The sequence below is a fragment of the Flavobacterium muglaense genome (genome assembly GCF_014305155.1).
Taxonomy (GTDB): Bacteria; Bacteroidota; Bacteroidia; order Flavobacteriales; family Flavobacteriaceae; genus Flavobacterium; species Flavobacterium muglaense.
In genome coordinates this window covers 1-57,671 of sequence record NZ_JACRUK010000011.1, presented here as the reverse complement: position 1 = coordinate 57,671, position 57,671 = coordinate 1, and the positions used below count along the sequence as shown (strand labels likewise).

The 57,671-nt window shown below is 29.4% G+C and carries 50 protein-coding genes and 1 tRNA gene (1 of these 51 running past the window's edge); 28 read left to right on the top strand and 23 right to left on the bottom strand.

Annotation, left to right across the window (positions count from 1 at the left end):
• Together H8R24_RS06780 and H8R24_RS06775 are read right to left on the bottom strand one after the other, a co-directional pair.
• Nucleotides 1–495 carry the start of a cbb3-type cytochrome c oxidase subunit I gene (locus tag H8R24_RS06780; protein ID WP_187017805.1) on the bottom strand. Its footprint begins 840 nt before the window's first position, so only the first 495 of its 1,335 coding nucleotides appear in the window; its start codon is at nucleotides 493–495; the stop codon falls past the left edge of the window.
• A gap of 53 nt (nucleotides 496–548) precedes the next feature.
• Nucleotides 549–977, bottom strand: a complete 429-nt coding sequence (locus H8R24_RS06775) for a c-type cytochrome (protein WP_187017804.1) — start codon at nucleotides 975–977, stop codon at nucleotides 549–551.
• Nucleotides 978–1,302: 325 nt separating this feature from the next.
• On the opposite strand from H8R24_RS06775, the gene ric reads away from it, so the two are divergent.
• The 9 genes from ric to H8R24_RS06730 all read left to right on the top strand — a co-directional run bounded on the left by ric (nucleotide 1,303) and on the right by H8R24_RS06730 (nucleotide 9,225).
• Complete coding sequence (ric, locus tag H8R24_RS06770) at nucleotides 1,303–2,031, top strand: iron-sulfur cluster repair di-iron protein (RefSeq protein ID WP_187017803.1); 729 nt, start codon at nucleotides 1,303–1,305, stop codon at nucleotides 2,029–2,031.
• An 84-nt stretch (nucleotides 2,032–2,115) separates the two neighbouring features.
• Nucleotides 2,116–4,251 carry a ribonucleoside triphosphate reductase gene (locus H8R24_RS06765; RefSeq protein WP_187017802.1) on the top strand — a complete coding sequence of 712 codons (2,136 nt, stop codon included), beginning with the start codon at nucleotides 2,116–2,118 and terminating at the stop codon, nucleotides 4,249–4,251.
• A gap of 76 nt (nucleotides 4,252–4,327) precedes the next feature.
• Complete coding sequence (gene nrdD, locus H8R24_RS18355) at nucleotides 4,328–4,495, top strand: anaerobic ribonucleoside-triphosphate reductase (RefSeq protein WP_187017801.1); 168 nt, start codon at nucleotides 4,328–4,330, stop codon at nucleotides 4,493–4,495.
• On the top strand, nucleotides 4,449–5,165 hold the full coding sequence (locus H8R24_RS06755) for an anaerobic ribonucleoside-triphosphate reductase activating protein (RefSeq protein WP_187017800.1): 717 nt from the start codon (nucleotides 4,449–4,451) through the stop codon (nucleotides 5,163–5,165). Before nrdD ends, H8R24_RS06755 begins: the two co-directional genes overlap by 47 nt.
• A 40-nt stretch (nucleotides 5,166–5,205) precedes the next feature.
• Nucleotides 5,206–5,670: a hemerythrin domain-containing protein gene (locus H8R24_RS06750; RefSeq protein WP_187017799.1), complete on the top strand. Its 465-nt coding sequence runs from the start codon at nucleotides 5,206–5,208 to the stop codon at nucleotides 5,668–5,670.
• A 116-nt stretch (nucleotides 5,671–5,786) separates the two neighbouring features.
• Nucleotides 5,787–7,022: a hypothetical protein gene (locus H8R24_RS06745; RefSeq protein WP_187017798.1), complete on the top strand. Its 1,236-nt coding sequence runs from the start codon at nucleotides 5,787–5,789 to the stop codon at nucleotides 7,020–7,022.
• A 44-nt stretch (nucleotides 7,023–7,066) separates the two neighbouring features.
• Entirely contained in the window at nucleotides 7,067–7,501 is a 435-nt protein-coding gene (locus H8R24_RS06740) for an RrF2 family transcriptional regulator (RefSeq protein ID WP_187017797.1), read from the top strand.
• A gap of 123 nt (nucleotides 7,502–7,624) precedes the next feature.
• Nucleotides 7,625–7,709: transfer RNA gene (locus H8R24_RS06735), tRNA-Ser, on the top strand.
• A gap of 271 nt (nucleotides 7,710–7,980) precedes the next feature.
• The gene (locus tag H8R24_RS06730) at nucleotides 7,981–9,225 is read left to right on the top strand and encodes a site-specific integrase (protein ID WP_187017796.1); all 1,245 of its coding nucleotides are present in this window, start codon (nucleotides 7,981–7,983) and stop codon (nucleotides 9,223–9,225) included.
• A 40-nt stretch (nucleotides 9,226–9,265) separates the two neighbouring features.
• Here the strand turns inward: H8R24_RS06730 and H8R24_RS06725 are convergent, their stop codons facing one another.
• Nucleotides 9,266–9,793: a hypothetical protein gene (locus H8R24_RS06725; protein WP_187017795.1), complete on the bottom strand. Its 528-nt coding sequence runs from the start codon at nucleotides 9,791–9,793 to the stop codon at nucleotides 9,266–9,268.
• 187 nt (nucleotides 9,794–9,980) lie between these two features.
• Between H8R24_RS06725 and H8R24_RS06720 the strand changes: the two genes are divergently transcribed.
• From H8R24_RS06720 to H8R24_RS06700, 5 genes are all read left to right on the top strand, one after another.
• A complete protein-coding gene (locus H8R24_RS06720) occupies nucleotides 9,981–10,763 on the top strand; it encodes a hypothetical protein (protein ID WP_187017794.1) in 783 nt (260 codons plus the stop codon).
• Nucleotides 10,764–10,855: 92 nt separating this feature from the next.
• A complete protein-coding gene (locus H8R24_RS06715) occupies nucleotides 10,856–11,140 on the top strand; it encodes a MerR family transcriptional regulator (protein WP_187017793.1) in 285 nt (94 codons plus the stop codon).
• A 114-nt stretch (nucleotides 11,141–11,254) separates the two neighbouring features.
• A complete protein-coding gene (locus H8R24_RS06710) occupies nucleotides 11,255–11,761 on the top strand; it encodes a hypothetical protein (protein WP_187017792.1) in 507 nt (168 codons plus the stop codon).
• A gap of 190 nt (nucleotides 11,762–11,951) precedes the next feature.
• A complete protein-coding gene (locus H8R24_RS06705) occupies nucleotides 11,952–12,770 on the top strand; it encodes a DUF5131 family protein (protein WP_187017791.1) in 819 nt (272 codons plus the stop codon).
• 558 nt (nucleotides 12,771–13,328) lie between these two features.
• A complete protein-coding gene (locus H8R24_RS06700; RefSeq protein ID WP_187017790.1) occupies nucleotides 13,329–14,009 on the top strand; it encodes a hypothetical protein in 681 nt (226 codons plus the stop codon).
• Between the two features lie 391 nt (nucleotides 14,010–14,400).
• Here H8R24_RS06700 and H8R24_RS06695 read toward each other — a convergent pair whose 3' ends face one another.
• On the bottom strand, nucleotides 14,401–14,679 hold the full coding sequence (locus H8R24_RS06695) for a helix-turn-helix domain-containing protein (protein ID WP_187017789.1): 279 nt from the start codon (nucleotides 14,677–14,679) through the stop codon (nucleotides 14,401–14,403).
• A gap of 147 nt (nucleotides 14,680–14,826) precedes the next feature.
• Between H8R24_RS06695 and H8R24_RS06690 the strand changes: the two genes are divergently transcribed.
• The 6 genes from H8R24_RS06690 to H8R24_RS06665 are packed head-to-tail and all read left to right on the top strand — an operon-like array spanning nucleotide 14,827 to nucleotide 26,164.
• The gene (locus tag H8R24_RS06690) at nucleotides 14,827–17,997 is read left to right on the top strand and encodes a DEAD/DEAH box helicase (RefSeq protein WP_187017788.1); all 3,171 of its coding nucleotides are present in this window, start codon (nucleotides 14,827–14,829) and stop codon (nucleotides 17,995–17,997) included.
• Between the two features lie 3 nt (nucleotides 17,998–18,000).
• Nucleotides 18,001–18,768 (top strand): DUF4391 domain-containing protein, encoded by a 768-nt coding sequence (locus H8R24_RS06685; RefSeq protein ID WP_187017787.1) that lies wholly within the window; start codon nucleotides 18,001–18,003, stop codon nucleotides 18,766–18,768.
• Nucleotides 18,765–20,735, top strand: coding sequence for a site-specific DNA-methyltransferase (locus H8R24_RS06680; RefSeq protein ID WP_187017786.1), 1,971 nt, complete (start codon nucleotides 18,765–18,767; stop codon nucleotides 20,733–20,735). Before H8R24_RS06685 ends, H8R24_RS06680 begins: the two co-directional genes overlap by 4 nt.
• Nucleotide 20,736: 1 nt before the next feature.
• Nucleotides 20,737–23,766: a type III restriction-modification system endonuclease gene (locus H8R24_RS06675; protein WP_187017785.1), complete on the top strand. Its 3,030-nt coding sequence runs from the start codon at nucleotides 20,737–20,739 to the stop codon at nucleotides 23,764–23,766.
• An 18-nt stretch (nucleotides 23,767–23,784) separates the two neighbouring features.
• On the top strand, nucleotides 23,785–25,752 hold the full coding sequence (locus H8R24_RS06670) for a hypothetical protein (RefSeq protein ID WP_187017784.1): 1,968 nt from the start codon (nucleotides 23,785–23,787) through the stop codon (nucleotides 25,750–25,752).
• Nucleotides 25,733–26,164, top strand: coding sequence for a hypothetical protein (locus H8R24_RS06665; protein ID WP_187017783.1), 432 nt, complete (start codon nucleotides 25,733–25,735; stop codon nucleotides 26,162–26,164). The genes H8R24_RS06670 and H8R24_RS06665 overlap by 20 nt, the downstream gene beginning before the upstream one ends.
• A gap of 42 nt (nucleotides 26,165–26,206) precedes the next feature.
• On the opposite strand, the gene H8R24_RS06660 is transcribed toward H8R24_RS06665, so the two are convergent.
• Together H8R24_RS06660 and H8R24_RS06655 are read right to left on the bottom strand one after the other, a co-directional pair.
• A complete protein-coding gene (locus tag H8R24_RS06660) occupies nucleotides 26,207–26,599 on the bottom strand; it encodes a hypothetical protein (RefSeq protein ID WP_187017782.1) in 393 nt (130 codons plus the stop codon).
• Between the two features lie 39 nt (nucleotides 26,600–26,638).
• Nucleotides 26,639–26,917 carry a helix-turn-helix transcriptional regulator gene (locus H8R24_RS06655; RefSeq protein ID WP_187017781.1) on the bottom strand — a complete coding sequence of 93 codons (279 nt, stop codon included), beginning with the start codon at nucleotides 26,915–26,917 and terminating at the stop codon, nucleotides 26,639–26,641.
• A 146-nt stretch (nucleotides 26,918–27,063) separates the two neighbouring features.
• On the opposite strand from H8R24_RS06655, the gene H8R24_RS06650 reads away from it, so the two are divergent.
• Nucleotides 27,064–27,354 carry a hypothetical protein gene (locus H8R24_RS06650; RefSeq protein ID WP_187017780.1) on the top strand — a complete coding sequence of 97 codons (291 nt, stop codon included), beginning with the start codon at nucleotides 27,064–27,066 and terminating at the stop codon, nucleotides 27,352–27,354.
• 147 nt (nucleotides 27,355–27,501) lie between these two features.
• Complete coding sequence (locus H8R24_RS06645; protein ID WP_187017779.1) at nucleotides 27,502–28,137, top strand: recombinase family protein; 636 nt, start codon at nucleotides 27,502–27,504, stop codon at nucleotides 28,135–28,137.
• Between the two features lie 184 nt (nucleotides 28,138–28,321).
• Here the strand turns inward: H8R24_RS06645 and H8R24_RS06640 are convergent, their stop codons facing one another.
• Genes H8R24_RS06640 through H8R24_RS06630 form a run of 3 tightly spaced genes read right to left on the bottom strand, consistent with a single transcriptional unit; the run spans nucleotide 28,322 to nucleotide 31,078 of the window.
• The gene (locus H8R24_RS06640; RefSeq protein WP_187017778.1) at nucleotides 28,322–28,771 is read right to left on the bottom strand and encodes a hypothetical protein; all 450 of its coding nucleotides are present in this window, start codon (nucleotides 28,769–28,771) and stop codon (nucleotides 28,322–28,324) included.
• 10 nt (nucleotides 28,772–28,781) lie between these two features.
• Nucleotides 28,782–29,759 carry a hypothetical protein gene (locus H8R24_RS06635; RefSeq protein ID WP_187017777.1) on the bottom strand — a complete coding sequence of 326 codons (978 nt, stop codon included), beginning with the start codon at nucleotides 29,757–29,759 and terminating at the stop codon, nucleotides 28,782–28,784.
• 14 nt (nucleotides 29,760–29,773) lie between these two features.
• Nucleotides 29,774–31,078 (bottom strand): LysM peptidoglycan-binding domain-containing protein, encoded by a 1,305-nt coding sequence (locus H8R24_RS06630; protein ID WP_187017776.1) that lies wholly within the window; start codon nucleotides 31,076–31,078, stop codon nucleotides 29,774–29,776.
• Nucleotides 31,079–31,367: 289 nt separating this feature from the next.
• On the opposite strand from H8R24_RS06630, the gene H8R24_RS06625 reads away from it, so the two are divergent.
• Nucleotides 31,368–31,592 (top strand): helix-turn-helix transcriptional regulator, encoded by a 225-nt coding sequence (locus tag H8R24_RS06625; protein ID WP_222617372.1) that lies wholly within the window; start codon nucleotides 31,368–31,370, stop codon nucleotides 31,590–31,592.
• Nucleotides 31,593–31,798: 206 nt separating this feature from the next.
• Here the strand turns inward: H8R24_RS06625 and H8R24_RS06620 are convergent, their stop codons facing one another.
• Together H8R24_RS06620 and H8R24_RS06615 are read right to left on the bottom strand one after the other, a co-directional pair.
• Nucleotides 31,799–34,972, bottom strand: a complete 3,174-nt coding sequence (locus H8R24_RS06620; RefSeq protein ID WP_187017775.1) for an SIR2 family protein — start codon at nucleotides 34,970–34,972, stop codon at nucleotides 31,799–31,801.
• An 11-nt stretch (nucleotides 34,973–34,983) separates the two neighbouring features.
• The gene (locus tag H8R24_RS06615; RefSeq protein WP_187017774.1) at nucleotides 34,984–36,180 is read right to left on the bottom strand and encodes a pentapeptide repeat-containing protein; all 1,197 of its coding nucleotides are present in this window, start codon (nucleotides 36,178–36,180) and stop codon (nucleotides 34,984–34,986) included.
• A 163-nt stretch (nucleotides 36,181–36,343) separates the two neighbouring features.
• Here H8R24_RS06615 and H8R24_RS06610 point away from each other — a divergent pair, with 163 nt between their 5' ends.
• The 5 genes from H8R24_RS06610 to H8R24_RS06590 all read left to right on the top strand — a co-directional run bounded on the left by H8R24_RS06610 (nucleotide 36,344) and on the right by H8R24_RS06590 (nucleotide 40,092).
• Complete coding sequence (locus H8R24_RS06610; RefSeq protein WP_187017773.1) at nucleotides 36,344–37,261, top strand: hypothetical protein; 918 nt, start codon at nucleotides 36,344–36,346, stop codon at nucleotides 37,259–37,261.
• Between the two features lie 69 nt (nucleotides 37,262–37,330).
• Nucleotides 37,331–37,537 (top strand): hypothetical protein, encoded by a 207-nt coding sequence (locus tag H8R24_RS06605; RefSeq protein WP_187017772.1) that lies wholly within the window; start codon nucleotides 37,331–37,333, stop codon nucleotides 37,535–37,537.
• 12 nt (nucleotides 37,538–37,549) lie between these two features.
• Complete coding sequence (locus tag H8R24_RS06600) at nucleotides 37,550–37,864, top strand: helix-turn-helix domain-containing protein (protein ID WP_187017771.1); 315 nt, start codon at nucleotides 37,550–37,552, stop codon at nucleotides 37,862–37,864.
• Nucleotides 37,865–38,134: 270 nt separating this feature from the next.
• Nucleotides 38,135–38,749, top strand: coding sequence for a hypothetical protein (locus H8R24_RS06595; RefSeq protein WP_187017770.1), 615 nt, complete (start codon nucleotides 38,135–38,137; stop codon nucleotides 38,747–38,749).
• 587 nt (nucleotides 38,750–39,336) lie between these two features.
• On the top strand, nucleotides 39,337–40,092 hold the full coding sequence (locus H8R24_RS06590) for a hypothetical protein (protein ID WP_187017769.1): 756 nt from the start codon (nucleotides 39,337–39,339) through the stop codon (nucleotides 40,090–40,092).
• A 1,017-nt stretch (nucleotides 40,093–41,109) separates the two neighbouring features.
• Here H8R24_RS06590 and H8R24_RS06585 read toward each other — a convergent pair.
• The 12 genes from H8R24_RS06585 to H8R24_RS06530 all read right to left on the bottom strand — a co-directional run.
• Nucleotides 41,110–41,265: a hypothetical protein gene (locus H8R24_RS06585; RefSeq protein ID WP_187017768.1), complete on the bottom strand. Its 156-nt coding sequence runs from the start codon at nucleotides 41,263–41,265 to the stop codon at nucleotides 41,110–41,112.
• Nucleotides 41,266–41,268: 3 nt separating this feature from the next.
• Nucleotides 41,269–43,221: a hypothetical protein gene (locus H8R24_RS06580; protein WP_187017767.1), complete on the bottom strand. Its 1,953-nt coding sequence runs from the start codon at nucleotides 43,219–43,221 to the stop codon at nucleotides 41,269–41,271.
• Between the two features lie 15 nt (nucleotides 43,222–43,236).
• Nucleotides 43,237–45,408, bottom strand: a complete 2,172-nt coding sequence (locus tag H8R24_RS06575) for a hypothetical protein (protein WP_187017766.1) — start codon at nucleotides 45,406–45,408, stop codon at nucleotides 43,237–43,239.
• A gap of 3 nt (nucleotides 45,409–45,411) precedes the next feature.
• Nucleotides 45,412–46,593: a hypothetical protein gene (locus H8R24_RS06570; protein ID WP_187017765.1), complete on the bottom strand. Its 1,182-nt coding sequence runs from the start codon at nucleotides 46,591–46,593 to the stop codon at nucleotides 45,412–45,414.
• A 160-nt stretch (nucleotides 46,594–46,753) separates the two neighbouring features.
• Complete coding sequence (locus tag H8R24_RS06565; RefSeq protein ID WP_187017764.1) at nucleotides 46,754–47,788, bottom strand: nucleoid-associated protein; 1,035 nt, start codon at nucleotides 47,786–47,788, stop codon at nucleotides 46,754–46,756.
• A 2-nt stretch (nucleotides 47,789–47,790) separates the two neighbouring features.
• Nucleotides 47,791–49,650: a DUF3732 domain-containing protein gene (locus H8R24_RS06560; RefSeq protein WP_187017763.1), complete on the bottom strand. Its 1,860-nt coding sequence runs from the start codon at nucleotides 49,648–49,650 to the stop codon at nucleotides 47,791–47,793.
• On the bottom strand, nucleotides 49,647–50,102 hold the full coding sequence (locus H8R24_RS06555) for a three component ABC system middle component (RefSeq protein ID WP_187017762.1): 456 nt from the start codon (nucleotides 50,100–50,102) through the stop codon (nucleotides 49,647–49,649). Before H8R24_RS06555 ends, H8R24_RS06560 begins: the two co-directional genes overlap by 4 nt.
• Nucleotides 50,099–51,325 (bottom strand): ABC-three component system protein, encoded by a 1,227-nt coding sequence (locus tag H8R24_RS06550; protein ID WP_187017761.1) that lies wholly within the window; start codon nucleotides 51,323–51,325, stop codon nucleotides 50,099–50,101. The genes H8R24_RS06555 and H8R24_RS06550 overlap by 4 nt, the downstream gene beginning before the upstream one ends.
• Before the next feature lie 64 nt (nucleotides 51,326–51,389).
• Nucleotides 51,390–52,598 carry a GIY-YIG nuclease family protein gene (locus H8R24_RS06545; protein WP_187017760.1) on the bottom strand — a complete coding sequence of 403 codons (1,209 nt, stop codon included), beginning with the start codon at nucleotides 52,596–52,598 and terminating at the stop codon, nucleotides 51,390–51,392.
• A complete protein-coding gene (locus tag H8R24_RS06540; protein ID WP_187017759.1) occupies nucleotides 52,591–54,522 on the bottom strand; it encodes a DEAD/DEAH box helicase in 1,932 nt (643 codons plus the stop codon). The genes H8R24_RS06545 and H8R24_RS06540 overlap by 8 nt, the downstream gene beginning before the upstream one ends.
• A gap of 2 nt (nucleotides 54,523–54,524) precedes the next feature.
• Nucleotides 54,525–55,526: a virulence RhuM family protein gene (locus tag H8R24_RS06535; RefSeq protein ID WP_187017758.1), complete on the bottom strand. Its 1,002-nt coding sequence runs from the start codon at nucleotides 55,524–55,526 to the stop codon at nucleotides 54,525–54,527.
• 5 nt (nucleotides 55,527–55,531) lie between these two features.
• Nucleotides 55,532–57,671 (bottom strand): class I SAM-dependent DNA methyltransferase (locus tag H8R24_RS06530; protein WP_187017757.1); only part of this gene is annotated, 2,140 nt, incomplete at its 5' end.

Genomic DNA, 57,671 nt, shown 5'->3' with positions numbered 1-57,671 from the left:
ATATAGTAAAGCGGCAAAGAATAAACCCATTACTAGAACTAGTGCAGTGGTTGTTTTTTGTTTTCCTTTGTATAAAGTTCCTATAATTATGAATAAGAAAAGCAAGACGTTAACGACTACTAAATAGTCTAATTCTCTAGGGATTTCTAGAAATTTTCGTCCTTCCCAATGGTTAAAGTGAAAGCCTACAATGGCTACAACACCAACTATGGCAAGGGAAATTAATTGTACATAAGCCCATTTGACGCTTATTAATTCATGCTGCGCCTCTTCGGGAATGATGTAATACGCTGCTCCCATAAAACCTGTTAATAACCAAACTACAAGTAAATTGGTATGTACAGCACGAGCTACGTTAAAAGGGATTATTTCGTGTAATCCTTGTATTCCTATTCGGTCAAATCCCATGATAAATCCATAGACGATTTGCAGGGAAAAGAGTAGCATGCACAAGGCAAAAAACCAATAGGCTACTTTTTGTGATTTATATTTCATATTAGTAAAATTTATTTGTTATCGTTGAGTTGATACAATATTTATATTAATTATTATTCTTTAGCTAAAGGCGAAACCACATGCTCAAACCCATTCAAATCTAGTTTTCCAATCCATTTAAAATAAGCGACCATTGCATTGGCATCGGCTTCACTCATTTTATAAGCCACCATTTTTCGTCCTCTTGGTGCCCATGGAACTGGCGACATTAAAACGGCCTTGACGTAACCTTCACCTCGTCGGTCTAAAACTTTTGTCAATTCAGGAGCGTAATAGCCACCTTCACCCATAATACTATGGCATCCCATGCAATTATTGGCTTCCCAAATTTCTTTTCCCCTCACTACCTCTTTGGTAATCTCGCTGTAATGCGTTTGATCATTTCTGGGCATAAACGAATAAATAGTCAATCCTATAAAGATTAAAAAGGTGACTAATGTTCCTCCCAGAAAAAATGCTCGTGCTTGTGATTTTGAAAGCATAATAATCTGTTTTTAGTTATTAAATAATTTGATTTTAAATAAAGGACAAAATTATCTTTTATTATCTCGCAAAGATATAAAAGATAACTTTATCTTTTATTATTTTTTCAAGTTTATTTTATCCTTTTTTTCTAATACGTTTTTATAAATCGAATTTCATTCGAACATTATATTTTTTTGTCCTATTATAATTACCACTTCATTACAAACACATACTGCTAATAACTAGATATTTATAAAATTAATTTTAATTACGGATAAAATTGTCTTTTATTAAAAATAATTACTAAATTTGCTTAATCAAATAAATATAAAAAACAACAATATGGAAACTTTAGAAAAAATTACAATAGGAGAATATGTAGCAAAAGATTTTAGAACAGCCGCTTTATTCTCAAAATACGGCATTGATTTTTGTTGCAAAGGAAATAGAACTGTGGATGAAGTTTGTGAAAAAAAAGCCGTAAAACCAGAAGATTTACAAGTCGAAATTGAAGCTATTTTGAATACTAAAAGTGATTCTGGAATCGATTTTAATGCATGGCCATTAGATCTTTTAGCTGATTATATCGAAAAAACACACCATCGTTATGTTGAAGAAAAAACGCCTACCCTACTTCAATTTTTGGATAAATTATGCAAAGTTCACGGAGCAAGTCATCCTGAATTGTTTGAAATCAACGAACTCTTTAAAGGTTGCGCAGGAGAACTAGCACAGCACATGAAAAAAGAAGAATTGATGTTATTTCCTTTCATCAAAAAAATGGTTACCGCATCAATTTCTGATGAATTAATTGCACAACCACACTTTGGAACCGTTAAAAATCCGATTGCGATGATGATGGCTGAGCACGAAGCAGAAGGAGATCGTTTTGCTAAAATTGTAGAATTAACCAACAATTACACTCCGCCAGCAGATGCTTGTAACACCTACAAAGTGACTTTTGCGATGCTACAAGAATTTGAACAAGATTTACACAAACACATCCATTTGGAAAACAATATTCTGTTCCCAAAAGCAGAGGCTTTAGAAAAAGAATTTGCCGCTCAATAAATTAAAGAAAGTTAATGAGTTTCTAAGTTTTGAGTGAACAAATAAAGCTTAGAAACTTATAAAAAAACACTAAACGCAACAACTATGGAAAATTACGTTATCAAAAGAAATGGAAAATACGAACCGTTTGAATCTTTTAAAATAAAAGATGCAATTGAAAAAAGTTTCAAAAGTGTCTCTGTAGTTGTTGATGAAAGTGTTTTTGAGAGTGTAAGTGAAATATTGGTAACCAAAGAAGTTTGGGCTGTTGAGGAAATCCAGGATTTAATCGAAAAAGCTTTTTTTGAGAATAACTATTTCGAAGTCATGCGTTCGTTTATGTTGTTTCGCCACACTCGAAAATTACAAAGAGAACATGTAAACGGTTTGAACGACGACACTACTTATGTAGATAGTACGCAAACCATTGAAGAATATATCGAACAAACCGATTGGCGCATCAATGCCAATGCCAATACCTCCTATTCCAACGCGGGATTGGTTAATAATGTTGCTGGGAAAGTGATTGCAAATTATTGGTTAGACAAGGTATATTCCAAAGAAGAAGGCTACGCACACCGAAATGGAGACATTCACATTCACGATTTGGATTGCCTAACGGGTTATTGCGCTGGCTGGAGTTTGCGTGTTTTACTGAATGAAGGTTTCAACGGAGTTCGAGGACGTGTGGAGAGCAAAGCTCCTTCTCATTTTAGAGAAGCATTAGGCCAAATGGCCAATTTTCTTGGGATTTTGCAAAGCGAATGGGCAGGTGCGCAAGCTTTTAGTTCCTTTGATACGTACTTAGCTCCTTACGTTTTTGCAGATGATTTGACTTTTGATGATGTACTGAAAGCAGTTCGAAGTTTTGTCTATAATTTGAATGTTCCTGCTCGTTGGGGACAATCGCCTTTTACGAATATCACTCTGGACTGGATAGTTCCCGAAGATTTGAAAACCCAGATTCCGACCAAAAATGATTTGCATTTTTTCGAAAGTAACTTTAATTATGACCTTTTAGTTCGTGCCAAAGAAAGAGGGGTTACCAAGCTGACAGATTTGAGATACGAACATTTTCAAAAAGAAATGAACCTCATCAACAAAGCTTATTATACGGTAATGACAGAAGGTGATGCCAACGGACAACCTTTTACCTTCCCGATTCCAACAGTGAATATTACGGAAGAATTTGATTGGGATGGTGAAAATACCGAATTGCTTTTTGAAAATACAGCAAAAATCGGTTCGTCTTATTTTCAAAATTTCATTGGTAGTCAATATGTTATAGATGAAAACGGTAATCAAATCGAAAACGAAAACGCCTATAAACCCAATGCGGTTCGTAGTATGTGTTGCCGTTTGCAATTGGATTTACGGGAATTATTGAAACGTGGTAATGGATTGTTTGGAAGTGCCGAAATGACCGGAAGTATTGGTGTCGTAACTGTAAACATGGCGCGTTTAGGTTATTTATACAAAGGCGACAAAGCAGCATTATACCAACAGTTAGATCATCTTTTGTATATTGCAAAAGCGACTTTGGAGAAAAAAAGAGTATTTGTTCAAGAAATGTATGACCGTGGATTGTACCCTTACACCAAGCGCTATTTACAACATTTCAGAAATCACTTTTCGACCATTGGTGTAAACGGAATGAATGAAATGATTCAGAATTTTACTCAAAATGAAGACAACATTGCTTCTGAAACTGGGATAGAATTTGTTGCTGGTATTTTGGATCACATTCGCAACCGAATGAAAGAGTTCCAAGAGGAAACGGGTAATCTTTACAATCTAGAAGCAACTCCTGCGGAAGGGACAACCTACCGTTTTGCCAAAGAAGACAAAAAACGATATGCCGACATCATTCAGGCGGGTCAAGAGGAGAATATTTATTATACCAACAGCTCTCAAATTCCAGTAGATTTTACCCAAGATCCATTTGAAGCTTTGTTGTTGCAAGATCAATTGCAATGCAAATACACTGGCGGTACGGTACTTCACCTTTATATGAGTGAAAAAATCAGTTCGCCTGAAGCTTGTAAGCAGTTTGTAAAAAAAGTAATCTCCAACTTCAAATTGCCTTATATCACGGTAACTCCTGTATTTAGCGTATGTCCCATACATGGTTATTTGAACGGCGAACATGAATATTGTCCTAAATGTGATGAGATTTTGATTGAAGAAAAGGGGAAAAGTTTAAAGTTAACTAATTTAAAAGTTAAACCATTAAGAATTTAAGGTTCATTAAGACTTAACTTTTCTTAATTTCTTAATGGTAAAAAAAACAAAAAAACGTTAAAAAAACAAAAAAAACATGAAAACAGCAGCAAATCAGATTTTAGAAGAGAATCAAAAATTGAGAACAAAATGTCTGGTATATACTCGTGTCATGGGGTATCACAGACCTGTAGAAAGTTTTAACATAGGAAAAAAAGGTGAACACAAACAACGTACCCATTTTACAGAAGGAAAATGTTGCTAAACCAATTTATAGCATCACTCCATTTACCCTACTCGATTACCCACATAAATCAGCTTGCATCCTTTGGTTTGCAGGCTGTAATATGCGGTGTTTATATTGTTACAATCCCGAAATTGTTTTTGGCAAAGGCAGTATTTCTTTCGAAAAAACTTTAGAATTTTTGAACAGCAGGAAACAATTACTAGATGCTGTCGTCTTTAGCGGAGGCGAATGTTTACTTCACAAAAAAAGTGTTTTATTTATTGAAGAAATCAAAAAAATGGGCTTTTTGGTCAAAATAGATACCAATGGTTCACAACCGAAAGTACTTGAGGAATTAATCGAAAAAAAGTTGATTGACTACGTGGCTCTTGATTTTAAGGCCCTGCCTGATCATTTCGAAAAAATAACACAATCGAATCTTTTTGTCCCTTTCGAAAAGTCACTACATTTATTGCTTGAAAGTAAGTTGCCATTTGAAGTTCGTACCACGGTACATTCCGATTTATTAAAGAAAGAACATATTCAACGAATGATTCTTTATTTGAAAAAAGCAGGATATACTGGAAATTACTACATTCAGCATTTTGTAAACGGAACGACTACGATTGAAAAATTAGGCTATTCTTTTAAAGAATTAGAAAAAGAAAACCTTTCGACAGAAAAAATAAAAATACATTTTAGAGGGTGATTATTCCATTGTATTTATAAACCATTAATTAAAACATGTCATGAGCGATACTAAACCATTAAAAAGAGCAATTGAATTACAGCCTTTAAGCCACGACCATCATCAAGGTTTATTACTATGCTGGAAAATACGCACTGGTTTAAAAAAAGAAGTTCCCCTAGAACGCATTAAATCGTATACCGATTGGTTTTTTGACAATCATTTAAAACCCCATTTTGAATTAGAAGAAAAGTATATTTTCACGATTTTTGGCAATGATAATCCATTGATTCAACAAGCTTTATCGGAACATAGCCGCCTCAACGATTTATTCAACGCTACGACCGATTTAAAAGAAAACCTTAGTCTAATTGATAAAGAATTAGAAGCTCACATTCGTTTTGAGGAGCGCGTGTTATTTGGAGAAATTCAAAAAGAAGCGAGCGTTGAACAATTGGCAAAAATTAAAGAAATTCATACCGAAGAAGCTTTTGTTGAAAAAGATGATGATGCATTTTGGCTTTAAAAATTATATTTTTACCATTAAGAAATTAAGAAAAGTTAAGGCTTAATACCCTTAATTTCTTAATGGTTTTATTTTAAACTTCCGTAAAAAATCAGAGCTCCTTTTATAGATTGATTATGAAAAAACATTGGATAGTAATTTGTTTTGCAAACTTTTTCATTGCTTCGTTGATGGGATTACTCCTTCGTTGGATGTATGTGTCTCCTATTGAAGGCGTGAATTTTCAGTTTTTAATGCATGGCCATTCTCACGTTGCCATGTTGGGTTGGGTTTACATGATGTTGTACTGTTTAATCGTTTATCATTTTGTTCCAAAAGCAACACAAGAAAAACGGATTTTCAATCGCTTATTTTGGATTACCGAACTGGCTGTGGTTGGCATGATGCTCGATTTTCCCGCTCATGGTTATGCTTTTATTTCTATCCTTTTTTCTACTTTACATATTTTTTGCAGTTACTATTTCGTACGGCTGATTTGGAAAAAAGCAAGACCCGCTACAATGTCCGAAAAAACAATGTTACGCACGGCTTTACTCTTTATGGTTTTTTCTACTTTCGGAGTTTGGTGTTTGGGGCCAGCAGTTGGACTATTGGGTAAATCGAGTGCTTTTTATCAAATATGCATTCAGTATTTTCTACATTTTCAGTTTAATGGTTGGTTTTTATTCGCTGTTTTAGCTTTGTTTTTCAAACAAATAAAATTAAAAATTGACGAAAAAAAATTCCGTTTGTTCTACACCTTATTCGTTATTGCAACGATAATGACTTTGGCTTTGCCGGTAAGTTGGTTTCTCCCCAATCCTATTTTTTATTGGATAAATGTTGTTGGTGTCGTGCTACAATTGGCTGCTGCTGTACTTTTTATTCAAAACGCTAGATCACAATTACAAGTGTTTTTGGCTACTTTATCTACTTTAGAAAAAACGGTTTACGGTTTTGCTTTGTTTTCTTTGGTTCTAAAAATCGGCATACAGTTGGTTGTTTTATTACCCGAATTGGCGCAGATGTCTCACCAAATTAGGAATTTTGTTATTGGATATATTCATCTGACGATGCTTGGGATTATTACAGGATTCTTGTTTGGATTTGCGTTGCAAAATAAATTTTTAAATATTCAAAACGCTTTTCATAAATGGGGAATCCAAGTTTTTTTGATCGGTTTTGTAGCTACCGAGATCTTGTTATTTCTGCAAGGGTTGTATTTGTATTTTGACATGGGAATACTTCCAAATTACTATCTAAGTTTATTTATTGGTAGTGTACCATTAGCAACGGGACTTTTGATGATAACGGGAAATTTACTAAGTCATGTAAAAAGAAAACAAGTTAGTATTCAAAACTATCCTATTTAATACCTAGAATAAAACTTATTTCGTAATTTTGAAAAAAACAAATTATGTTTTCAAAAACCTGTGAATACGGCATTCGCGCCACTATTTTTATAGCTTCTCAATCCTATCAGGACAACCGAGTGGGATTGAAAGACATTGCCCAAAAAATAGATTCTCCTGAAGCTTTTACAGCCAAAATTTTACAAATACTTTCCAAAAATAATATTATCCATTCTATAAAAGGAGTTGGTGGAGGTTTTGAAATCCCTAAAAAAGGTATGAGCCAAATTAAGTTAATACAAATCGTATCGGCGATTGATGGTGATCGTGTTTTTACAGGTTGTGGATTAGGGTTAAGTCACTGCTCTGAGGAACATCCTTGTCCTGTTCATGACAAATTTAAAATCATTAGAAATGAATTGACTTTCATGCTCGAAAACACCAATCTAGAGGAACTTGCACTCGGAATTAAATCTGGTGATACATTTTTAAGGTATTAAACCGTTAAATCAATGTTTTAGATCATCTTGATTAAAAAAAAATAAAAAAAAATGATTTTATGTTTTCTAAATCAAAAAAAAGTTTAAATTTGCACTCGCAATCAGCAATGATAGCGAGAGACTGGAGAAATGGCAGAGCGGTCGAATGCGGCAGTCTTGAAAACTGTTGACTGTAACAGGTCCGGGGGTTCGAATCCCTCTTTCTCCGCTGAAAGCCCCTCAATGAGGGGCTTTTTACATTTCAATACTTTCCTTACTTTACAAAATCCTATATTTTACAGCACTTACGAGTCGTTTTGATTTAAATCATTAAATGAGGTCATTTTCATTTTATACTTTAAATCGTATCCGACAAGTACCCTATTTGGTACCCTTAGATTGAACCCTCAAGTTAGGGTACCAAAAAGTTGACAATTGTTAACAAATACGGGGGCTTGGAAACTTTCAATAGTACGTTTGCACTAATTAAAAACGGAAATATGAAAAAACTAAAAGTGAGCTTCTATTTGAAAGGAGACAAAAAAAATCAGAATGGTGAAACTGCAATTTATGCCAAAATTTATTTAGGGAGTCTCTACTCCACTTTTTCAACATCTAAATACATTTTACAGGAACGTTGGTCTAAAACCAACAACCTCCGAAACGTGGTTAGAATCGACAATGAAATTAACCTGAAGAACTATTTAAAATCATTAGTAGATGGGATTGAGAGTAAATACAATGAGCTAATCAGGAATAACCCAGATAACGAAGAAATAACTCCCTTATATCTAAAAAACTATTGTTTCAACGAAAAGACTGAACATAAAATCACATTGTTGGAAATTATTGAGAAACATAATGAATATTTTAAAAAACAAGTAACTAAAGGAGACCGTGCCAAAGGTTCACTTGAAAAATATGAAAGAATGGCAAATGTCATTAAAGACTTTCTCTATTGTAAACATAAATTGAAAGATATTCATTTTGACAAAATCAATAGACAATTTGTTTATGCTCTGGATGAGTTTTTAAGATTTGAAAGAATACATGGTAAGAATAAAGGTTTAGGTAATAATACTACTGTGAAATACCTAAGAAACATTTCTTCAATGATTAATCATGCAATAACAGTTGGACTGGTAGCTAATAACCCTTTTTCAATTTATGATGGTAAATTAAAAGATATTGATACTACGTTTTTAACACTTGAAGAATTGAGAACTATTGAAAACAAAGTATTTTCAAATCGAAGATTGGATGTAACACGAGATATATTCTTATTTAGTTGCTATACCAGTTATGCTCCAGTTGATGTGATGAACCTACGTCAAGGTAATTTTAGCTTAGATAACGATTTAGACAGTTGGATTCAAACAAAAAGACAAAAGACAGGCGTAAAGACCAATGTTTTAGTTATTCCCCCATTGCAACGCATAATCGATAAATACAAAGACGACCCCGAATGTGGAGAGGAAAACCGATTGGTTCCAAATCGAAGTAATTCTAACATGAATGCTTATCTCAAAGAAATTGCAGATTTGTGTGGCATCGATAAAAATTTGACATGGTATGTTGGAAGACATACTTTCGCAACCACAGTTGCTTTGGCTAATAATATTCCAATGGAGGTAATTAGTCAGATTATGGGGCATAAACGGATTACCCAAACTCAGCATTATGCAAAATTGCTGGATGGTACTGTAAAACAACACATGAAAGGATTATGTCAAAACTTTGTATAAATTTATGGAATAAAAAAACAGAGCAATTGGCTCTGTTTTTTTATTCACCTAATTCATTGTCTATTTGTTCACATAACTCTATTAATAATCTTAGAAATCTATTATTATAGAATTCAAAGGTATATACTCTTCTTTTTACAGGTTCTGTACCGTTCATATCATCAACTACATAATGTCGATTTCCATTAATAACTTTAGCCTCTATGTCAGTAGTAATGCTGAATAAATAACCAACTTCATCTAAGCTAAAGCTATTAATTTCCCACATTTCAAATTCGGAATGCAGAAAAAATATGACAGGATATTTTCTATGTTCTTTTAGTATTAAATAATAATTTTCTTCCTTTTTTACAATCGCAATTCCATCTTTGCCTGCTTCATCTATTGAGTCATTGTAAAAAAGTAGATATTCAATATTTTCCTTAAAATCAATATCTAAACTTTTATTAAATACTGATATAATTGAATCTGGTATTTCATCATAAAAAAAAACTTCACCTTCAAAGGTTTGGTCTCTAAAAACATCTTCAATAATCGATTGTATGTTATAATAGTTTTCTTCTTCCATAGGTACTTCAATGTAATTCTTTAAATTTAATAACTTGTGATTAAAAGTTGCAAGTTCCTTTTTTATCGACTAAGCTGTTTTAGATATACTCTATAATAATTTATTGTAATTGTTGCTATAAATGTATAAGATTTTCCGTTATTTAGCGGTAATTAATTTCAATTTATAAATTGCAATATTTCAAAACATGAATGTAATTCAAATTCAAGACCTGATAAATAAAATTGGAGAATTTAATAAAAACTCTGATTTAAAAGAATATTATGAAGATGGTGAAGAAATATTAGAATCACAATTGAAAATAATTGAAGACTCTCATACCGAATTAAATCATAAACTCCTTATTCAATTAAAAGAAAAAAGTGATGTAGAATTGTTGCAAAAATTCATTAATCTAATAGATGAAAATGGTGCAGATTTACATATTCTTTATAATAAATTTAGAATAAAATTAGCTGAATCAAAGAAACCAAACAAATCAAATCCAATTTACTCTGAGTCTGTTCCAATTGTATGTAAATTAATTGATTCAAAACTAGATGTTTTAACAAATCTAAAACAAGATTTGATTACAAAAATCGCCAATTTTGATTACATAATAAGCACAGATTTTGATTATAATACATTCTCAGAGTCGAATCAAAAACATGAAAAAGATAATGCTGGCAGAGCAACTTTCAATTTAAGTAAGAAAGAGTCATTGATGTTATTATATATTTTAGAAGAAGTAAATCTTCTAAAATTTGAGGATAAAACTCAAAGAAAAACTTTCATTGAGCAAAGCTTCAGTTTTACCGAAGTTAGAAATAATGAAGCTTATGGTAAATCATTCCCAATAACTGATATTAAAAGTGAATACTCAAAGTTTAACAGTAAAGATAGAGATGAACTTAAGTCTAATAATAAAACCTTAGAAAACCTATCTAAGAAGCTGATTACCACAATCGAAGATTTTAAATTTGAAAAATAACAAAACTAAAAACTTGACAAAAGTTGACAACAAAAATTTGTTGGAAACTTTTTTTTAGACTTTCGCAGTATCAAAATAAAACAATTGATACTATGAAAGAAACAAACGAAACCTTCGAGCCAGTTATTAAGCTACTAGAAGAGCTTAAAACTAAAATTGACAATGTCCAATCTCCAAAGCGATATTATCGAAACAAGCACCTTAAAATGTATTTCGGACTTAGTGATAATACTATCCTAAGTTACCGAGATAAAAACTTACTTCCTTTTACAAAGATTGGAGACATCTATTATTATCCGATTGCAGAGATAGAGAGTATTTTAGTCAAGAACAGCAATTTTGATTTGATGAATAATCGATTAAATCAAAGCGCATAAACTTTAAAGCCTTTCCTAATCTGGAAAGCAAACAATCACAAAAATAGTAAAACAAAAAAAATTCATTTGAAAATGGACGGGAAGAGAACTGTCTTAACTTAAAATTTTAAAATCATGAAAAATTCATTAAAATCAGCTGAAGCAAAACAAATTAGACTTTCAATTAACAATCAAAAATGCGAAATCGCATTGAATAAAGGCTATAAATACGATAAAAGTACTGGAGAGATAATTGGAGTGCGAAGAAAAGTTATCAAGGCTAAAATCAATGGATACACAATAATTTCATTCGTTGATGCTGGTGTTAAGCAATTCTTATATGCAACTACATTTATTGAGTACTTACTGAAAAAAGAAAATGATGCTGTTTCAAAAGGAGAACTTGAATTAGCCAAAATTTTTGTTAAGCCTTCAATAGCATATTTGGCTAATAGAAAATCTTTACAACAATCAAAAGAGTTGAATGAGCCAAATTTTATGGTAGTTACTACTTACCAATTAAAACAGAATCTATCGATGAAGGATTATCTAACAAAAGATAAAACTTTAAATCAGAGGTCAAGCAGATTCTCCAAAAGAAGTTTTAAATCTAGAACAAATAGAAACGTTGTGATTTTATAAAAATCTCATATCAACAATCTTTATTCTAATAAGATACATGACAAGTTTAAGTAAAATCAAAACAACCTTGTCGAATAATTTCTAAAAATCATCTCAATAATTTAACGAAATCACTTTTCACCCAGCAATTGGGTACAGGACTTCTTGTGTCCTAATTAATATCAATAGAAACAAATTAAAAATTAAAATTATGGCTGAAAATAGCAAAATAGAATGGACAAATCACACGGCTAACTTATGGTGGGGTTGCGTTCGTGTACACGCTGGATGTGACAACTGTTACGCACTAACCTTTGCAAAAAGAGTTGGAAATGATGTCTGGGGTAATGATAAACCTAGAAGAATGATTAAAGATGTTTGGTCAAAAATTGAAAAGTTCCAAAAGGAGGCAGAAAAGCAGAATGAAATCCATAGAGTCTTTGTGGGTTCTATGATGGACATTTTCGAAAAACCAATGCCATTAGTAGACCATAAAGGGAATCCATATCCAGAAGAAGAAAATGAATTCTGGAACACAGGACAGTTGAGAGATAAATTCTTCAATGAGATTGTTCCTAATTCACCCAATCTGATGTTCTTACTATTGACCAAAAGACCGTCAAATATCAATAAATACATTCCTGAGAGTTGGAAGGAAAATCCACCTGAGAACGTAATGTTTGGAACTTCACCAGTAGACCAAGAAACAGCAGATAAACTAATCGTTCAGCTCTCAAAGGTAACAGGTCAAAGATTTCTTTCTATTGAACCGCAATTGGAGAAAGTAGATTTGATGGCTAAAGCTAATGATGGAACGGATAGAGTCTTATTAGACATGGTTGATTGGGTTATCAATGGTGGTGAAAGTGGACACGGAAAACGACCTTTTAATACCGATTGGGGAAGACTACTCAGAGATGATTGTAAAAAGAAAGGCATTCCTTTTTTCTTTAAACAAATTGATAAAATCCAAGCAATTCCAGAAGATTTGATAATAAGAGAATTTCCTGAAAACAATCTTAAAAAATAATTAAACCCTTGGAGGGGGTTGAGCGGAATTCGGGGGTGGCAATTGAGCGGAGCCAAAACTTTCTTTTAGTTGAGATGTGTTTTTGATTAAAAGTAGCAAAGCTTCGCAACGTTGATATTATTCTTTTAGAAAGGAAAAAACAAATGCTCCGCAGGATATTGAGTTGAGGTTAGTTTTCCTTAAATCAATTTCGATAAGGTTAATTGCTTCGCAATTTAAATCCGTTGAAGTGTTTCTGTTATCAATCAGTTTGAGTTTAATAATAGATATTAATCTAAAAGAACATAAAGAATAAAATATAAATAATTTATCATTAACATGTTGAATATGAATCTAGTAATTAATATTAATATTAATTTATTTTATTATTTAATCTTACATTAATATAGTAATAATCTATGTAGATAGAGCTTTATTCAACATCCCTGCTACTGCTCCAACAAAATTCCCTGCTCTTTAAACACAATTCACAGTTGTTAAATCAACATCTATTGCTGTCAAAAGAACACCTCCTACTGAAATAAAAACAAATAAATACAATTTAAAAAATAAATAAACATGAAAGAAAAACAAATGAAAAGCTTCGTGAAAGTAGATTACAATTTACTAGCAACAACAAAACTATCTTCAACGCAAAAACTATTCGTATCCTACATTATTGGGTGGCAAAAGAATGGGAAAATATGTTTCGAAACGAATAATACTTTAGCTTTAAAGTTCGGAATGAAATACGGTGGAATGAGGTCTGTTATAACAACATTAAACAAATTTGATTTCTTCAAGGCGATTAAAAAAGATTATGATGAAAGAACTGGTACCTCTGGACATGAAATTAGGGTAAACATTGAAAAACTTGAAAGTTTTTTGGCTCCAGAAATTTCGATGCAAAATTTCGATGCAACTGTAGAGGATGAAAATCACCCTCTTCCAGCAATAACTAATGCTCAAAGCGAGGATTCAAATGAAGAAGTTAAAAACAGTAAATCATTTGAAGATATGTTAATTACTTATCAATTAGGAGATACAGTAAATATCTACTTTATTTTAGAACATCTAGGATATAAGGAGCCAGATGATGTACTTGATTTCGTTCAAAAAGCAAATTCGACTTCAATGAACTTTCAAAAATTCATCGCCTTTGCTAAAAACCTTCATAAAGATAAAAATAGTAATGGTTATGAGGGGATTATAATTACAGATGAAGTTTTGGCAAATATTCACCAAATGATTCAAGATTAAAAAACTCAAATTAACTGACTGAATAAGGTTAAATAGAATTAGTTATTTAGCCTTATCTAGTCAGTTCATAAATTTTGAAATAACATTTTGGTAACACCGTGCATCAAAAAATCTCTCACCATATTCCTTAAATAGCCTTTTTAGAATGTCTACTTCAAGATTTTATTTATCTTTTTTTTGTACCAAAAAGGAAGTTTATAGCTGTTTTTTGGTACCATTAGGGATAAAGACGCACCTGTAAACGCTCTATGGACTCACATTCAGAATCATCGATTAAACCCCTTCTAAAGCCCTTTTTAGCAAAAACTCAATCTAATAATATGATAATGTCTTCAAACTCTCAACAAATTCTGAAAATAAAATTTTTCTACTTACAAAATCTCACCTTTTATCAGTTAATTCTAACTAAACTTTGAATCAATTCTCCACGTTTATAAAAGACTCGATTACCTATTCCATAAGCCATTAATTTTCCTTTTTTCGTCCAATTCCAGAGACTCGTCAAGCTAATTTTTAGCATTAAGCATGCTTCCTCCCTATTTAATAATTCATCAGGATTTTCTGTTGAGGTATTCTTTCTAAATTCTTCCAGTTGTTCTTTTACAACTTTTCTAATTAATTCCTCCAAATCCTCTGGAGTCAAATTATGTAACATGATTGCATTTTCCATTTTATTTGTTTTAAATTAATATGTTAAATATCAATATTTTAGGGATTTATCACCAAAAAAGTGATAAAAAAATTCAAAAAAACATACAAAACACACTACATTTATATGCTTACATCCAAAAAATTATTCTCAATTTAAACCTTGATAATGAATATTATAGACAACAAAAGTAGATTGTTACTTGAAGAACTTCAGAATTTAATCACTCCAAATTCAAATATTTACATAAGTTGCAACCATTTTACTGCATTCGCCTTATTTGAATTAGTTGACATATTCTCAAAGTCAAAACAAATCAATTTACTGTTGAGTAATAATTTTGATGCTGAAGATGATTTTCGATTTATTCAAAATGAAAAGGAAAATAAAATAAATCTTTTATTAGACCGAAAGTACCGAATAAACCAAGTACTTGGGCTGATTGATGATAAAATTCAAATTAGAAAAGGTGGAATTGGTAATCAAAATATTCTGATTGTAGAAAATGATGGGATTTCTAATTGTTTCTTCTTAACACCATTAGACCTTGATTCAGTATGTTTGGGAACTATCAATGATGAGAATTTAATTTTTATAAATAATATTGAAGATACCCAAAATCAGTATCTATCTTATTTCAATGGAGCTTGGAACAGTAGCAAGATAGTCTTGAATGATGCAGTAAAAGCATTATTAGAGAAAGGAACCAATACTATTTCAGCAGAAGCAATTTACAAGTACAGTATTCGTGAAATATTTCATTATTCAACGGTAAATGAAAGAGCCGATGAAAAGTTAGAAAAAACAGGTTTTAAAAATTCTAAAATTTGGAGTTTGCTGTACAATTTCCAAAAAGATGCTGTAATTGGTGCTATTGATAAAATTGAAACTTATGGTGGATGTATCATTGCTGATTCTGTTGGTTTAGGAAAAACTTTTGAAGCGTTGGCAGTTATAAAATACTATCTTTTAAGGAATGACCAAAGAGTCTTATTACTTGCACCAAAAAAATTAAGAGAAAACTGGACAGTTTATACCCTAAACGATAAAAGAAATATTCTAGCAGAAGACCGTTTAAATTTTGATGTTTTAAATCATACCGATTTGACCAGAGAAAGAGGGAAATCAGGTGATATTGATTTAGAGACTATTCATTGGGGAAATTACGATTTGGTTGTTATCGATGAATCCCATAACTTCAGAAATAATCCCAATAAAAGGGATGGAATGACTCGTTACAAGCGTTTAATGAATCAGGTGATAAAAGCGAATATCAGAACAAAAGTATTGATGTTATCGGCTACTCCCGTAAATAACAAAATGAACGATTTAAAAAATCAAGTCGCTTTTATTACAGAAGGAAATGACCGCTATTTTAGTCAATATGGGATTGATAGTATCAGTCAGGTGATGAAAGATGCACAAAGAAAATTTACCTTATGGTATAAAAATGGAGACCCGAACAATCTTGATGTCAATGGACTAATGGAAAGCTTGGATGGTTCTTACTTTAGAATATTAGACATGTTAACCATTGCGAGGTCTCGTAAACATATTGAGAAATACTACGATATGTCAGATATTGGTAACTTTCCAAATAGATTAGTACCAATAACCCTAACTCCCGAAATTGATACTAAAAATCAATTTAGCGATATTGGACAAATTTACGATGAAATTAGTACCCTTACTTTAGCATCTTATACACCTCTAGCTTATGTAAGAGCCGATAAAAGAGAAGAATACGAAGCTAAATACGACATGGAAACAGGTACTGGAAGCGTTTTTAGGCAAGTTGACCGTGAACAGAGTTTGATTTATTTAATGCGTGTAAACCTTTTAAAACGTTTGGAGAGTTCCATTCATTCTTTTGGATTAACGGTTGAGAAATTAATTAATTTTATAGATTCCAACTTAAAACAAATAGAGAATCATCAATCTGGAACTTTAAATCTTGACTTAGACATCAACAATATTGATATTGACGATACCGAATTAGAAGACCTCTTGGTTGGTGGTAAAACCAAAGTATTGATTCAAGATTTAGACAATATTGCTTGGAAACAAGACCTGAAACAGGATAAAGCTGTTTTGGTTAAATTAATGGGAAACATCAAGTTGATTGATGTGGAACGTGATGCTAAATTGTTGGAGCTTAAAACTATTATTGAAGAAAAACTGCATAAACCAATCAATGATAATAACAAGAAGGTAATTGTGTTTACTGCTTTTGCCGATACTGCAAATTACTTGTATAACGAATTACACGATTGGTTAAAAAAAGCACATGGTTTAAACTCGGCTTTGATTACAGGTTCAGGTACCAATAAGACCAATATGCCAAAGTGCAAAACGGATTTGAATACCATTTTGACTAACTTTTCTCCCTTCTCAAAAAAGAGAGCTGAAATTTATCCTGATGAAAAAAATGAAATCGATATTTTGTTTTGTACCGATTGTATTTCTGAAGGGCAAAACCTTCAGGATTGTGATTATTTGGTAAACTATGATATTCACTGGAATCCTGTTCGTATTATTCAACGCTTTGGACGTATTGACCGTATTGGGTCTAAAAATGATAATATCCAATTGGTAAATTTTTTCCCAAGTATGGAGCTGGATAGTTTTATTGATTTGGTGGCTCGTGTTCAGGGGAGAATGGTGATGCTAGATGTTTCGGCTACTGGTGAAGATAATATTATTTCTCAAAATAGCCGTGAAATGCAGGATTTGGATTATCGTAAACAACAATTGAAACAACTACAAAATCAAGTTATAGACCTTGAGGATGTTCACGGAAATATATCAATTACTGATTTAACTTTTAATGATTTTAAAATAGATTTAGAGAAAAGCACCGATTCGGAATTAGAAGAATTGAAACACATACCAAAAGCATCTTACGCTATAGTTAAGTCAAATCTAGAGCATGTAAAACAAGGCGTTATTTTCTGTTTAAAAGGGAATAGTGAAGACTTTGCTTCTAAACTTAAAAACAACATCTTATATCCCTTCTTTTTGGTTTATATTAGTATGGATGGTGCCGAAATCATCAAAGCTTCTCAAACCAAAACGGCTTTAGATTATTTTAGAAAATTAGCTATGGGAAATGATAAAATCATTCCAGATTTAATTGCCGAATTTGACAAAGAAACTAAAGCTAACAAAAAGATGGATGCCTACGCTAATTTGCTTAAAACTGCTATTCAAGAAGTGATTGGTGTACAGGAAGAAGTAGGACTAGATTCACTGGCTACAGCGGGTGGAACTACTTTGTTGAGTTCAGTTATCAGTCAGGAAGAAAATCTAGAATTAATCAGTTATTTGATTATTAAATAAAGAATGAGTTTTAACTATAACAAAATATTAAATATACCTGAAAGGGCAATTATCAGTAAGAAAATAAGCAAGGCTTTCTTTATTAGAAACTTTGAGCTGACTTCTGCTGATAAAAAAACATTGAACGAAATTGTTACAATGGAATGGTTGGCGAGTATCAAACCATCCAACACTAATATTGCTCTATTCCAAAATGAAACCTATGTTTTTGAAGAAATTCAAGTAATGACTTGTACGCTATCAGGAAATCTTATCAAAGGAACGATTGATAAAGTAACTAATTTATTCCAAAAACACATTCCCTATCCAATTGTTTTGGTAATTGAAAATGCAGATGAATTTGTAGTAAACGTTTGCGACAAAAAAATCAATCAAAATGATAAATCAAAACGAACAATTGAGACTTTTATCAACTCACCCAATGTATCAAAATTATACAAAAATGAGTTAGTCAATGCTTTTTTTGAAGGCTTGGATTTTGCCATTTTAGACAAAACCAACTTGGAAACTACCTATAAGAGTTACTCCAATGCTATTGTGCAATTTCAAACTGCAATGGTTACAGGAACCTTCAATAAACGTAGTTCCATAAGAACTGAAGAAGACCTAAAACATTTGGAAACTATTCAAAAAATAGAAAAAGAAATCCTTACTTTGTCAAACCAAATAAAAAAAGAATCCCAACTCAATACGAGAGTTTCTTTGAACATTCAAATCCAGAAGAAAAGAAACGAAATTGAGCATCTTAAAACATTATTAAACACACTATGAGCTTAGATAAAATTACAAAAGGAGACGAACTTACTCAAAGTTTAGATATAGTAAATGATAATATTGCACGACTGAAAGAGCTTTTTCCTGAAGTACTTACAGAAGGCAAAATTGATTTTAAGGTGTTACAAGATATTTTGGGAAAGGAAATTGAAGAGGAAGAGGAATACTACCGTTTTACATGGGCTGGTAAAGCTCAAGCACGAAGAGAAGCGCATAAACCAAGTACAGGAACTTTAAGACCAGCTAAAGACGAAAGTGTAAATTGGGATACCACCGAAAACTTATATATTGAGGGTGATAATCTTGAAGTACTGAAATTGTTGCAAAAAAGCTACAACAACATGGTAAAAATGATTTACATTGACCCACCATATAATACTGGAAATGATTTTGTTTATAAAGATAATTACAAAGATAATTTAAAGAATTACCAACAAATTTCTGGACAAATTGATGATGAGGGTAATAAGCTTTCTACTAATACAGATACTAATGGTCGTTATCATTCCAATTGGCTAAATATGATGTATCCTCGATTGAGTTTAGCAAGAAATTTGCTAAATGAAGAAGGAATAATATTTATCTCAATTGATGATAAAGAAGTCGAAAACTTAAAAAAACTATCTCATGAAATATTTGGAGAAGAAAATTTTATTGGCTGTATTGTAAGAACAACTGGACAAACAACTGGACAAGATAGCGAAGGATTAGGTAGTTCATTTGACTACTTCCTTGTATATTCAAAAACCTCAAACAGAGGACTTAATGGTCTCCCTTTAACAGAACATGATTTAAAAAGGTTTGAAAATGAAGATGAGAAAGGTAAATATGCCTATGACCAAATGAGAAAGACGGGAAGTAGTGATAAGAGAACTGATAGACCTAATATGTATTACCCAGTTATTGACCCTGATGGTAATGAAGTTTATCCAATTGGACCTGGTGGATACGAAAGTCGTTGGCGTTTTGAAAATAATACATTTAAGAGATTTTTAGAAGAAGGTTTAATTTTATGGAAAAAAACAAAAAAAGATGATTCTACAGTTTGGTGGCCATATGTTAAATATTATTTAGAAGGAAGAACAAAAAGACCTTCGCCACTATGGAATGATTTAGAAGGAAATAAAAAAGCTTCTAGAGATTTGAGAACGTTATTTAATGGAAAAAAAATATTTGATTTTCCAAAACCTCTCGAACTAATTGAAAGGATTATTACCATTTCTTGTGACAAAACTAATGATATAATTTTGGATTTTTTCTCAGGCTCAGCGACTACTGCTCATGCAGTAATGCAAATTAATTCAAAAGATGGTGGAAAAAGAAAATATATTCAAGTTCAACTTCCTGAAGCAATCGACGAAAAAAGCGAAGCCTTCAAAGAGGGTTATACTAATATTGCTGAAATTGGAAAAGAACGAATAAGAAGAGCAGGAAAATTAATTGTTGCAAAAAAATTAGCAGAAATAGAAAAGCTAAAATCAAAAAACAGCTTATTGGAAGAAGACCAACAAGAAATTAATAGATTACAAATAGCAATTGCTAATTTAGACCTAGGTTTCAAAGTTTTCAAATTAGACAGTTCTAACATTAAAGGTTGGGATGGCAATCCAGATAATCTAGTAGATAATTTATTTGATTCTCAAGATAACATTAAAACTGGTCGTACAGAAGAAGATGTATTGTTTGAAATATTATTAAAATACGGTCTGGATTTAACCTTACCAATCGAAGAAAAAATCATTGAAGGTAAAAAAGTATTTAGTATTGGTTTTGGAGCCTTGTTTATTTGTCTTGCTGATGGAATCACCAATAAAGTAGCCGAAGGAATTGGAGCTTGGAAAGAAGCCTTAAATCCAGAAGTATGTAGAGTAATCTTTAAAGACTCAGGTTTTGGTGATGTAGAGAAAACAAACTCAGTTCAAACCTTGAAACGTTTTGGTATTAACGAAATTAAGAGTATTTAATATGAAAATACAATTTGATAGTACGTTAAACTACCAACAAGAAGCCATTGAAGCCATCGTAGATATTTTTAGTGGTCAAGAAAAATGTGATTCTAACTTTACGGTATATTCTCCAGAATTTTTAGCCAAACAGCAAAATATTGGGTTTACTGATATGGGTTATGGTAACAGATTACTATTAACAGAAGGACAAATTCTTGAAAACACACAGAGAATACAATTATCCAATGGATTAAAACCTTCAACAAGAGCTGAAATAGATAGAAAACATCTTGATTTTACTGTTGAGATGGAAACAGGTACAGGTAAAACTTATGTTTACTTGAGAAGCATAGTTGAACTGTATAAAAAGTATGGTTTCTCAAAGCATATCATTGTAGTTCCTTCTATCCCAATCAAAGAAGGGGTTTACAAATCATTACAAATTACCAAAGAACATTTAAGAGAATTGTATGATAACATCAACTACAATTTCTTTGTTTATGATTCTAGTAAACTAAATGAGGTTAGAGATTTTGCTACCAATGACCGCTTGGAAATTATGGTTATCAATATTGATGCATTTGCAAAAAGCTTTGATAATCCTGATGATTTAAAGAAAACAGCAAATATTATCCATCGATACAATGATTCATTAGGATACAAACCATTGGATTTAATTAAAAATACCAACCCAGTTGTTTTTATAGATGAACCGCAAACTACAATAAGTACACCAATCAGAAAGAAAGCCATCCAGAGCTTGAATCCTTTGGCTATAGTTAAATATTCCGCTACGCATCGCAAGGACGAGAAAATAAACATGATGTATAAGCTGGATGCAGTAGATGCTTATGAAAAGAAATTGGTTAAACAAATTGAAGTTGGTTCTGTTCAAACAGAAGGAATTAACAACAATGCTTATATAAGATTGGTTGAGGTAAAAGTCTCAAAGGGTTTTCCAGTAGCAAAGTTGGAACTGGATATTTTTAAAAACGGAAGTATTTCGAGAAAAACGGTTCTGGTAAAACAAAATGAAGATTTAGAACAAATTACCGATAGAGCAGAATACGAAGGCTACATTATAAAAGATATTTATGCCGTAGCTGGAAATGAATATATTGATTTTACCAGTAAAGACGAAGTTATAAAGCTTGGTGAAGCCATTGGAAATGTAGATGATAAGCAAATCAAAACAGCTTTAATCCGCAAGACCATTGAGGAGCATTTAAACAAAGAATTAGTATTGAATCCTCAAGGAATCAAAGTGCTTTCATTGTTTTTTATTGACTCTGTTGGCAAATACCGTCAATATGATGAAGATGGAAATGTTGCCAATGGTGAATATGCCGAAATTTTCGAAAAAGAATATTTAAAGCTAATAGCAAAACCAAAATACGTTAGTTTATTTGGAGAATTAAATGATGCAGAAGTTGCCGTAAATCAAGTTCATAATGGTTATTTCTCAATTGATAAAAAATCAAAAAAAAGTAATTCTAAGGATAAATATGAATACTTTAAAGATACCAAAGGAAACACCAATGCAGATGAAGACACCTATAATCTAATCATGCGTGACAAAGAAATGCTTTTGAGTTTCGATTCAAAATTACGTTTCATATTTTCTCACTCCGCTTTAAAAGAAGGATGGGATAATCCAAATGTATTTCAGATTTGTACTTTGAAAGATGCTGGTGGTTCCGAAATTAGAAGAAGACAAGAAATAGGTCGTGGTTTACGTTTGTGCGTAAATCAATCAGGAGAACGTGTATATGGGCATGAAGTGAACACTTTAACGGTCATGGCTACAGAAACCTATGCTGAATTTGTGGATAATTTCCAGAAAGAGATTGAAAAAGAAACGGGGATTAAATTCGGTATTCTTGAAAAACATAGTTTTGGAAATATTGTTGTTGAGATTAATGAAGATGATACGGTTTATTTAGGACAAGAAAAATCAGAAGAGCTTTTCAAACATCTTATAAGCCAAGGTTATATTGATGCTAAAGGAAAAGTACAAGACAAGCTTAAAATTGATTTAAAGGATGAAACGGTTGTAATTCCAGAGGAATTCAAAGAACAGGAACATGTTCTAAATCAAATCATCAACACATTAAAGGAAACTGCTGGAAGACTTGAAATAAAAAACCAAGCAGATAAAAAATTAGTGACCGTAAATAAAAGAATTTTAGACAGTCCAGAGTTTAGAGAACTATGGGAAAAAGTAAAATTTAAAACTACATTCTCAGTTAACTTTGATTCTGATTCATTAGTTAAAGAATGTATTAATGCTATCAATGACCGTTTAAAAATCACTAGAGGAAAACTAATTTATACCAAAGCTTCAATCTCTATTAATGCTGGCGGAGTTGATGCTACAATAAGTCCTAATAGTGAAACAACAAGTATCAAAGATGAAGTAGAAAGATTGCCAGATATTGTAAGCTATCTTCAGAATGAGACCCAGCTGACCAGAAAGTCAATTGTAAGCATTTTAACTGGAATCAATAAATTGGATTACTTCAAAATCAATCCTCAAAAATTTATTGAAGGCTGTATTGATATTATCAATGAACAAATGAACTTACACATCATTGATGGTATTAGTTACAAAAAAATTGGTGATGCTGAATACTACGAACAAGAGCTTTTTGAAAATAAAGAGTTATTTGGCTATATGAAAAGTAATTTGAAGGAGAGTTCAAAATCACCTTATAATTATGTTGTTTATGACTCCAATGTAGAATCTAATTTGGCAAAGGAATTTGAAAACAGTGCCAATATTTCCGTTTATGCTAAACTACCAGATTGGTTTAAAATCGATACTCCACTTGGAACCTACAACCCAGATTGGGCTATCATGTGGAAAGACCAAGATGATGAAAAATTGTACTTTGTTGTGGAATCCAAAGGTAGTACAGGTCTATTTGATTTAAGACCGAAAGAACAAGCTAAAATCAAATGCGGTAAACGACATTTTAATGCTATTGGTAGTAAAATGATTGTTGCTACTGAATTAGCTGATGTTGAGGATTATGCTTTGAGTAAATAATTTTTTAAGTTCATAAATATGAAGGAAAATATTAATATTTTAAGATTAGCATGTTTATTACAAGATAGAGACAACCAAGACTTTAAAAGAGTTGTGCTTTCAATTATTTTTGAAATTCTATATGAAAATAATAATGAAAACCTAAAAGCTGATGAATTATTTAACGCTACTATTACTAAAAGTAAAGAATCTATAGAAAGAGATTTTTTTGACAATCTGATTACTAATTCGCATTCTTTTGATATAACAAATACTGAAAGTGAACCATTAATAAAACTAACACCTAAAAAGTTTGACGAGGTTGAAAAAAATATTTCTGAATTCTCAATAGAACCTTCTATTGAAAAGTTTTTAAAGTTTCATAATTATGATTTAATTTTTAAAGATATAATATTAAAAATATTATATCAATCAATTTATGAAAACATATATGCTTTCAACCCTTTAAACCTTGAATCACTTGTCCCAGATATTATTAAAAATAATTTCACGCAACAAGAACTAAATATTTTTAATGAATTTCTCGAATTCGATGACCCTATAAAAAATAGGAGACTTTATAATCAATTTGTGAAAGCAATTGAATTTGCAATATTAACATCTGGAAAGGGAGTTAAACAATTTTCAGAAAATATATACAACGATAAGACATATGTTTTAGACACCAACATTATTTTTAGGATGCTAGGTGTTGGAGGTGAAGAGAGAATGGAAACCATACTTAAACTAATTAAATCCTGCATAAAACAAGGTGTGATTTTTGAATATTCTTTGAGAACATTTCAAGAATTGAATAACACATTAGATTCAAGTATTAATAAAATATCAAAAGCAGAGCAAGCAAAAAATATTGAAATAATTCAAGAGTTAGTTGCAGAAGCTCCTCATTTTTTTAATGACGATTTTATTGTGCAGTATAGTAGATTAAAAAATTTAAAATTTGTTAATAGTCCAGAACAATATGGATTACTAATGAAATCTCGATTCAAAAAAATATGTTCAGATTTGAATATTGAACAAGCTAATCATAATATAAAATTAGAGCCTTACGAGATTGTTCTTTATGCAAAAAAATTAATTCAAGAGAGAAAAAAAATAACTACATACCGATATTCAAATAAACAAGCTGAAGTTGATGCTTATAATGTACTGTATGTTAACAAAAGAAGGGGAAATAACAACTTCAATTATTCAGAAGTAAAGTCATTTTATTTAACAACTGATAGAGGTTTAAACAAAATATTGTCAGACGATAAAAATATACTTATCCCAGCAACAATTTTGCCTTCTCAACTTTTTGCGATACATAATCCATTATCAAATGATAGTGATGATATTGATTATGATAATTTTTTCAGTTTTATAAAAAGAAGAACCTCTGAATTTAAACATAGAGGAAGAGATATTTTTAGTTTTATAAATCAAGCTAGAGTATATTCTACTGATAAAGAAGAAATAAAAAATATGATTGTGACTTTTACTGATGAAAGATATAGTCATGCAAAAATTGAATCAGTTCAAGAAAACGTCATTATTAAATTTAAAGACTTTGCTAAAACTTATTTTGATACTAGGTTAAATGAAATTGATGAAATTGAAGGAAAATATAAAGAAATCGAACAAAAAGGTAGATTAGACTTATATTCAATATTGCAAAAAACTAAAAACTTAACAAAAAGAATTGATTTACTGGTTTCTGTTATTGTTATTCCGTTAATTTCATTAGGAATAGGGATGATTTCTCGATGGTATATTTCTATAATTTGTTTTTTAATTTTAGAATATGTAAAGTTTTATTTATCAAAAAAAGAAAATTATAATCTAATGATTTGGAAAAGTTTGTTTATTCGAAGAATGAAGGAAACAGCTTACTACAAATTGACAAGTGATGACAAATATATTGATAAAGGAATTGAATTAATTAATTATGCAAAAGGAAATGTTTGGGAAAATCAAATTAATTATAATGAAAATAAAAAAATTTGAATTTAGAATAGGTGGTTATTTTGGGTCAAGTTACTCTTTAGAATATAAAAAAGGATTGTTCTTATATAGGGCTCAAACAGGAGATACTGCAACTATTTCCAATATAAACCCAATATTCATAAATGATTATCAATATGAACATATTGCCATTTTTCAATCCGATTCTATTGATTCCAATTTAGTAATTTCAGAGGAAAGAAAACTAAATTTTTTCAAGTATATTTCTCGTTACTGCAAATCATGGGAAAAGGAATATCAAAATAATTTTATTTGTGACGGCACTTCTTGGGAATGCGATATTTGGATAGATGATTTTAGATTAAAATCAAATGGACTAGAAGAATACCCACCTAATTTCAAATCATTCCTTAATAAACTTTCAGTATTAACCAGTGGTAAAATTTTTGAATAGAAAACATTGTTATCACGGACACAACTGTGTACATATATTTCTTTAAAAGTTGAAATTTTCAGCGAGTTTGTCATATTTAAAACCTGCTAACCCTTCCTGAATAATTTGTTTAACTGATTTATCAATTTGTTCTTCACCAAACCAACTTACAACTAGCCTGCTACCATCATATTGATTTTCGGTATCATCAATTGAGTCCGATTCTAAAAATGCAGAATAAATGACTGGTTTTAATGTGTCTTTTGAAATATAGTCATTGCTAGTATAATGAAAAATAGATTTACGATGACCTTTAGTTAATGAATTTATGTAATCAGACAAGATTTTGGTATTAATAACTTCGTTTGGCGAACCAATTATTAAGCCACTATAGGTGTGTTCAAATTGAAATTTTTCAATTGTTATTTCTCTTTTACCAATTTTAATATTTTCCATAAAGTGCTTTAATTATAAATATCTGATAATTTTTAATAATTAAATATTTCCATTTAAAATACCAAGTCCTTTTTCAATTAATTCCTTAGCTACATCTACTTCCAATTGAGTTATAGAAGTTCCTCTGGTTGGAATAAACAATTCCCTAATATCAACATCAAGTGCTTCAGCTATCTTTAATAAGAGTTGAATCGTTGGTAAATTTTTCTCACTTGAGATATTTGATATAGTTGTTGGTGATACTTCAACTATTGAAGATAATTCATCCCTAGACATTCCTTTTAATGTCATTATTTCCTTTAATCGTAGTACACCCATTTTAATATTTTTTTTACAAATATAGAAAATAAATCAAGTAAGACTTAATTTATTTAATAAAAAATTAAACAAAACTTGCTTTTTAATCAAATATTACTTTACTTTGTAGTGTATTAATCAAGTATCACTTTATAACTGTAAAAAAAATGGAAATAGCTAAAACAATCATTGAACAAATTAAATATGCTGATAAATGGGCTTTAATGGCTTATGGTTCTAAAAACTTTATTGCATTACCAGAATCAAAGGAATATCAAGGAGGGTTACAATTCCAATGTTCAGGTTTCAAACACAAAGGAACTGTCAGAATACAGTTAAAATGGATTGACACTTACACAATATCATTCATCAGTAAAAAAGGAGAAACTATAAAAGAAGTAAATGATGTGTATTGCGATATGCTTGTAGATATTCTGGACTGGATTGAAGGTAAGTAACCTTCAGTCCTGTGCAAAATTAGGTTATAGCCATACGGTTCACATTATAAAAAATCATTACTCAACAATATCAACCAATTAAACTGTGCAAAATACACCATCCTAAAAATGCACACTTTTTCAAAATTTCACCTAAATAATCCAATTATGAAAAAAGCGAGATACATTCGCCAAAGTACGGCTCAACAATCTAACCTACGCCAACTGGCAAAATCCCATCCAGATGAAATATTATTTATTGATACAATCAGCGGTTCAATACCATTTGCAGAAAGACCAGCTGGGAAAAAGCTTGTTGAAGCCGTTGAAGCTGGAGAAGTGAATTTCGTTTCAATCCATGCAATTGACCGTGCAGGAAGGTCTACTATCAATGTATTACAGACCCTTAAATTTTTCTTTGACAAGGGAGTGATTGTTAAGATTGATAACTTAGGGCTTGAGTCAATGATAAATGAAAAAGCCAATCCAGTATTTAATCTTATAACAACCATTCTAAGTGAGCTGAGTTCGCTCGAAAAAGCCTCACTTCTTGAAAGACAGGCTGAAGGGATAATTCAAGCTCGATTACGTGGAGCCTATAAAGGGCGAATGAAAGAAACAAAAGACACTCCTGAAGAAACACTGGCAAAACACAACAGAGCTGTTAAGGTGATAAAATCAAATCCTACAATGTCACTTAGAGACATGGCAAAACTGGCAAGCGATAAAAGCAAAGGTTATGATGTTTCCCCAAACACAGTAAAAAAGGTAAAAGATTTGATGTTGACTCTTTCTATGATTTGAATTCAATCCCCCCTCCCTCCAGTTACCTGCCCTGGGGGGAGGGGTGGGTATTTTAGATATAGTGGGGTTCGATGCTGTTCGCTAAAAATTTTTTTTGCAGATTTTTTTAAAATATTTTTTTAAGAATTTTATATAAAACATACTTGTTTATTTTTCTAAAAATCTTTCTAAATTTATGATTTTTCTAAATGTTTTTAAAATTCTCTTTGATGAAATTTTCTTTCAATTTAAGAATATCAGCTTCTGTAGCACTTCCTTCTTTCTTTTTACCTGTTTTTATATCTTCAAAATAATATTCTAAATTAGAATCCCAATCCATTCCGCCATATTCAAATATAAAACATGGAACTAATAAATTATTTACATTTTTCCAATAATATTCTTGTTTAGTGCCAGCTTCATGATAATAAGTAACCCAAAAAACATTTTTGCCTATTTTTTGAAAATTAACTTTATCTGACCCTTGTGAATCTGGGTCTTCATATTTTTGAAGATAAGCAATATATTTACTATCAATCTTCTTGTCTTCAGAATTATTAGAAATTGAATTAACCGTAGATACGTCTTTACAACTTATAATAATCAATGAGAATAAGACAAAGTATATTGGTGATTTTAGAATGTTTTTTTTCATGTTTTTATTTTTAATATTCAATTTGTCTTATTACTTTTTTTTCGGGGTTATTTTTACTTGAATACCAAACTGATTTTGTCCAATTACCTGCACCATCATACCCATAATATTTAATTTTTGTATCTACAGATTTACCAAACGACTGTGTTTCTTCAACAATATTTCCATTATTATCGTATTTATAACTGTAAGATATACTACCTGTTGACTCCATTGCAGATTTGTATAGACTATAGGCATAATTATAACAAGTTAACAAGTTGTTATGTATATCATAAAGATATTTAATTGAAGAATCTTTTTGTAGTGGATTGTTTCTTAATTTATAAGTATCCTTAAAAATCAATCGGTTTTTTGTGTCATAGCCAAAAACAAATTTTTCATTTAAATTTCCATTGCTGTCAAACTCTTTTTTTTCAATTATCTTGTTACTATCATTGTATGAATACTGCCAAATTTTAGAAATGTTATCCTGTTTATCATAGAATTCAATTTTTGTAAGATTCTTTTTTTTATCATGATAAAAAACTCTATATTCTCCATTTAAACGATAACTAGTGTTGTACTTATATGTAATTTTTTGTAGTAACCCATTAATGCATTCAGTTTTGTACTCATAGGAGTCAAAATCGTATTGCGTGCATGAAAAATAAGAAACACAATTACTCCCCTCATGGTATAAATAAAGTTTCTTTTTTGAGTCACAAAGAATGGAAACTAGCCTATCATCAGCTACACAATCCACATTTTTGCTCAAATAAAACCCATCTTTATTAAAGGTTATTTCTGTAGTTATAGTTTTAATTTCAGTTGCTTCTCCAAATTTTTCAACAATTTTATAATCTGAAACAGTTATTTTTTTTACATTACCTTTTAATTCTTCGGATTTAATATCTTTAACAATGTTTGGGTCTTCAACTTTTTCGATTTGAGAATAGCTATTTATGGATAGTAAAATAAGAGAAAGTGTAATGTATAATGATTTCATATGTTTAATATTTATTATTGATAATAAGTGATTTTTCGAGTAATCTCACCTGTTTTTTTAGTTATTTTTATATCTCCTAATTTTACATTGTATTCAGTTCTTTTTATCCAGTTATCATACTCATCATATTCATATGACCATTCTGTATCATGTTCATATTGATTTCTATTATAATTATCTTTATCTATGTGAAGAATGTTTCCATGGGTATCTCTAACTACTTTTACCGTATTCCCAATTTTGACTATAAATCCATTTGAATATAGGTAATTGTTTGAGTATTTAGTATAATAATCTCTTGGCTTACCTCCAAAATAATTAGGGTGACTTACTCGTGTTTTATTAATAATTTGACCACTTGTGTTTCTTGTAATAGTAATTGTTTCTCGAGGCGTATCTTTACTATTTGTACTTACTTTTATTATTTGTTGATTACCTATATATTCAATGTCATAAAATTCATGGTATCTATCTCCAACTACATTATAAGCATATTTTGAAATTAATTTCCCATTCTTCCATTTATATTTTATTTTACTGATAGCTGACCTAGAATCAGGGTTACTTAAATAATTATCATCATATGAATATTTTTTTTCTATTAGGTTGCCATCGTTATCATATTCAAAGTTTATATTTTTGACACTTATTAATTTTCCTTCAGAATCATATACATAATCTAAATTCTTAGGGGAAATTCCAGAAGTTTGCATACCTCTATCCACATGAATTGTAGTCTTCAATCTACCAAATGGAAGTACAACCAAAAACTCATCATCAAATTCTTTAGGAGAATATGTCATTTCAAAATCTTCAATTTTATCATAAAAATTGTCATTTAAAACAATCGATTTAAGTTTGCCAAATTCATTATATTCTCTAACTATTTTTCCTTCTTGAAAGTTAATTTCAATTGATTTTACACGACCTTTCAATCCATCTTTAATTAAATCATAATTTTTTAATACTTTAATATTATCTGTTTTTGTTAACTGTACAGAGCTCTTAGTTTTTAAATTATCTGATTTTAAAGGGATTTTATTTTCATTTTTAATAACTTCTTTTTTAACAGGTACTTTTAAAAGCATTCCCAACTGAATCCCTTTCTCTTTGAGTTCAGGATTGAGTTCAATCAATTCATCTATACCTATATTAAACATATTTGAAACACTATATATGGTCTCTTTTGGTTTAACTTCATGGATTGAGAAATCAGTTTTGCCATTAGTATTAACAGTTTGTGCTATTGAACTAGATATGTTCAAAAAATGTACTAATAAAACAAAGAATAATTGTTTTGAGCTTATTTTATTTTTCATTTATAGTATTGAATATTTATATTTTATGATTTTTTATTTTAAACATTGAACTTTTTTACTTTATCTCCATTATGACTATTTACCCAAACGAAGATATTAGTTCTTTTATAAAGTAATATTTTACTGCAAAACTATAGCTAATTAATATCCGAAAAATTAAGAATTAGTTATCGCCAAATTTTCTCAATTTAACGGTTGCTTCTAAAATTCCCACAAACATAATTAAAAATTCAATTAACATATTATAGTATGTTAAAAAAATTAAGCATTATCCTCAAATTGGCTTCATATGGAAGCTATAGATAATACAAATGAGTTGAAGCGATTAGGATTGCGTATTAAGCAATTGAGGATGGCTCGTGGATTATCACAAGCAAAACTTGGTTTGAGTATTTTAAAAGACCAGCAATCTATTCACAAAGTCGAAGCTGGCGAATTTAACCCTACATATCTCTATCTCCTTGAAATATGTAAAGGACTTGAAATACCACTGAGTGAGTTACTGGATTTTTAACAAAACCAAATAGATGTTGTCAATTACAAAATGCAAGAAAATTTTAAATAAAAATGGAATTTTTTACACTGATGTAGAAGTGATAATTATAAGAAATACACTTTATAAACTTGCTGGTGTCGCAGATAATATAATAAACTTGCAAAAAAAACAGAAAAATAAAAAAACTATATATTAAAATCATCAAGTTGATTTCTTGTGTTTTTTTAAATAAACAACCTATAATCATATGTTTTACCTTCAAATCTTGAAAGTAGTTTCCCAATACGAGCAATCTGATTTGATGAATTAATAGTTGCTGGTAATTTGGAATACAAATCAAACGAATTCCAATTCATTTTTGTTAGTCCTAAAATTTCAATTGCAATCGTATTCAAATCAGATTCTCCATAATGTCTCGTTATTTTTATAGGAGCAGGAATACTCCTACCTCCTAAATAATATCTGTAATTTGCATTCCTTACTGATGGAACGATACCATGAGTCCATAATAGTGCTTCAAATCTATTAGTTACAATACATGTTCCTCTTGATATTGGAAATTTATCGATGCTTAATAAACTATTAAATACATTCATAGATAAAAAACGAGCTTCAGTTTCGTAGTTAATTTCTATTAAATCTATTTTTGTTATACCTGCCATATTCAGACTAGCTGTAATTCCCTTAATCTCATCTTCTGTGAATTTTGTCCTTTTATGAATTACAACTCTTTCAGGTAACCTATCTAATGAATTATAAAAAAGCTCTCTAATTGAAACTCCAAACTGAAAGGCATCATTATAAGACATAAAAGGATTTGACTGTTTATCTAAAAAATAATTATCAACTTTTGATAATTTATATTTTAAGCCTTGACCATTCGAATCGTAAATATGACTACAACCAATTACAACCTCGGTATCATTTGAGTTCTTCTTAATACTATAACCAATTCCAGCATATGCAGTATTTTTTTCTTGGTTATTTAATATCCAAGGTGTTCTTAATGATTTTACATAAAAAGATAAAGATAACCACCAATATACTTGACACTTTAATCTATCACTTAAGGTTTCTTCTCTAATTAACTGTGTTGAAACCCCTTTAGAAGCTGAAAATGCTTTTATATAATCATGCAAATCAAAAGTTTCCCCTTTTTCTTGAAAGCTCTCAAACGCCTGCCATTCCTTTGGTATGAAGATTACAATAGTATGTTGACTCTGAATATTAATTATTTGTTCAATTTTTGAAGTTATTAATCTAGCCAATTTAATTGCATTTTCACTATCCGTATTACCACTATTGGATTTCTCTAATTCGATATTTATCCATTTATCAGCATCTCCAAAATATGGAATATTTATGGGTAAATTATATGCCGAAGCAAAGCTTGGATATTCAATCAAGAAATCGGGATTAATATTATCTGTAGGATGCTTTAAATTTAATTGATTCAAGAAATTATATAATTTTTCAGAATAATTTTCGCCACAAATAACAGCTATATTAATTTCATTTGAATAAATTACTCCGTTTAAATTACTATCAAAAGGTTTATGATTTGTCAATGCTCTCATAGGATGATAATCTTTAGCCTGAGAATTTGACATGTTATTTTGAAATATTAGCTGAGGCTCTAAATGCTGAACACCTTTAAATTGTGTTAGCTTATTATTATAATCTGAAGGTTTATAAGCTCTGTAATTATTATCAAGCACCATTATTTCGGCAAAAGCGGTATTTTTAGTAATTTGAAATTCAAAACCAGTTCCTGAATTTAATGGATAATCAAATTTTAGATTTTTATTTTTAAACAAAATACTATTCCAATATTCTAAAATTTCATCAAATTTATCATTGTATAATTTCTCTAAAACTTCTTTGCTTATTCTTTGCTTTACCTCCTTTGAAATTTCGGATTCACTTGTCAAATGAACAGTTGGGCTGAAAGATAAATAACCAAATTTAGTGTTATTATCAAAATAAAAAGATAGGTAAATTGCTTTGTGAATTTTTTTATCTCCAATTGATTTGTCACTAGTTCTTAACCAAAGTTTATCCTTTAAATTAGAATCAAATAGTCCATAACTTAAAAAGTGCTTCAGGACAGCTTGAATCATTAAAGACCTAAATGCGCTAACATTATCAATATCAAATTTCGAAATGGGAACCCTTCTAATTTCAGTTTTCTTAAAAACATTTGATATATCTGATAATGTACCTAGCGCAAAAACTTTTTTCTTAAAGGGAATTGCACAAATATCAGTATTTCTAGTTTTGTCTTTTAAAAATGCCCAAGGCTTATTATCTCCATATTCAACTTCAAATTGAAATAATTCTTTTGGAAAGACTATTGCATGTAAATTACTTTTTAAATATTTATCTGCTCTAGCTATTGATTGACCAAATTCTGCTTTTGATAATTCTTCATTACCTGCTAATTTAAGAATCGAATTAAGCGATTCTAATGATATAGAATTATCTTCAAAAGCTGACTTTGATAAATGAATAAGAGTCTTGTCAAAACCATCAGTGGGTATATAAAAGGCTTCTCGTCCAGCACTTCTTATATTTCTTAAAAGTTCTTCAACTTCATCATTAATTTTATCTCCGTAACCACACCAATAAAGTCTCCCAGTTCCTTGTTTAGTAAATGCGTCATTTAAAGATTTCATTAAAGATTTATCTCTACCACTATATCCTATCACAATTAGATTCTTATCAACATGGTAATTTCCCAGATGGTCAGAAAAGGTTTCGTCCTGAGAATCCAGCTCTTTCTCTGTGTTTTTAAGTTTGGTATATTTATAATCTCCGTGGAGCGCAATTGAAAGAAGTTCTCTTTTGCTTTGGTTACGATAGAGTCTATCAACATTATCCAAAGTAATCTCAATTGGTGTCAAACTACTTTGAAAAGCAGTTCTAACTGTGAGACCATCAAAATTTGTTGTCCAAACTGCTTTAACAATATCATTTTTAGCAAGGAGACATAAAGCTTTATATCCTATATATGGCTCTTTATTCTCAATAAGACTTTGAAAATACTTCCTTCTATCATCTGCTATTGGATAAGCTATTTGTGCGTAAAAGGAGTATTCTTCAGATGAATCAAGACTTGGATATATACCCTCGTTATCTAGCCATTTCTGAATGCTACTTCTTACAGATTCATTTTTATAATTCTTATAAAACTCTGATGAATTTAAATGTTTCGACAAATAGATGTCCTTTTTCCATTCCCAAATACAGTCATAAGCTGATTGAATTCCTGAACTAATTGATGCTCCAGCACCAAGTAAGAAAGAATAAGGTGTATCAATGTTACGCTTAAATGACCTTAAAAATGCATCATAACTTAAAAAAAAACTTGCGTTACCTTCTATTGTGTTTTGTATCATAATTTAAATATTCAGGATTTACCATATTTTCTAAATGCTTGTATTGTTTGATAGTAACCGTAGCCTATAAAAATCCTACCTATAAATAGAACTATATATGAATAATTATAATCAGTTATACCAAATGGTTTAATGTCCCACTTTGCAATATTTAGAAATTCAAAAAAATGCCTAAAAAATGATGCAAAACCTTTATGTGTTGGGAGATAATAAATTTCATCCCATAGAAAGATTAAAAATAAACTATAAAAAATTATCGTTGTCACAAAAACAAAAAGTAAACCCCGTGCCCAACTTGTCCCAAAATCATTTGAAATTTTATTAAAAAATAAAGAAGTTCGTTCTTCAATCTTACTTTCTTCGATATTTACTTTTAATTCTTTACCATAAGCAGACATTTCTTTGCTATAAAAAGAAATAGCTTCAATATTATTTCCTTCTTTATAAAAAACATCTTTAACGATTCTATAGGATTCTCTTAAGACTTTATGAGCTTTTTGACTGTTATTATCATGTGATTCAATAATCTCATCTGTTTGGTACAACCATAATTCAGTAGGAAGGTAATTAATTTTTACACTCCAGAAATTCAGTTTACACCAAAAATTTGCTCTGGAAATATCTAAGGATTGTTTAAAATCGGCATTTTCAAAGCTAATTATCGTATCCTTAGATGTTTTGTTATATATAAATTGAACCTGATGGTTAAAAGTAACATGTGAAAAAATGGTTACTCCTAAAAAATCTGTAAGATAAAAACGCTGTACATCATTGAATGTAACATTCCAAAAATCAGCTAAATCTTTAAATGTAGTATTGTTAAATGATACTGTTTTACTGAAAATACTTTCGTGAAATCTTACTTTTTTTTCAAATTTACTTCCATTAAACCTAACTTTCTCTTTGAATTCTGCTTGCCGAAAATCGACCTTCTCTTGGAAAACACAATTTTTAAACGTTATTTCTTTATAAAAAATACAATTAGATAAATTAATTATTAAATCAAACAATTTATCTAGAAATAGTAACTCTTTATTAATATGAATTATAATATATAAATTATGTTTTCTAATAAACCCTATTAATTCTTCAAGATTACTTTCATCAACCAAATGGAGTTTACAGAAATCATAAACGTTATTTTCAATTGTTATATGATTTTGATAATTATTGTTATTTATAAGAGTTAAAAGGTCACCATTATTCATTTAAAGTATTTTTAATTTAACAATTGTAAATGTAGGAGAATAGTTTAAATATATTCAATGTAAGACCTACATTTATCAAATTTAAAACAAAGCTAAATGTTAAATTTAAAATAAAAGCAAAATAAATTAGGTTTAAATTTAAGTTCAACTTAAATTTGTACTCATGAATGATTCTTTAAAAAATATTATCAATTTCTCATCCCAGCTTACTGCTCAATTAAAAGCAACTGAGAAACTTTCTAATATAATGAAAATTCAATCTCAATATAGCGAAATTTCAGAAGTCTGTAAAAAATTCAATTCAATAAATTTAAAAATTGAACAATCAGATAATTTATTTTCTCGATGTCAAAATCTGGCTAATGCAGTTGTAAATACTAAAAAAAGCACATACAATCCTTTAGACCTTTATACATCAGTCAATAGTGGTGGAATGTCAAATACAATGCTTACTTTACGACAGTTTATTCGTACACAAAAATATTTTGAGGAGTGTAGTAAGCCATTAAAATTATCATATTTTTCAAGTTATCCAGAAATAAACACATCTGATACTTGGAATAACTATCCTCCTAAACTTGCTAATTTTAATAGTAGTTTTAAAAAATTAGAATATTATGAAACTTTACATTCTTTTGCTGAATATGATATAGCAAAGAACAATCTATTAAAAAACAAAATAAGTCAGAAAGTCGAAAAAGTTTTAAATGGAAGTATTAGTTATAGTGAAGGATATAGTAATTCTTATCAGTTTACGCAAGGAATAATCGACCGTGACTTAACTCGTCACCAACATCATTTAGAAAATTTAAAAAACTTCATTATCAATGGGGGTTTCGATTTTACATATACCCATGGTTTAGAAGATTTTCTTTGGACTCATTTTACTAAGATTGAAGAATTAGAAGAAACAATCAACCGCTCTGTATTTGAATTAGAATTTTTAAATAAAATTATAATATCAATATCTAATAGTCTTAAAAAAAGTGCATTAAATAAAAGAGATTTTTTTAGAAAAATAAATAGTTTTTATTTCAAAAACCTAGACGACGAACATCATTCATATTCTTTAACAGCTTAGGCGAATTAAGGTTTATGATGGTTTTCTAAACCTTAATATTTTAGATTTTAAAATCAAAATATTAAAGAAATGAAAAATAGAAATAAAGAGATTACGTCTCAAATAGATAATGCTCTATTAAACGTAGAGATGAATAATGTTACTAGAGAATTGTTAATATTGTTAAAGGAGGAAATCCCTAAAGCAAAAACAAAAGAAGAACAAATTCTAATAGGAATTAAATTAATGGAAGCAGTAACTACTACAGCAGTAAGTATTGCATCTATATTTCAATAAAAATAATTTATTATGGAAATAGGTAAAGTAATTAAACTTTTAATCAAAAAAAGAGGTTTTAAACAAGTAGAAGTAGCTAAATTAATTGGCAAGAGTCCTACCGCATTATCACAGATTATTAGCGGTACATTCAAACCCCAATCAGACACTCTTGAAAAGCTTAGTGAAGTTTTAAATGTACCTATAGCTGTAATACACTTTTTATGTATTTCTGAAGAAGATGTACCAAAAGAGAACTTATCTCTTTATAAGACCCTTGCTCCAAGTATAGAAAAATATTTAATAGATATTTTTTCAGTAGAAAAAGAAGATTTAACATTAGGATAAAATATTAAGATATAACTCATATCTTTGTATGCTGATGTACATTAAAGTTCTAAATCTGCTACCCTAGTTGGTACCCTGAAAAATATATTTTTGCAAACTATTGAATCCATTGGGATGAAGCGATATAGAGAAAGAACCTCTTTCTCCGCAGGAAAATTACCCTAACCCTTATAAACAAAGGCGTTAGGGTTTTTTATTTCCCTAATATCCCCACATTATCCCCACAATTTTTATAAAAATAATTACTAAATTTATTTCAAAACAGTAATTATGAAAACACAAGTATCTGTAAAACAAATCATAAGAGATTTTATTTACATTGGAGATCAACTACACGAGCTCTTTGAAGGTAAAAATGAGTACTTACCCATAATATCATTTATAACTGCTAATGACTATTTAGATGAAGATTTAAACCTTTCATTCCCTAAAATGAAAGAGGCTGAAGAAGCGACAGGATTAAAATCACATATCTTAAGAAAGCTTTTATTGAAAATGCATTCCGAAATTTTCACCTATGAGCGTAAATTAAATATAAGTTTTAAAAAAGTACTATATCATTTCTACATAACATACTTTGATTATAGTTGTCAATTCACCGTTGATCACTTAACTCATTTGCCCAGAGTTGGTGACAACATAAGCCTACCTTTTGTTAGTGCCTTAATACCAATTAACTTCTTTTATGTAAATGATATTAAGCATGAATTTGAAAACAATACTCAAATTATAATAATTACCTTAAAAGTAGGTCAACATAATAAGTATTTCGAATATATGAAAGATAGAGCATTAGAACTGAGAGAAATCAGTTTTAGCGACACCTATCAATTAGATGAAGATGATGTAAAAAAAATTTTATATGCCAAATCTAATTATAGATAATGGGTATAAAAAAACCGCTTATTTCTAAGCGGTTCACAAAGTATCTAATGCCGTACCAAAGCTTTTATTAGATACTAATATATGTTAATCAACCAATAATTAAAGATTCGACTTGTTCAATTTTTAAACTGGTATAATTACAGAACTCCTCAATTGACACAAACTCATTATCAAGCTTTTTAAGCTCTATTCTTATTTTTTGTAATATTCTAGTGCTTTGCCTGTAACTCTTGCCTGTTATGCGCTGTATATCCTTTGGATAAATACATATTCTTTTACTTTGGTTTTTCATACTTTATCTATGCCTTTACTATTGTTTTATAACACATTAAACATTGCTAATCGAGTTCAATAAATCAAAAGCTCTTGTTTTTTAACGTTTTTATACTTTAAAAGTACAGTAATACATTCAACTTTATGAGACAGCTTTGTCATTTGTTGCCATTTGTGTTCTATTGCGCCTTACTACTTCAAAAATGCTGAAAAACCCCATATAATTATTAGATATTTGTTTTAATATCAGTGTTTTACAAAAATAACAACCACTGTAACAACTTAAATATTTAACAACGTAAATAGTGTAAATCATGGCAAGACAGAATGGAATTATCAAATTGAAAGGTACTATCGGAGATATTACTTTTTATAAAACTAAAGACGGGCATTTAGCACGTGAAAAAGGGAGCCTAGACGCAAACAGAATTAAAAACGATCCTGCGTTTCAAAGAACACGTGAAAATGGTTCTGAATTTGGAAGAGCAGGAAAAGCAGGGAAAACTTTAAGAACAGCTTTAAGAACGTTGTTATTAAATTCATCAGATGGCAGAGTAGTAAGTCGACTTACACAATCTATGGTAAAGGTTATACAAGCCGATACAACAAGCGAAAGAGGTTTAAGAAATGTTATTGATGGAGAAGCCGAATTACTTACTGGTTTTGAATTTAATATTAGAGGTAAATTAGGAACTAGCCTGTTTGCTCCTTATACAGCTAATATAGACAGAGCCTCAGGTGCTTTAACCGTTAGTATCGATTCATTTGTTCCTGCAAATATGATTGCTGCCCCAGGTGGAACAACGCATTTTAAAATTACCTCTGCAGGAGCTGAAGTAGATTTTGAAGCAGAAACTTTTGTTTCTTCAACTTCTGAAACTTTTATTTTGCCTTGGGATTTCAATGGAACTGCTTTAATTAATCAAACAAATAACGTTACCCCTGCAAGCACAAAACCATTATTTCTTGCTTTAGGAATAGAATTCTTCCAAGAAGTAAATGGCAGCATGTATCCTTTGAAAAATGGCTCTTTTAATCCATTGGCATTAGTTCAAGTCAGCGGATTATAAAACAATAATCGGAATTTTAAATAAATCTAAGCCTAGTCATTTGATTAGGCTTTTTTTGTTTATATCCTCTCCTACTTTCTTATTATTTCAAAAGAAAAAGAAAAAAAAGAAAGTCGTCCTTACTGAGAAGGTTTCAAATGAAGTCAAGTTTTTTTGAAAAAATACTACCCAACTATTCTTGCATATTTTAATCGTGTTTGTAAAGTCGGATTATGAATTGGAAATGTAAGGGTGGAGATTTTTTCAAAAACCCGTAGGGCTTGAACTTTACTATTTGAAACCGTAGCATACCTTTACTTTCTTTTTATTTATTTTTTTGTAGCAGGATGTTTCTTGTTTATACTCCTTTTGAGATGTTTCTTTTGGAATCGGCAATCAAACACCCCCAAGCACCGCAGAAAATGATAATTGTAGCGATAGCGGAAATTATTGTTTTTCGAGGAGCGAAGAGGCGGTGTTGCGGCAATCGAACTGCCACCATAGATGCGAAAGGTGAGCGTAGGTACGGAGCGAAACGAAGCAGATATGAGCGTGAAACGGCGGGGAAAAAATATAAGATAGCCTTTGGCGTTCCTTGATTTAGGGCAAAGTGATAACGGAGCCAACCCCGATGGCTGTGCGAAGGAGCAACCGCTGAAAAAATATAGGGCGGCAGACATAATACTGCTGGAATGTAGTGAAACGTAGCTTGCGGAGTGTAACGAAATGAAGCGGTATTGTGGATGCATAAGCCCGACCGAACGCAGGAAGAGACCGTGTGAAGATGAGGAACGAAACAGTGCAAAAAATATAGCTGCTTATTTTCAAGCTGCTGTATTTTATTGTGCTGTGAAGTGTCTGTGGAATGGAGGGAAACCTAACTATTGAATAGAATTACTTAATTGCTTATTTGCCGAAAATGTTCTTATGGAAATATAAGGTTGACCGACTGTAACAGCCGAACGGAACAAAGGGAACGACCGAAGAGAGACCGCTTGATTGCCCGTATTCTTTTCAAAGTAAATATTCTTATGGAAATTAGACTTTCAAAAGAATTAAATCATAGAACATCAAACGTGTTTCTAATTTGACATCTGGATTAATCCCTGTATATTCTTTTTTCTGTTTGTCGCTATCAAGCAAAGAAATAAATGCGTTATCTGAATAATATTTTAAGGGACCAACTTCTTGCACATATTAAATATTTTTAAATTCAACACTATCAATATACATATCAAAGCTATTTTCTACTGATATTTTGTTCGCAACTAATTCATAATAATTTCTACACTTTTCAATGTAATCTGGTTTAAAAAGAAAACCTTCCAAATTATCGCAAAACTCATCTTCATTATTATAAAAAACTTCCTCATCTTCTAATTTATTTTCTATAATTTTACCATTATTAGTAACTAACCGATGATTCGAAATCCTACCAGATCTAATATAAGCTTCAATCAAATATAAATCCACTATTGGTACACCTTCTAAAACATAACCACTAAAACTCGGGAAATTTGTTAGTACCATTTTTATAATTGGTTTGGTAGAAATATCTCCAATTTTATCTATAAACTTTGTAGCATTATTTCGTATAAAATCTGCTTTTCTATTTACTTGAGTCGCACCTTCTCGTAAACGATTTAGAGCATTAAATTCATCACGTGGATTTAATGCGTATTTAATACATTTAACTTCTGCGATTATACAAATACTTTTCAAATTAATGATTAAATCTATTTCTTCAAAAACATCAGTTGATACTATAAATTTTGAGATTTTAGGAATTTTAAAAAAATATCTCTTTTCATTTAATGCATTTGATAATTTTTGTTTTATATGATTTTCAAAAAAAACACCTCTTTTTTCTATATCAAAACCGCTATCTTCTAACCATCTATCAGATAAAACAAAAATTAATGGATTTAAAACGCTTAACAATGGAGCTAAATAATACCCATTTTTTTTAAATAATGGATAGTTCCAAAAATTTATTCTTTGATCAATATTATTTGTTAAAAGATTTAGAAAATAATTAATTTGTTTACAAGAATATTTTGACTTTAATTTTAAGTATGATTTTAATGATTCTGTTTTTATTTTATAAGGGAATTTACCAAACTCTTTAATTCTCATCACACTATCATCATCATCAACTAAATTCAAAGAGTAATTAAATAAACTTTGTAACATATTAAAAAGGATTAAAAAATCTTTTAATGATAAACCTTCTGATTTAGGCATTTGGACATCATAAACAAACTCATAATAGGTTCTTAAAGATTCTTCTAAAAAAATAAAATTACAAAACTCTTGCTTATCATGACCTGAAGCTAATGTGAAGAAAATTTCTCCTTCTTTAATAATTATTTTTTTAATTCTTTTTATTTCATTTTTGTTATTATAAAATGATGAAAAAAATGTCCTTACATCATTTACTTTTTCCAATGTTTCTTTTAATATAATATGATGGGCACTCAAATTTCTATTTAATCGGAAATATCCAATTTTACCAAGAAACAACTCATCATTATTTAAATATTTAAAATGAAGTTTATTTTTATTTACTTCTAAAAAACCATTATTAAAAATTGAATCATCATAACTAGTTTTTATAACATTATAATAATTGGCTGTTAGAGTCATATGAATTATACTATCAACTCTACTTGTATCATTTTCATCTTCCAATGAAGTTTTTAATTCTTCTTTAAAATATTTTAAATAACTAAATAAGATATTTAATGAATCTATTTCAGTTTCTAAAGCAGCTCTAGCATCAATATCCCCAATTGAAGTATCAACAGATTGAATTTTCTTTTTAAAAAAATCTTCATAATTATGCTCATTACCTTCAACACCAGATATTTTACTTACAACAATAAAATGTCTATTAGCGGATGAAATAAGACATTCTGTAAGTAAATCATAATCTAAATTAGAAGATAATATTGTGGACTTTATTTGATTAAAAGATTCTTGAAATAAATTATTAAAATCTGATGCCAATAATAAAAAAGGGTGTAATAAATTAAAATCTTTTTCCTCAGAAATTTTAGAAATAAATCCTGTTAGATAATTAATATCAAAACGGTCGCTAAAAGGATATAACTTTAAATCCCTGATTATTTTTTTTCTGAGTTTATTCATCAAAATACATATTAACTATATTAAAAATTTTGAATGAATAATTTTCAGCAAAATCTCAATAATATTATCTGGAAAATCTTTAAACTTTTCATAAATTGAGATCAAATCATTTTTATGTAATGTTAATTTACCAATACATATGGCCATTAAAAACTCATAAGGAGCAGTGTCTTTATTTGTGTTTTCATCTATAGAACCAATTATTATTGTTGCCATTAATGAACTTGAATTAATATCAATTTCATAATTCAATTCTTTATTTGTTGCAGCTCTTAAAAATGAAGCTTGTATTATGCCATCGTTATATCTATTAAAATTTTCAGGATCAAAAATATGTCTTTCAAAAATTGTTTGCTTTATATTCTTTTTAATTCTAAAATTATGAAGTACCGATAAAATTGAAAAATATACTTTAGACTGCTGAATCTCCTCTGGTTTCCAATTTGTAAATTTAAAAAACGCAAAATTTTTATTAAGTACTAATCTATTTCCATTTGATTTATTCAAATAAACATTATTGATTAAGCCATCTTTATTATCATTTAATTCATTGTATCTTTTTTCAAAATATTCTTTGGTTTCACTTGTCATAATTGATTTCGTTTCAAAATCATCAAAGCCAAATAATAAAGTTTTAATTAAATCTTTTTCAAACTCCCAACTAATACTATCACTATCTTCATTCGGTAATAAAATTTTATCTATTGTGATAAAACTATATGTTGAAAAATCATTGTACTTACCATATTTAATATTACTCATTAAATTAGAATATGCTTTCTCATCAATACATCTAACAAAACCATTAAAATAAATTATTTGAGAATGTTCTTGAGTTCTTAACTTCCTACTTACATCTGATATTTTTTTACCATTTGAAATACAAGAAGAACAAACTAAATAACAAGATGGTTCTGCAAAGGTATCATCTAATTTTAAGTTTTTATAAAATACTGATTCAACCGTTTTAGAATGGGCATCCTGATAATATTCTTGAATTTTATCTGCAATATATTTTGATTCAGCATCATCTACATATATAATACTTTTTATGTTTATTGGAAGTTGATTAATTATTAAATTTTTAGTTTTCTTTTCAAAATGATTTAATTTTTTACCATTTATATCAATAAATAATTTACTCACATCAATATAAATATCTCTTGTTTTACCTAAAGAATTTTGGCCTTTGTAACAGCTTACAAAATCATAAGCTAGATAATTAAACATTAAATCACTTAAATTATCTGGAGCATCTTTCAATATTATTTTAAATTTAGAAACTATTGGTGGAGAAGGTATAAATTGCTCATCTCCAAATTTAATTTCAAATGTTCTATTAGGAAATGCTTTTTTGAACTCATCCGGTCTTTTAGATACAAATTCATTTCCTAATATTTCTAATGAATTTTGTTTATTCATTATTGAGTAATTATGATGTTTACTTTTATCAAAACCGAATAAAACAACAATTTTAGACCAATCAATACCAAGAGTATTTAATTTATTTGGTAATGACCCATTAATAGATGTAGAAACAATAAATAAAGAATTATCTATATTTTCAATATCATCTCTTGTAACATTACTAGAAGAATATAATTTTATTCGTGGATTATATACTACCGAAGTAGATATATTTTTATAAAGAATACAAGAGTAAATTAAAGGAAAAATTGTAGGGGTATCTGAATAAATAATTTCAGCATTGTTCTTAAAATATGGTAATAGAAAAATCGATAAAATATTTATATCCTGGCTTTCCTTAAAAATATTCCCAATTCTAATAAAATGTGTCGCGTATACTTCCGATGGTAATAAAAAATAAGATTCTAAACCAGCTTTTAAAATGGAATCATATTTAACTAAAAAATGTGAACAAATAGAATTTGATATTTTAAAATATATTTCCTCTGCAATTAAATCATTTTCATCAAGATTGATTATTAATCCATTTTCTAAATATACACATTCAATTATTTTTATATTTTCGAAATTTGGTATCCTCTCCTTTATTACTTCGTATTGAATTTCATTATGTGGTCGTAACAAATAAATTATTTCAGGAGTATAATTAATACTCAAATATGATTTTATTTCTGTTTCAAGGTCTAGATTATTATCACAAGAAGAAATTGCAATACACCAATGTAATTTATTTGAATGTTTGAATGAAGTAATATTCATAAATTAATTGATTTGAATTGGTAAAAAAATTGAAAACATTGTTCCTTCTGTTTTATAAGTTGGAATTGCTTTATTTTGAATGCTATGCCAATCATCTAATTTATAATCTTCTCGATTATTCTCTATATAACCATTAAAAGGTTTTTTTTGAAAATCTCTAACGAGTTTTAAACCATTTGTTCTTAATTTAAGAAAGCCTTTTCGATCGCCTAACAATTTCATCATATTATGTAATCCGAAACCTCTCTCATAACTACTGGTTTTATCACTTGTGTTATTTTTTATTAAGCAATCAATAATTGCTTCATATATTACGTCTTTAGAATTAAAGTCGCTTATATCTTTCTTAGACCATTTACTTGCCAAACCTGAACCTGAATCAAAAACTGATATTTCAACAATAACATTATCAGCAACATTATTTGTAATTAAATTTGAAATATATTCATAAAGAGGTTTGTCGTCTTTACAATTATTAAGTAAAGTTTCTTTATTGCCGTGATGAGATGAAAAAACTAACCCTCTTAATCCTGTTGGAAAAGTTTTATTTGAATAATCGCTTTGACTCCAATAATGAGTGTTTTCAATTAATTCAAAAATTATTTCTCCAATTAATTTATCATAATGTTCTAAAACAAAAGTTGAAGTACCAGATATATAACTTTTAGAAATATCAATTAGAATATTTTTGGATAATTCTATAATCTCTTTTTTTGATTTTAATGTTCCATTAGAAAAATAAAAAGCTGAAGGAAATGGATTTGCTGAATGCTGAACTGAAGGAATAAAACTGTTAGTTCCTTTTTTCCAATTTTCATTTAATTTAAAAAATTTTGTTCTTTCCTTAATTACTTTGGCAACTATAGCTGAAACTTCTGTTTGGTCTAATAAATAAATACCATTTTTATATCCCATACAGCCTGCAACAAAATTCCAATAACGATTAAACATTACATCTATCTTATCTTCAAGTTCTAATGTTGTAGAATTGTAATGAATATATAATTTTCCTGTGCTTAATCTACTCCATGTTATTATTAATTGAATAATCTCTGAATAAATCCCCAGTTGCTTACCAGTAATATTTGCTGGAATATATAAATCTACATTTGAGGACTTTTTTAAAACTTTATAAGCCTTTTCAATCTCCAAATAAGATATTTCGTTTTTTATACTTATTTTCATCGATAAATTATTTAATCACCTGTTTTATTAAACTCATGTTATACTCCAAATCCTTATCATTTTCTATTTGAATTTGAAAATTACCATTGCCACGATGACCGATATTTGAAACATCCTTTGCCAAACCTTTTTGATCATCTTTTACGCCTATCTTGTTTTTTCAACTTTCCTCCTCAAAATATATCTTATAGAATTTCTTGCCATTATTATCTACCCCTTTTTCTATTAATTCTTTTTTTCCATGAATATAAATATGAAAGTTTTTATCAAGTTTTAAAACACTTTTAAAAAAACGTGCTTGTTTTTTTGTGGCTTTTTCTGAAATTTCAAAGTTATCTTTGACATCAACATTTTTTTCCTTTTCATAATTAGTTTTAAAAGTATTAAAACTATCAATATATTCAGGTTTTTCAATTACTTCACTAGCAAACTTATTAAATTCAAAAACGTTTTCTTCCTTAAAAAAAGCTGCCGATTTATTTAAAAGGTCTGCTTGGTCTGTTCTTTTTATTTCAAATTTATTTGATAATTCTTTAGAAATAAATTCTTTACATAATGACAAAACATTTTGAGTATTATAATATTCGTTTTTCCTTTCTCTAACGCTTAAAAAATTATCAAACCAATATTGAGCATCTGAAGTTTTGTTTGTATTGTCGATTACTGATAACAGATAACCTTTTTCTTTATCAGTGTTAAATATCAAGCACCCTTTGTCCAATTTATTAATATTCATACCTAATAAACTTTCTAGTTCAAATCCATTGGGGTTTGATTTGACGTTTAAAAAGGTGTCCTTGTTTTCAGATTTTAAAATTGCTATGCCATCAACAATTTCATCATTAATAATACAGTCCTTTAAATAAATAACATAAAAATCGCCTCCTTTTATTTTTGGATGTGTACTTTGATTGTATAGATGACTAACTAGAGTCTGCGAAACTTCTAAAAATTTTGTATTATCCTCAAATAAAACATTAACAAGTTTATATACAGGATTTAAATTTAAATCATGTGTAAAATAAAATTCATATAAAGAATCAAACTTAAATACATTTTGAATTAGTTTAAGAATATTGGATTCTGAATTATCAAAATTTGTTTCGTCTTGTGAAAATTTAATTCCTTCACCGTATGATTTATTTCCCACATTGTGGATAATTAATCTATCTATTTTTTCAATTGCTACATTCATTTCTAATTATTTTCTTTAACTGCATAATGTGGAATTAAACCTACACCATCTGTAAATTCTGCAACAGTATGAAAATACTCTAAATTGTTTTTCTCCCAATATTCTTTAGGAGCATGTTCAACCATAAAAATTTGAAAGTCACTTTTTAACTCTTCAACAATATATTTCATAAATTTATTTAACAAATTAAAAGCATCCATCAATTTTGTTTTATCATCATTTTTAACTTTTGCTCCCTCTCCTGAATAATACGGAAAACTAGGCTGATCAATAAATAAAAATCGAGGAACATGTTCTTCACTAACTTTAATCATATGTTCATGTAGTCCCAAATAAAAACATAAATGTAAAAACATATAGTTAGAGGAACTTCCTGTAGTTTCGATTTCAAATAATTGATCCGGTTTTTTTAATTTCAAATTCATATCATCTAATGAAAATCTTATTTCATAGTCGTTATATTCCGGCATTGAATTAATTAAATTATAATTTCTTTTAATCGAAGAATCTAATTCATCTCCCATTATATGTTTACTACTATCAATATCATTAATAATATCTTCTAATTTGTATACTTCTTTAGTATAAGTCTCAAGAATTTTGTTATCCGTATATACTACATTATTTTTATCATTGATAATTTGATTTAATTTACTTTTTAAAGTTCCAATTAAAATATATTTACTTGCTTCATTTGAAACTGTTGCTTTTATTTTGGGTAAAGTATCAATCTCAGTCTGTACTTTATTTAATTCCTCTTTAAATTTATCTAATTGATCTTGATATGTAAAAGTTTTAAAATCTGATTTAGTATAACTATCTTTAATCTGTAATAAAGAAGCTTCTAATTCCTTAATAAAAATTAACACTTCATGAGATTTTATTATTTCATTGTAATTCTCACTTATATATTCTATTGGCTTTAAACTATCGGTGTAATTATTTAAGTTTCTATTATAATCATAAACCTCCTTTTTGAATTTCTCAATAGAATTAATTTGTCTATTGATTTTTCTTTTATCCTTATTTAAATTATCAAGTTTATTAAACGTTTTTTCATTATCCGCCAGAGCAACATATTCACTAATAATTTTTGATACAACATCAATAGCTTCTTCACCTTTAAATTCAAAATCTACATCAAGCAAATTATTTTCTTTACATTCTGTAAATAATGAACGTAGTGATAATTCTATATTTTCTTTTGCCCTTCTCTCTTTATTTATTTTTCTTGTAACGGTTGCTATTTGTGAATTAAGCTCCTCTAATTTTTTTCTGTTCTTAATATTTAGCATTTTATCTACTCCAATAGCCATTAAGAAAATTTCTCTTAAAGCTTCATCTGAATCAATTTCATAATATGCCTTATCAAAATAATTTGTTGAATTGATTATAATATCTGCAGAAATAGAATTAAGCAGTAAAAAATATCTATAACTAATAGATTTATAATTGGCTAAATATAAGTCTCCACTATCATCTATTAAAAACTCCTTATTTAGAATATCTTTCAGTTCCTCTATTGTGATGTTTGGAACTGGTATATCAACAATCTCATTTTTGTCTGAAAAAAAAACTTCAGCCGATACGCTTCCGCTATTTCCGGACTTTCTAGCTATAAAAAAATTTCTTTCATTAATATTAAAATCAATTGAGTACCATTCTACATTTTCATTAATAGTCTTTTCTACTATCCTGCTTTTATTCGACAGCAAACAATAATCTATAATACTCATAAAACTGGTTTTACCTTTTGTGGCACCACCAGTAATAACGTTTACTTTATTAGGTTGAAATTCGTATACCTTAGGTTCAGAATTATTTTTAAACCAAAGTTTAATTTTATTTAATTGAAATTTCATAATCTAATCTTTAAAATTTTATAAAGTGAACTAGTATCATATTTATTGGTCAATTCAATAAAAGGCCTAATTGAAAAAAAGATTTTAATTATTCTATCTCCAATAGAAGATTCATTAAAATTGACCAACCCGCCCTCCACGCAACTGATAATTCCATTTTTAATTATTACATCATTCATTTCTTTCAATAATGTAAATGAATTAATAGTAATAGGAATTAATTCTAAATATTTGTCATTAAAACTACTGAATAAAGAAGGGTATTTATCGATTAGGCTTTCAATATTATCGAAATTTTCATTTAATAATCTTTCGACTAAATTATCATCAAGTAGAATTGGCAGAATTATAAATAATCTAGATATATCAATACTTTTAGAGAACTCAAGGTATTTTTTTATAACTAATGCTGAAATAGCTTCATTATTATATACATAGTAACTATTACTCATTTTTTATATTTATTTGTCCAATCAATATGCCATCCAATTCGTGGTTCATTTGAAAGAATGTAAAACTGACCATTACTTAGTTCCTCATTTAGCTCATCATTCTTTAATCGTAACTTTTCTTTTCTAACCTCATCAACACATTCAATAGCTATTCTCCTTACCATCTCATCATCAGATTCAATTTCCCCAGTATTAATTTTGGACTTATAATCTCGATATTTATCTTTAAATATTCTTTGCCAAATAAAAACTGCCTCAGCATCGAACTCGTTTTTTTGAGTTGATAAAATATCCCCATTTTCTTTCCAATCATTTAAATAATTGAAAGTTTTAAGCATAGAGGTGGTATATGTTAAAATCTCATCAGAATCATCTTCAAAAGTTTCTCCAATATCAATTAACTGCTTAATAAAAGTCTGTGACTTTAAATCTTCTGGATATATTAAATTCAATTCTCTTCTAGGCAAAATGGATTTTTCATATGCAAAATCAAAACAATTCCCATAACGCTTAGAATAATGTTCAAAACTTATTGAAAATTTATCCCTTCCTATAATTGTCAGAAATTTGTCTTCTTGCATATTTGAGTATAACGAATTATAAACATCATCAACTCTATCTAATTTCATTATTTGTTTATGAATCCTTTTCTTAATCAAGTCTATTATATTTTCAGGTTCTGAAATTATTTGAATTTGATTTATAAACTTTGCTTTATGTGCTTGCTTTAGCTTTTTTAATTTTTCAATTTGAGCTTTAATATCAATCGAAGAGGTATTATTATATAAATCTACAATATAGTCAGAAAACTCTTTGATACTAATTTCTTTCTTTTTAAATTTTAAAACGTTGTTTAAAAAAGGGTTACCTAAAATTGATTTATTTGTAACAAGTTTAAACGATGTTTGACCTAGAAATTTATCAATATTTCCTGATGCTTCCATGAATAAAATCCAGTTATTTATTGATTTCCATAAATCTGAATCTCTCTCAGTTAAATTTATATTCTCGCCCTTAACTGTTTTTTGAATTGTATGTTTTGTTTGCAATAATTCAATATTACCATTAGATAATTCAATATGAATATCATCTAAAATTTCAAAACCTATTTTTTGTCCATGACTTAAATCTAATGTTAAGTACATAAAATATAAAAACTGATAGTCAAAGCCTATAAGTTGGGGACCAGCTGTGTGATCATCATTTATTTTAAATTCATCCATAGTTATTTGCTATAATTAGAAAAGGTCTTTTAATTTATGTTCGGCAATATCAATGTATAAAAAATTAAATTTCTCTTTTCATTATTAATTTCTTATAAACATCATATTTATACTCAACAATCTCCCCAGACAAAATCAATTCAATCACTTTATCTATTATAGGTAACGGAACAACAAACCATTCTCTAGGTGTTATCCTTCTTCCTTTGTCATCATGAATATCTATATTTAAACAAACCTCAGCAAAAAATCTGTGAAGCAATTGTTCGAATTTATGTGGATTAACATTATAGCATTTATAGGTACTGACAATATGAACTTCAGCCATTAAATAGGTTGGTTCTTTAGCAGCGTTTTTAATCCTATCTCTTACATCAACCTTTGAAAAACCAATTTTATATAAATCTTTAATTTCAGATATGCTCTTATTCGTTGATTTGGATTTTAAAATATAAATCCAACCTGTTTCTAAATCTTCTTCATTTGCAATATTGGCATTTTTGAATAATTCATTTTCTGCTTCTGAATCTGTATCTGAAACAATTCTTCCATTAACATATAATGCTTTGGCTAGGGAGCGATAATACATATTACTTTCTGTACCATTTTCAAAAATGATTTTTGTCCTGCCATCTTTCCTTATTCTATCTTTGATTTGTCTATCTTCAATACCGTCTTTTTCTAAAAACAATAATAAACCATCTAATAAATAATACTTCCCTTGTTCTAGATTTTGTTCTACGTCTTTAAACTCATTAAGCTTCCTTTTACCTTCTCTTAATTCTTGATGTACTTTTTTGAAAGCAGTTTCATAAGATGCAAATTCTTTCTCTTTTATTGGTTTTCTACGTGCAACAAAATCGGTTTCTTCTCTGTCTTTAGAACTTGGTACATTTTTAAGTTTGAATATTTCTAACGTATCATCAGTATCTAATAAACCAAATTCATCATCGTTCAAAATATCATCAATAGAATTAATTTCTACAATTACATTGCCCAATAAATCATAAGTATCATACGGTTTTAAGATTTCTATTTTTTTATTGTTCTTTCTTAATTCTTTTAAAACAACTCCTAAACTCCTTTCAGATACTACAAAAACATCTGCTTTGGGTTCTCTATTGTTTTTTTGATAAAAGGCATTGATTTCCTGAAACGAATCAATTAAGCGCTCCTCTTCTGATTTTATATTGGAAACTTTAGCTTTTGATTCTAATAGTCCAAATTCATCGTCATTAAAAATATCATCTAATGTTATTTTCTTTTTACTCATTTGCTTTTGCTTTACGTCTTTGTTCTCTCAAAAATATAATAGCTTCTGCTAATCTTCTTTCTTGTGGATCGAATGCTTGAATACTTGGTTGCTCTCCTGTTTGTGCTACCCAGTTTTTTATTTTGGGCCATAAGACAATGGCTTCTTCTTCAGTCATTTCTATTCTTGTAGCATCAATTGTTTCTTGAATTGCCTTAAAAACTGATGCTGTAACCGATTTAGATAAAATTTCAAATGCTTTTTGAAAAGGGTTTATAGTATCAATTAAATCAATATCTAATTCATCGATATTTATAAATTGACTAGCACCAACCAAAAAACGTTTATCCCCTTGCGTTTCTATGGTTCCATTTTTAATTACAGAATCAACTACAACAAATTGTCTTACTTCTTCAACTTGTTCTTCAGTTAAATCAGGATAGGTTTCACGAATAATTTTTGGAATTAAAACCGTATTAATTACCTCTGGGTCAACATTGCCTGGCAAGGCTTTAATCATTTTATCGTCTTGAAGAATTCTAGCTTTTAAATCGTTAATGTCTGATTCTACAATATCCTTAACTCTTTGTGATGTTGGCGTTTTAAAGCCTCTAATTCTAATTGTATCATCATCGTCTTCAGATTCGTCTTCATCTGGAAACTTGGGTTTGAATTTAAAATTAGGTGCTAATACTTGTTCCATCAATAAGGAAGCCGTAATAGCTTTAAGCATATTATTAACCGACAATTTTACTTCACCATCTTGTGCATCAGGTTGAGCGATTAGATTGGTAAATTGTGCATGTGTTTTATTCTCACTATCTCTAGTACATCTTCCAATAATTTGGATAATTTCTGTTAACGAACCTCTATACCCAACCGTTAATGCGTGTTCACAATAAGGCCAGTCAAAGCCTTCTTTGGCCATTCCTAACGCAATAATAATATCCACGTCATCAGGATTATTAGAAACTCTTAAATACTCTTGAATTTTATCTCTTTCTTTTTGATTGTCATTTACTAAATCGGCAACTTTTAAAAGTTTTCCTGTTTTTCTGCTACGAACAAACATAACCCCTGTTACTGAATCTTGGTATTCTAAATCTCCTAGACTATCTACAATTTTGTTTACTTCCTCATATTTGTCCTTTTCAGATTCTCCTGAATTTACACTTGGAATATGTACAATTGTTTTTTTGTTTTCGTCTAATATTTCATCAATTGCTGAAGTATATTTTCCTTGATAAAAATGATAGCCAATACCCAAAGATTTTAGATGCTCATAACCGTTTAATTGTTCATAGTAGTTATAAGTTACTTTAGTAAATTGCGCTTCTAATTCAGGTAATAATACTGGTACACTATCCCCACGAAAATAAGAGCCTGTCATTGCCACAATATGCGAGGTTGACTTTGCCATTATGGAACGTAATACTTCACCCAAACGATTATTACCATCCGCTGAAACGTGATGAAATTCATCAATAGCAATTACACAATCATTAAAAACCTTTTCATCAAGACCTTCACAAGCATTTCGGAGTGTAGCATGTGTACAAATCAATAATTTTTCATCACTTTCGAGAAAATTATTAAATGCTTTAATTTTGCTCGATTCACCACCTGGAGTACAAAGATTGTAAATGTCATTTGGTTCCCAATTAGCAAAAAAGCCATCTTTTATTAAATTGGTATTTGAAAATGAACTACCTATAGAACGCTCAGGTACAGCAACAATAACTTTTTTAATACCTTGATTTATTAATTTATCTAAACCGATAAACATTAATGCCCTTGATTTACCTGATGCTGGAGGAGCTTTGATCAATAGATATTGTGCAGTACGAGCTTCAAAAGCTCTTTCCTGCATTTGCCTCATACCAAACTCATTCGTTTTTTTGCTTTTCCCTGCTTGGTTGTATTTTACGTGAACGATATCTGGCATGACTATTTTTTACGGTTCTTAATTATTTTTTCGATGGATTCTATTTCAACAGCATCTTCATTTTTAGCATCTTCTAATTTACGTTTGTTGTCAAATGATTCATAAAGAGTGCCCACTTTTTTTTCCATTTGCTTATTGCTGACTTTACCAGCTCCTTGAAGAATATTTCTATCATTAAAAAGAAGAATTCTATCTACATTTTCTTTCCAGAATTTTGTGGTAATGTCCAATCGGCCTTTGGCTCTCAATTCAGCAGTTTCTAAAAAGATTACTACCAATCTGTTCAGTGTATCCAACTCATCTTCAGTTAAATAATTTTTAGCAATAAAAATATCTTGTTTTCTAACAATATTACCTTTCCAAGACTGCAATGCCATATTAGGCTTATTAGGGTTGGCTCTTGCTACTATCAATTCGGCAGCTGTTTTATTAGTAACCGCAAACAATAATTTATTTTGAACTTCGGCAAAAAACATTTGCGTTGCCTTATCCGTAGGGTCATAATCACTGCTTAATGAAAAAAGATCTCTCACTTTTTGATAGAATCTTTTTTCGGAGGCACGAATATCTCTAATTCTTGCCAGTAATTCGTCAAAATAATCAGGTCTGCCATCAGGATTTTTTAAGCGGTCGTCATCCATAACAAACCCCTTAATCATATACTCTTTTAGGTTTTGGTTTGCCCAAATTCTAAATTGTGTTCCGCGTTTGCTTCGTACCCTGAATCCAATTGCCAAAATCATATCCAAGCTATAAAAAGTAACTGTATAATTCTTACCATCGGAAGCAGTTGTTAAGTAATCCTTAATAACTGAATTTTGCTGTAACTCTCCATCTATCAATATGTTTTTGATATGCATACTGATATTAGGGATTGAGGTGTCAAAAAGTTCTGCCAATTGATTTTGATTCATCCAGATAGAACCATCTTTGGCATATAAAGCTACTGATACTTTACCATCAGGAGTGTTGTAAATAATAATATTTTGTTTATTATCTTCCATGCTGATTATTTTACTTTCTTGATTTTCTTTTGTTTTACTAACAAACTATTTTTAGCTGTCATTTCTTCGTACATTTTAAATAGGTATTCTAAACGCTCTACATCATTTTCAAAAGGTTTCAAACGATAGCATCGTTCTATGGCAAGGTCCAGTTGATGGTGGGCTTCCTTTAATTCAGCAGGCATTTTATCCGGATCGTATAATTGCGCTAATGTTTTTTCAGAATATTTGGCTCTTTCGTCTAGTATTTCAAAAACATGCAAATTGATAATTTCTTTTTGTTTGTCTGTAATGGTTGGGAATGGGAAAGTATTGTAACACAAACCTGCTGAGTATCTATAATCAGTTTTAAGTTTTCCACCAATATTTTTAATCCATATCATATGGATTTTTGAAGTCAATAATCCAAAAATCCATGGTTGGGCATTGTATACTGCTAATGCTGAATCTGCTATTATTGTATTTGAGTCAAAAAATCCAATCGGAATATACTCTCTATTTTCAGATGAATGCCTTGGAATTATGATAGAATCTGTATTTAAATGTCTTTTTTCTCCAAATGAATATGGATATTCTGCTAGTTTTTGAGTTGCTTCTCTTTTACTTTTTTTTCTTAAATGATAATTTGCTTCAATCCGAGATTTAACAAATGGAATCGAGTATGCTAATTCAACATCTTGTTCATCTATCCACAGACAGTACTTTTCTTTTCCTCGTATGAATTCTAATGAACCGACAAACTTTTTTATAATTTTTTTTGAATCAGGATTATTACTAATCAAGGTTAGCTTTTCTTCTTCGGATAACAATAAATTACCTCCATCATTTGCCATATTACCAAAATTAATTGGTGGTAAATTTGAAATAGGATTGCTTCTTTTATTAATGATTATTTGACTTCCTTCAATTAAGTATGCATTTATATTATATACTTTCTTTTGAAGATTTTCAATATATAAATATTTTTGAGAATTAGATATATTTCTCAAACAAACAATAATTACTGTAACTCCTGCATTCCCTTTTGCATTATTAGTCCATTTAAAAGATTGATAAGCAAAATCAATTTCAATTTTATCATTTAATATATTAGGCCATATTAAAGCTATTTGTTCACCTTGACATATAGAATTTGTAGAAACAAAAACACATTTACAATTAAAGCCTTCAATATATTTAGCACCTAAATAAAACCAACTGGCAATATAATCCATGTTATTATAGCCATTGATTTTATTAAAAACAGTACTCATGTCCGTTTTTTGTTTTTCGTCTTGAAGTCTAGCCCCCAAATAAGGTGGGTTTCCTAAAATATAAATTTCATCCTCTTTTGTTTTTGGGCAAACGTCTTCCCAATTTATTCTAGTGGCATTTCCTTGGGTAATATGACCTGCTTCTTTTAGCGGTAAAATTGGTTTCGCCCTACCATAATCATGCAATTCATCGACAAATACTTTGTTCATTTGATGTTCTGCCAACCACAAAGATAAAATTGCCATTTCGTGAGCAAAATCATCCAACTCAATACCATAAAACTGAGATAGTTTTACTTCGGTAAACCAAATTTCAGTTTGCCGTCCGTTAAAATTCATTCTTGCTTGTGGTGCATTTGCGACTACTTGATGACCGTCTTTTGTAAAATGTATTTTAGATTGGCTACCATCAATAATAGTGGTACTTTGTGGTTCATTAATTTCTTTGATAATCTCTATTTCTAAAGCTCTTAATTCTTTATAAGCTATAATTAAAAAATTTCCACTACCACAAGCGGGATCAAATATTTTTATTTTAGAAATCCTATAAATTAATTTTCTTAGTTGATTGATTTTGCCTTTGCTTTTTTCAAATTCTTCTCGAAGTTCATTAAGAAACAATGGTTCAATTACCTTAATGATATTGGGTACCGAAGTATAGTGCATTCCTAAGCCACTACGGTATGCAGGATTTACTACCGCCTGAATCATTGATCCAAAAATATCAGGATTAATTTCAGACCAAACTAAATTTCCACATTCTAGAATAATCTTTCTAGCTTTCAATGAAAACTTTGGAGAAACAATAGTATCTCTAACTAAACCACTATGGACTGAAAGTCCATAGATTTGGTTAGCAGACTTAAAGTCTGCACGGTTGCTAGTCTTCAAT

Bases quoted from the DNA above. Each gene is read 5' to 3' on its own strand.
- H8R24_RS06670 (WP_187017784.1), top strand. From the start codon at position 23,785: ATGAAGGAAAATATTAATATTTTAAGATTAGCATGTTTATTACAAGAT.
- H8R24_RS06690 (WP_187017788.1), top strand. From the start codon at position 14,827: ATGAATATTATAGACAACAAAAGTAGATTGTTACTTGAAGAACTTCAG.
- H8R24_RS06605 (WP_187017772.1), top strand. From the start codon at position 37,331: ATGAAAAATAGAAATAAAGAGATTACGTCTCAAATAGATAATGCTCTA.
- ric (WP_187017803.1), top strand. From the start codon at position 1,303: ATGGAAACTTTAGAAAAAATTACAATAGGAGAATATGTAGCAAAAGAT.
- H8R24_RS06660 (WP_187017782.1), bottom strand. From the start codon at position 26,599: ATGGAAAATATTAAAATTGGTAAAAGAGAAATAACAATTGAAAAATTT.
- H8R24_RS06540 (WP_187017759.1), bottom strand. From the start codon at position 54,522: ATGCCAGATATCGTTCACGTAAAATACAACCAAGCAGGGAAAAGCAAA.
- H8R24_RS06635 (WP_187017777.1), bottom strand. From the start codon at position 29,759: ATGAAATCATTATACATTACACTTTCTCTTATTTTACTATCCATAAAT.
- H8R24_RS06680 (WP_187017786.1), top strand. From the start codon at position 18,765: ATGAGCTTAGATAAAATTACAAAAGGAGACGAACTTACTCAAAGTTTA.
- H8R24_RS06765 (WP_187017802.1), top strand. From the start codon at position 2,116: ATGGAAAATTACGTTATCAAAAGAAATGGAAAATACGAACCGTTTGAA.
- H8R24_RS06715 (WP_187017793.1), top strand. From the start codon at position 10,856: ATGAAAGAAACAAACGAAACCTTCGAGCCAGTTATTAAGCTACTAGAA.
- H8R24_RS06595 (WP_187017770.1), top strand. From the start codon at position 38,135: ATGAAAACACAAGTATCTGTAAAACAAATCATAAGAGATTTTATTTAC.
- H8R24_RS06600 (WP_187017771.1), top strand. From the start codon at position 37,550: ATGGAAATAGGTAAAGTAATTAAACTTTTAATCAAAAAAAGAGGTTTT.
- H8R24_RS06650 (WP_187017780.1), top strand. From the start codon at position 27,064: ATGGAAATAGCTAAAACAATCATTGAACAAATTAAATATGCTGATAAA.
- H8R24_RS06745 (WP_187017798.1), top strand. From the start codon at position 5,787: ATGAAAAAACATTGGATAGTAATTTGTTTTGCAAACTTTTTCATTGCT.
- H8R24_RS06560 (WP_187017763.1), bottom strand. From the start codon at position 49,650: ATGAAATTTCAATTAAATAAAATTAAACTTTGGTTTAAAAATAATTCT.
- H8R24_RS06575 (WP_187017766.1), bottom strand. From the start codon at position 45,408: ATGAATATTACTTCATTCAAACATTCAAATAAATTACATTGGTGTATT.
- H8R24_RS06710 (WP_187017792.1), top strand. From the start codon at position 11,255: ATGAAAAATTCATTAAAATCAGCTGAAGCAAAACAAATTAGACTTTCA.
- H8R24_RS06675 (WP_187017785.1), top strand. From the start codon at position 20,737: ATGAAAATACAATTTGATAGTACGTTAAACTACCAACAAGAAGCCATT.
- H8R24_RS06590 (WP_187017769.1), top strand. From the start codon at position 39,337: ATGGCAAGACAGAATGGAATTATCAAATTGAAAGGTACTATCGGAGAT.
- H8R24_RS06550 (WP_187017761.1), bottom strand. From the start codon at position 51,325: ATGGATGAATTTAAAATAAATGATGATCACACAGCTGGTCCCCAACTT.
- H8R24_RS06750 (WP_187017799.1), top strand. From the start codon at position 5,206: ATGAGCGATACTAAACCATTAAAAAGAGCAATTGAATTACAGCCTTTA.
- H8R24_RS06615 (WP_187017774.1), bottom strand. From the start codon at position 36,180: ATGAATAATGGTGACCTTTTAACTCTTATAAATAACAATAATTATCAA.
- H8R24_RS06695 (WP_187017789.1), bottom strand. From the start codon at position 14,679: ATGGAAAATGCAATCATGTTACATAATTTGACTCCAGAGGATTTGGAG.
- H8R24_RS06730 (WP_187017796.1), top strand. From the start codon at position 7,981: ATGAAAAAACTAAAAGTGAGCTTCTATTTGAAAGGAGACAAAAAAAAT.
- H8R24_RS06570 (WP_187017765.1), bottom strand. From the start codon at position 46,593: ATGAAAATAAGTATAAAAAACGAAATATCTTATTTGGAGATTGAAAAG.
- H8R24_RS06625 (WP_222617372.1), top strand. From the start codon at position 31,368: ATGGAAGCTATAGATAATACAAATGAGTTGAAGCGATTAGGATTGCGT.
- H8R24_RS06725 (WP_187017795.1), bottom strand. From the start codon at position 9,793: ATGGAAGAAGAAAACTATTATAACATACAATCGATTATTGAAGATGTT.
- H8R24_RS06655 (WP_187017781.1), bottom strand. From the start codon at position 26,917: ATGGGTGTACTACGATTAAAGGAAATAATGACATTAAAAGGAATGTCT.
- H8R24_RS06555 (WP_187017762.1), bottom strand. From the start codon at position 50,102: ATGAGTAATAGTTACTATGTATATAATAATGAAGCTATTTCAGCATTA.
- H8R24_RS06535 (WP_187017758.1), bottom strand. From the start codon at position 55,526: ATGGAAGATAATAAACAAAATATTATTATTTACAACACTCCTGATGGT.
- H8R24_RS06740 (WP_187017797.1), top strand. From the start codon at position 7,067: ATGTTTTCAAAAACCTGTGAATACGGCATTCGCGCCACTATTTTTATA.
- H8R24_RS06545 (WP_187017760.1), bottom strand. From the start codon at position 52,598: ATGAGTAAAAAGAAAATAACATTAGATGATATTTTTAATGACGATGAA.
- H8R24_RS06665 (WP_187017783.1), top strand. From the start codon at position 25,733: ATGAAAATAAAAAAATTTGAATTTAGAATAGGTGGTTATTTTGGGTCA.
- H8R24_RS06565 (WP_187017764.1), bottom strand. From the start codon at position 47,788: ATGAATGTAGCAATTGAAAAAATAGATAGATTAATTATCCACAATGTG.
- H8R24_RS06640 (WP_187017778.1), bottom strand. From the start codon at position 28,771: ATGAAAAAAAACATTCTAAAATCACCAATATACTTTGTCTTATTCTCA.
- H8R24_RS06705 (WP_187017791.1), top strand. From the start codon at position 11,952: ATGGCTGAAAATAGCAAAATAGAATGGACAAATCACACGGCTAACTTA.
- H8R24_RS06700 (WP_187017790.1), top strand. From the start codon at position 13,329: ATGAAAGAAAAACAAATGAAAAGCTTCGTGAAAGTAGATTACAATTTA.
- nrdD (WP_187017801.1), top strand. From the start codon at position 4,328: ATGAAAACAGCAGCAAATCAGATTTTAGAAGAGAATCAAAAATTGAGA.
- H8R24_RS06775 (WP_187017804.1), bottom strand. From the start codon at position 977: ATGCTTTCAAAATCACAAGCACGAGCATTTTTTCTGGGAGGAACATTA.
- H8R24_RS06645 (WP_187017779.1), top strand. From the start codon at position 27,502: ATGAAAAAAGCGAGATACATTCGCCAAAGTACGGCTCAACAATCTAAC.
- H8R24_RS06610 (WP_187017773.1), top strand. From the start codon at position 36,344: ATGAATGATTCTTTAAAAAATATTATCAATTTCTCATCCCAGCTTACT.
- H8R24_RS06620 (WP_187017775.1), bottom strand. From the start codon at position 34,972: ATGATACAAAACACAATAGAAGGTAACGCAAGTTTTTTTTTAAGTTAT.
- H8R24_RS06685 (WP_187017787.1), top strand. From the start codon at position 18,001: ATGAGTTTTAACTATAACAAAATATTAAATATACCTGAAAGGGCAATT.
- H8R24_RS06720 (WP_187017794.1), top strand. From the start codon at position 9,981: ATGAATGTAATTCAAATTCAAGACCTGATAAATAAAATTGGAGAATTT.
- H8R24_RS06630 (WP_187017776.1), bottom strand. From the start codon at position 31,078: ATGAAAAATAAAATAAGCTCAAAACAATTATTCTTTGTTTTATTAGTA.
- H8R24_RS06580 (WP_187017767.1), bottom strand. From the start codon at position 43,221: ATGAATAAACTCAGAAAAAAAATAATCAGGGATTTAAAGTTATATCCT.